Below are 53,877 nucleotides of genomic sequence, written 5' to 3'. Positions count from 1 at the left end.
TCACCCGGCGCGTCTACGAAACCAGGAGCCCCGCCCCGCTGTTCGAGAACCTGACCGGCACCGAGCCCGGCTACCGGCTGCTCGGCGCGCCCGCCGGCCTGAGCAGCGGCCCCGCCGGCACCTACGGCCGCCTCGCCGCGCACTTCGGACTCCCGCGCGACACCACCCCGCGTGAGCTGCTGGACCGGCTCATCGCCGCCATGCACGCCGAACCCGTCGCCCCGCGCGTCGTGGACTCCGGCCCCTGCAAGGAGCACGTGCTGCGGGGCAACGAGGTGGACCTGGAACGGTTCCCGGTCCCGCTGCTCCACCAACAGGACGGCGGGCGCTACTTCGGCACCTACGGCTTCCACGTCGTGCGCACCCCGGACGGGCGGTGGACGAGCTGGTCCATCAGCCGCAGCATGCTCCACGGCCGCACCACCCTGGTCGGCCCCGCCATGCCCCAGCAGCACCTCGGCATGATCCACCGCAGCTGGCAGGAGCGGGGCGAGCCCACCCCCTGGGCGATGGTGCTCGGCGCGCCGCCCGCGGCGCTGGCCGCCGCCGGGATGCCGCTGCCCGCCGAGGTCAACGAGGACGGCTACGTCGGCGCGCTCACCGGCAGCCCCGTCGAAGTGGTCCGCACCGAGACCAACGGCCTGTACGTCCCGGCCAATGCCGAGATCGTGCTGGAGGGGTACATCAGCCCCGACGAGACCGCGCCCGAGGGGCCGATGGGCGAGTACCACGGCTACACCTTCGCCGAGTCGAAACCGCAACCGGTCTTCCACGTCGAAGCCGTCACGCACCGCTCCGACCCGATCCTGCCGATCTGCGTCGCGGGCCTGCCGCCGGAGGAGAACCACACCATCTGGGGCACGATGATCTCCGCCAGCGCCCTGGACCAACTGCGCGCCGACGGCCTGCCGGTCGACCTCGCCTGGTGCTCCTACGAGGCCGCGACGTGCTGGATCGTGGTCTCCGTCGACATCCGACGACTGGCCGAAACCGGCATGGACGAGCGCCAGTTGGCGGACGCGGTGGCCGACAGCCTCTTCGGCTCGCACGCCGGCTGGCTGGTGCCCAAGGTCCTCCTCGTCGCCGACGACATCGACATCACCGACATCGACCAGGTGGTGTGGGCCCTGGCCACCCGCTACCACCCCGGCACCGGCGAGTACGCCTACCCCGACGCGCCCGGCATCCCCATGGTGCCCTACCTCACCGCGGCGGAGGTGCGCTCCGGCCGCGGCGGCAAGTCGGTGGTCAGCTGCCTGCTGCCCGAGCACTTCGCCGGGCGCACCCGCGGCGTCACCACCGACTTCCGGCACGCCTATCCCCGCGCGCTCCAGCAGAAGGTGCTCGACACCTGGACCGACTACGGGTTCGCCGCGACGGGCGGGGCGGCGCGCTGAGGGCCCGCGGCCGGTCGGGCCCGTGGCGGGCCCGCCGGCCCTCCGCTCAGGGGAAGCGGAGCACGGGCTTGATGACCTCGCCCGCGGCCGCGGCCCGGGCGGCCTCCTCGATCTCGTGGAACGGGAACTCGGTGATGATCCCGTCGAGCGGCAGGAGGCCCGCGCGGTACCGGGCGACGAGGTCGGGGAGGAACGCGGCCGGTGCGGCGTCGCCCTCGATGACGCCGCGGATCCGGATGCCCTTCGTCATCACCGTCATGATGTCGAACTCGGCGCGGCCGCCGACCCCGACCAGGGCCAGCGTGCCGCGCTGGGCGAGTGCCGCGAGGGCCTGGGAGATCACGTCGGACCGCCCGGTGGTGTCGATGGCGAAGTGCGCGCCGCCGTCGGCGTGGTCGCGGACCGCGGCCCCGATGTCGGTCTCGGCGGTGGGGTCGACGGCCGCCACGGCACCGAACTCGACGGCCTTGGCGCGCCGGGCCGCCAGCGGATCGACGGCGATGACCCGGCAGCCCTCCGCGACCGCGGTCATCACGGAGGTGAGCCCGACGCTGCCCGTGCCGAAGACCGCGACCGACGAACCCCGCGGCGGACGCAGCACGTTGAGGACCGTGCCGACGCCGGTCTGCACCCCGCAGCCGAGCGGCGCCGCGACGGCCGGCGGCAGGTCGGCGGGGACCGTGACGACGTTGCTGGTGTGCGCGAGGGCGTACGTCGCGAAGGACGACTGGCCGAAGAAGCTGCCGTAGACGGTGCTGCCGTCGCCGGCCCGGGACAGCGGGCTGGTGCCGTCGGGCCGGGTGCCGGTGGCGTTCAGGGCGAAGATGCCCGTCTCGCAGTAGGCGGGGTGCCCGGCCGTGCACTGGCCGCAGCTGGTGCAACTGCGGTAGCTCAAGCACACGTTGTCGCCCGGGCCGACGTGGGTCACGGCGTCGCCGACCGCCGTCACCACACCGGCGCCCTCGTGGCCGAAGACCATCGGGCTGAGTTGCTGCGGCCACTTCTGCCGGGTGCTGAGGTCGGTGTGGCAGATGCCGGCCGCCGCGATCCTGACCAGGACCTCGTCGGGCCGGGGCGGGGCGAGAACCACGTCGTCGCGGACGGTGAAGGGGCCGCCGGGGGACTCCACGACGGCTGCCTGGATGCGCATCGATTCCTGTCGCTCTCTGGGACGTTGACGGATGGGGCCGGGGACGCGGCCGGCGCGACGCGGCGGTGGCCCGCGCCCGCTCGACGCCCGTGCGGTCGCACCTTCGCCGGACACCCCTCCGCGCCTGCTCGTTGGATGATCGCATGACCACGACGCGGGTGGGACTGACCGTGGCTGTTGCACGTGCTCCCCATCCCGCACCGGCCCCTCGCGCCCGCCAACATCCGTTGTGGGCACGCGCTGTTCGCGCGGCGCCGACCCGCTCAGTTCGGGATGAGGGCGGTGAGCCAGTCCTCGACGGCCAGGACGTCCGCCCACCGCGGGAACAGCCGGTCGGTGAGCGTGCGGTGCACCTCGGGGTCGGTGTCGAGGCAGGCGTCCGCCAGGACGGTGAGGCCGAAGTCCAGGTCGTTCGCCTGGCACAGGGTGTACAGCACGACACCGCTGGTGGCGATGCCCGTGAGCACCAGGTGGTCGATGCCGCGGACCCTGAGCACCAGGTCGAGGTCGCTCCCCGAGAACGCGCTCGCCCGCCGCTTGGTGATCACCACGTCGCCGTCCTGCGGGGCGACGTCGGGGTGGATCGCCGTGCCCGGGTCCCCCTCGGTGAACAGGCCCTCCCGCACCGCGGCGGAGAGCACCTTGTGGTGCGCGCTGACGTCCGGCCGGCCCGGCCGAAACCCGATCACCACGTAGATCACCGGGAGGCCCGCCGCGCGGGCGCCGTCGATCGCGCGGCGGACCCGCCGCAGGTACCCGGAGCCGCCGTCCGCGATCTCCACGATGTCCTGTTGGACGTCCATCACCAGCAGGGCGCTGTTGCCCATGGTCGCTGTCCTCTCTCCGCCGGGGAGGGCGGGTTCCACCGCCGACCACGAACGCGTCTCGGGGGGTTGGCCGGGGTGTGGAGCGATCTTCCCACCGGCCGGCGGTGCGGCGACATCGCCCGCCCGGATGACGTCAGGGGGCCGGCCGGAACGCGAGCACCGTGCAGTGGCCGCCGAAGCCCAGCGAATTGCTGAGCGCGAGGGGGACGGGCTGGCGGCGGGGGCGACCGGTCACCAGGTCCACGACCGGGGCGTCGGGGTCGGGATGGTGGAAGTTGGCGGTGGGCGGGACGGTCTGGTGCTGGACGGTGAGCGCGGTGAGCGCCGCCTCGATCGCGCCGGCGGCGCCCATGGTGTGCCCCAGGACGCCCTTGGCGGAGGTCACCGAAGGGGCCGCGGACCCGAAGAGCCGGCCCAAAGTGGCCGCTTCCGTACGGTCGTTGAGGGGGGTACTGGTTCCGTGGGCGTTGACGTGCGCGACGTCCGCCAGGGTGGCGCCGGCGGAGCGCAGCGCCTCCTGCGTGGCCAGCCGCAGGCCCCGGCCCTCCGGATCGGGGGCCACCGGATGGTGGGCGTCGGCGGCCATGCCGTGGCCGGCGAGCCGGGCCCGGACCGGCGCCCGGCGGGCGACGGCGTCCGCGGCGCGTTCCAGGACGAGCACCCCCGCGCCCTCCCCGAGCACGAACCCGTCCCGGTCGACGTCGAAGGGACGGGAGGCGCGGGCGGGGCTCCCGTGGCGGCGGGACAGCGCGCCCATGCGGGCGAACGCGGTGGCGCACAGCGGGGTGACCATGGCGTCGGCGCCGCCCGCCACCGCCACGTCGCAGGCCCCGGCGGACAGCAGGAGCGCGGCCAGCGCCACCGCGGCGGCGCCCGATGCGCAGGCCGTCGCGGTGTGCAGGACCGGGCCCCGGGCGCCGAGGGCGAGGGCCAACTGCCCCGCGGCCATGTTGGGGAGGAACGCGGGGAGGGTCAGGGGGGAGACGGCCCGGGGACCGCCGTCGGTCAGTTTGCGGAGCTGCTCCTCGTAGGTGCCCACGCCGCCGGCCGCCGACCCCAGCACCACCGCGACGCGCGCGGCGTCCCGGGCGGCCGGGTCCAGTCCGGCGTCGGCGACCGCCTCGTGGGCGGCCGCCAGGGCGAACTGGGTGCACCGGTCGTGCTGCCACGGCCGGGGCCCCGGCACCTGGGTGCGCGGGTCGAAGCCGGGCACGCGGCAGGAGAACCCGACCGGCAGACCGGCCAGTTCGGGGTCCGGGGCCGCGGTGCCCCGCCCGGCGCAGACTCCCTTCCAGGTCGCCGCGGTCCCGGAACCGGCCGGGGTGACCAGGCCGATTCCGGTGACCGCGAGACCCGCGTCGTCGCCTGGGACGCTCACTGCGGGGCTCCTCCCCGCTCGGCGACGCCCTCGACGGTCAGCTGTGCCGACACGACCTGCGCCACCTGTTCCAGGGTCAGTTCGGCGGTGGCGCCGTCCTCGTCCAACGGGACGCCCCAGTGCTCCTGGAGGGTGACGTAGAGCTCGACGACGGCGAGGGAGTCGAGTTCCAGGGCGCCGAGCGTGCTGTCGGGGCGGATTTCCTTGGCGTCCACCTCGAACTTGTCGGTGAGGACGGTCACGAGGTGGTCGTAGACAGGGTCCATGTCTTCCTCCGGTGCGTGGGACGGGGGGTGGCGTCGGTGGTGCGGGGTTCCGGGGCGTGGTCGTGGGGGCGGACGGCCGGCCAGGTCAGGGCGGCCGAGGCCCAGGTGAGGCCGCCGCCGAAGGCGGTGAGCAGGGTCGGGGTGCCGGGGGAGACCCGGCGGTGCGCGGCGGTGTCGGCGAGGGCCAGCGGGATCGACGCGGCGGCGGTGTTGCCGACGTCGCGGAGGTTGCCGTAGCGGTGGCGGGGCAGGATGCCGACCCGTTCGGCGACCGAGTCGAGGATCCGCTGGTTGGCCTGGTGGCCGATGAACGCCCCGACCACGGTCGGCGACCACCCGGTCTTCTCCAGCACGGCCCGCGAGGACTCGGTCATCCGGCGCACCGCCTGCCCGTACACCTCGCGGCCGCGCATCCGGAAGTAGTGGTCGTCACGGCACCGTCGGCGTGCCGGATCGGGCTGCCGGGCGCCGCCGGCGGCGATCGCGATGAGGTCGCTTCCGGTGCCGTCGGAGCCCCAGTCGGTGGCCGCGACCGCACCGGGCTCGGCCCGGTCGCCGGCGCGCAGCAGCACCGCGCCGGCCCCGTCGCCGAAGATCACCGCGGTGTCCCGGTCCAGCGGGTCGATGATGCGGGAGTAGGTCTCGGCGCCGATCACCAGGGGGCGGGTGCAGACACCGGTACGGATCAGCGCGGTGGCGACCGTGAGGCCGTACAGGAAGCCCGAGCACACCGCCGCCAGGTCGAAGGCGGGCACGGTGCCCAGGCCCAGCCGGTGGGCGACCTCGGGCGCGGTGGCCGGACAGCGCCGGTCGGGGGTGGTGGTGGCGACGAGCACCAGGTCCGCCCGGGCCCGAGCGGACTCCTGCGCCGCCCGGCCGGCCGCCACCGCGAGGTCCCCGGTGCTGGTGTCGTCCTCGGCGGCCCGGCGCCGGGCGATGCCGGTGCGGGTGCGGATCCACTCGTCGCTGGTGTCCAGGACACCGCGCCGCCGGACGTCCTCGTTGGTCAGCACCCGCGGCGGCAGGCAACTGCCGATGCCGTCGATCACGGCTGTGGGACTCACCGTTGTCATGGTGGTGTTCCTCGATTCGCGGGGCGGTCAGGCGGTGAACGGGGACGGCGGTTTGGGGATGCCGGCCAGCCCGCCGTCCGGCACGGAGGCGCCGCCGTCGAGCACCAGGGCCTGCCCGGTGAGGTACGAGGCGGCGGGGGAGGCCAGGAACAGCGCGGCGTGGGCGATCTCGTCGGGTTCCGCCCAGCGGCCCAACGGGACGTGCGCCATCAACCAGTCCGACAGCGGCGCCTGGGAGGAGGCGAAGGTCGTCATGTCGGTGCGGGTCCAGCCGGGGCACAGCGCGTTGACCCGGATGCCGTCGCGCGCCCAACCGACCGCCAGGCTGCGGGCGAGCGCGATCTGCGCCGCCTTGGAGGCGCCGTACGCCTCCATCCGCGGGGTGCCGGCGACCCCGGCGAGCGAGGACATCACCACCACGCTGCCCCGGGACGAACCGGTGAGGTGGCGGTGGGCCCGCCGGCACAGCGCGGCGGTGGCGTTGAGGTTCACCGACACGACGCGGTCCCAGTCGGCCTGCGCGGAGTCCTGGAGGGGCACGAGGATCGGGGCGCCGTCGTCCTGGGCGGGCAGCACGCCCGCGTTGTGGACGAGTACGTCGAGACCGCCGAGCGCGGCCGCCGCCTCGTCCACGACCGCCTCGGCGACCCCGGGTTCCGCGAGGTCGCCGGGGACCAGCACCGCCGTGCGGCCCTCGTCCTCCACCAGCGTGGAGGTCTCCTTGAGCGCGCCCGAACTCCGTGCGGACAGTGCGAGGTCGGCGCCGGCCCGGGCGAGGGCCACGGCGGTGGCCTTCCCGATGCCCCGGGAGGCGCCGGTGACCAGGACCCGTGCCCCGTCCAGTCGGAACGGGGCGTGAAGGGACGTCATGAGGAACTCCTCTGCAAGGCGGGGGTGGGGCTGGTGGACGTGGGGGGTGGGGCGGGGGCGTGCTGCGCGGCCCGGGTGGGGGCGATGCGGATGGTGGGCGCTCCGGTCCAGGTCAGCAGGGCGCTGCCCCAGGTCACGCCGGCGCCGAAGACGGCCAGCAGGATCCGGCCGCCGGGCGGCAGCAGTCCACGGGCGGCGGCGCCGGCCAGCGCGTACGGGGCGCTCGCGGCCCCGATGTTGCCGACCTCGTCGCCGACGATGACCAGCCGCCCGGGTGGGATGCCGATCCGTTCGCCGAGGCTGCGCAGCAGTACCGGGTTGGGCTGGTGGGTGATGACGGCGTCGATGTCCTCCAGCCGCAGGTCGTTGGCGGCCAGGCTCTCGCGCACGAGCCGGGGGAAGATCTCGACGATGAAGTCCCGCACCGCGCGGCCGTCCATGTGGATGTGGTGCCGGTGCGCGCCGAGCGTGGCGGGACTGGCCGGGACGCGGCTGCCGCCGGCCGGGATCAGGACGTGGTGCGCGCCGGTGCCGTCGGAGCCCAGGCGGAAGTCGCCGAACCCGGCGCCGTCGTGCACCGGGCCGAGCACCGCGGCCGCCGCCCCGTCGGCGAACAGCACCGCGGTGCCCCGGTCGGTGGGGTCGAGGAACTTCGAGTACGCCTCGACGCCGACCACCGCCGCGTACCGCGCGCCGCCGCTGCCGCGCAGCCAGTCGTGCGCGACCCGGGCCGCGAACAGCCAACCGGCGCAGGCGGCGCTGACGTCGAGCGCCACGGCGTGCCGGGCCCCGATCAGGGCCTGGATGCGGCAGGCGGTGGACGGGCCGAGTTCGTCGGGGGTGGAGGTGGCGGCGATCAGCACGTCGAGCTGGTCGACGTCGATGCCGGCGGCGGCCACCGCGGCGCGGACCGCGTTCGCCGCCAGGTCGGACGCCGCCTGGTCGGGGTCGGCGACGTGCCGGGTGTGCACGCCGGTGCGCTGGGCGATCCACTCGGCGGTGACGCCGGCGGCGGCCGCGACGTCCTGGTTGGTGCGGGTGTCGTGCGGCAGGTAGGTGCCCATGCCCAGGACACCGATGTGCGGCAGGGGGGAGGAGTGCGGGCTCATGACGGCCTTCCGGTCACCGGTCGAGGGAGTCGTACAGGGCGGCCGCGTAGTCGTCGGCGGCCAACGGGGCCGGCGCCGCGCCCGGAGGTGCGCCCAGTGCCTCGCACAGCAGCGGGAGGTGGGGCAGCAGCCGGTCGCACAGGCCGTCGACCACCGCGGGCAGCGCCCGGACGGTGGCCGGGGCGAGCGCGCCGGTGGCCAACAGCCCGCCGGCCAGGCGACGTGCCTCGACGGCCCCGTAAAGGGCGGCCAACGGGCGCAGTACACACCGGAGTTCGGGGTCGTGGACGGCTTCCACGGCGGCGGCCACGGCGTCCGCGACCAGTCGGGCGCCGTACGCCTCCCCGAGGCCGTGTGCGGAGTCGAGCAGCGGGTTCCACAGGTCCAGCCCGGTCCGTCCGACCCGGGCGCCTTGGCGGACGGCGCGGTGCAGGTCCTCGCGCAGCCACCCCTCCTGCGACCGGGCCACCGCCGGCCACCACCCGGGGTGGTCCGCGGGAACGGCGGCCGGCCGCACGGTGCCGCCCGGTCCGCCGCCCCGCTCCTGCGCGAGCGCCCGACCGGCGTCCAGCAGGATCAACTGGCTGTCGCCGCCGGCGGTGTCGAAGGCGTGCGCGAAGCCGTGGTAGCCGTCGAGGAGGTTGGGGCGCAGGAAGCCGGCGAGCCCGCAGCGGTGCTGGCAGTCGCCGGCCACCCGGGCGGCGCCGCGCACCGTGACCGCCTTGAGCACCGCCAGCGGCCGGTCGACGGCGGTCCACGGGGAGAAGGTCATCCCGTCCGCACGGTGCGCCGGGGCGCCGTGCGCCGCGGCACTGCGGGACCGGGTCCAGATCTCCCGTGCGGTCCGACCGGCACAGGTCAGCGCGAACGAGGTGGCGAGCGCGCCGAGCAGCGCGTGCTGCTGGTTGCGGAACTCCAGCACGCTCGCGCCGGGGGCCAACCGGCCGTGGGCGCGGCGGTGCGCGGCGAAGCGCAGGGCCGTCACGGCCGACTGGCGGGCCATCGTGGCGACCGCCGACGGCAGGGTGGCCCACAGGACCTGCCCCACGGACAGGGTCCGTTGGAGCCGCGCGTCCGGACCGCCCAGCGGATCGTGGAAGGCCCCGTCCGCGTCGATGCGTGCCCGGTCCCGCAGCCAGTGCCGGTACGGCACCCGCACCCCGTCGAACCGCACCAGTGCGTAGTCCAGGGGCAGCGAGGGCACGTCGAGGGTGCGGGTCACCTGCACGCCGGGGCGCGGGCCGTCGGCGTCGGTGAGCTCCACCAGGAACGAGAACACCCCGCGTGCGGTCCCGTCGACCACCAGCCGGGCGCACACCACGGCGCTCTGCGGCACGCCGGACCCCCCGACGCCGGAGAACTTCGCCGCACCCACCACCGGTGTGTCGAGCACGAACTCCCGGGTCTGCGGGTCGAACCGGGCGGTGGTCCGGATGCCCAGGTGGCTGCTGGCGTCGCCGACCTCGGTCACCAGGAAGACGCCCTTGGTGCGGCCGGTGGCCAGCGCCTGCCAGGGACGGCCGAGCGCCGCCGGGTCGTCGGCGAGGGTGACGACGGAGCCCAGGCAGAGCACGTAGTGGTTGACGACGGCCATGTAGAGCGGCGGGTCGGCGAGCGCCACGCACTCGCTGAGCACCGAGAGTTGTTCCGGGTCCCGGAACAACTCGCCCACCGGGGGCAGGTTGTCCGCGAGGAGCCGCAGGCGCCGGTGCACCCGCTGGGCGGAGTCCTCGGGAGGGTCGGCGGCCCGCTCGCGGTCGGCCGCCAGGGCGGTCAGGAGGCGGCTGCGCAGGGTGTAGGGGCGGGCGCCGTGGACGAGCGCGTCGAGCTCACCGGGCGGTTGCGGGTACGTGGTCATCGTGTTGGCTCCAGAAGGCGGCGGCGAGCGCGGCGTTCGGCCGGTCGGCGGTCGGGGCGCCGGGCCGCGGCCAGGGGAAGGTGGGATCGGTGAGCGGCGCGCGGGCGTCGGCCGCCTCGGACGGCAGGGTCCGCCGGATGCTGCGGCTCAGCGCCCCGCCGGTGCCGGCCTCGAAGAACAGGGTGCGACCGCCGGCACTCAGCCCGTCGAGCACCGCCGGCAGCCGCACCGGGTGGACGAGGCAGTTGGCCAGGCCGCGGTGGACGTCGTCCCCCGGCCGGTAGGGGCCGCCGTGGACGGCCGAGTGCACGGGCATCCGCGCCGGGCGGGGGGCGAGGTGCCGGATCGCGGCGGCGAAGGCGTCCGCGGGCCCGGTGAGGGACGGGTGGTGGGAGGCGAACGGCAACCGCAGGCGCGCGGCCGGCAGGCCCCGGCGCGCGGCGACGTCCTCCACGGTGCCCAGTTCCGGCAGCGGCCCGCTGACGATGGTCTCGTCCGGAGCGTTGACGCAGGCCAGTGCGACGCCGGGGCGACCGGCGGCGCGCAGCAGGTCCTCCGTGCGCTCCGCGCCGGCCCCGATCAGCGTCAAACCCCCCGCGCAGTGCGCCAGTTGGCGAGCCAGGAGACAGGCGATCCGGGCGCCCTCGGCGACCTCGAACACGCCGGCCGCCGTGAGCGCGGCGATCTCCCCGAAGCTCACGCCGAGCATCCGGTCCGGCGCCAGGCCGGTGGCGCACAGCGCGCGGTGCACGGCCACCGACGAGCAGAACAGGGCGAGTTGGGGGGTGCCCACACTGCCGGCGGCGAGCTCGCGACCACTGGGCGGCGCCTCGCTCAACAACGCCTTCGCAAGCGGCACGATCCCGAATTCGTCACTCACCTCTTCGGCCTCTTCGCATACGTCGCGTACGGCTTTCCGTACGACTGCGTGCGTGCGAATCGCCCGGCTCAGCGGACTCACCGCGAAATCGCCCTGCCCGGGGAAGACATGGACGATCCTCAGTGGTTCCGGGTTACGTTTCCCTCTTTTGGCCGCGACGGCATCAGGCATTTCTCGCCCCATTTCCGGTGGTTCCTGGTCGGTGTTGTCCCATTCAACATCCGTCCTCGGGCCCGTGGACTTCGTTCCCGGTCCGGGGCTGTTGAAAGGGGTGAACGCGCAGGCCGTGCGGTGCCCCGGGAGTGCTACGAGGGTGACGTCACGGCGAACGTCCGGTGCAACACGGCGCTCGCCACCGGGAGTTTCCGGAAGGGCGTCAGCAGTTGCCGCAATCGACCGGCGGCCAGATCGGCCGTTCCGGACCGCAGCTGGACGTAGTGGTCGAGGAAGGAATTCCACGAGGCGCATGCCTCTTCCACATGACCGAGCCCCATGAGTATTTCCGCGTGCTGGGCGTGACTCAGTGCCATGCCCCGGTGGTCCGCCGTGGAACGGTGCGCCAGTGAGTTCGCCAACGCCGCCCGGGCGGCCGGCAGGTCACCGGAATGTCTGAGGACCTCGGCGCTCTGGAACTCCAGCGAACCGGCCGAATAGGCGGTGAACGGCTCCACCGCGCCGCCGCGCTCGGCCTTGGCCAGTGCCCGCTCGGCCCGGTCCAAGGACTCCCGCGCCGCCCGATGCCGCCCGTAGGCCGCCTGCGTCACGGCCAGTTGGGACAGCAGGAACGCCCGGGCCGGCCCCTGGGAGGCACGGGTGGCGGCGGCGGCCTCGGCGGCGAGCAGGGCGGTGCGCCGGTGGCCCAGCGCCAGCCCCTGGGCGCTCAGCCCGCGCAGGACGACGGCGCGCGCCGTGGCGTCCCCGGACTCGTCGGCGATCCGCAGCGCCGTGCTGAAGTGGCGCTGGGCGAGCCCGTGGAGCGACGCGTCCTGATACATCCGGGCGAGCAGGAACGCGAGCCGGGAAGCCTCCACCAGCAGCTCGCTGTGGGGCTGGCGGCCGTCCCGCTCGCGCAGCAGCGGAGCGATGTCGTCCGCGAGGTACGCGGCCAGCGCCGACCGGGCCCGGCGCCCGCCGTGCGCGTCGAAGGAGGCCGAGTAGAAGCGCACCGCGAGCCGGACGACGCCGAGGTCGGCGCCGGCGTCCGGCGCGCCGCGCGGTGCCCGGGGTGTCGGCACCCGCTCCGCGCTGGCGTCCGCGGCCCGCGCCAGATCCGCTTCCCGGTACGGCATCACACGGGCCGCGGCCCGCCGCGCGGGGTCGTTCTCCATGCTGCACAGCTCGGTGAGCGCGGCGCCCACCGGAAGGGCGGAGAGGGGGAGCCGCCCGCCCGCCGGAGCGGACGGCTCCCCGGAGAGCCCCGCCGCGGCGGGGGAGACCGAGCGGCCCAGCCGCCGGGACAGCGCCTCCGCGATCAGTTCCGGCGCCGGTGGCGCCGGACGGGTCCCGCTGAGCCAGTGTGCGACGGCCGTGCGGTCGTAATTGAGGTCGAGGTCTATCTCCGCGGCCAGGGCGTTGACCGTGCGTGCCAATGCCGCCTGGGTCCAGCGGGCCTCCGCCAACAGGGCCCGCAGATTGGCGTTGCGGCGGCGTGACGAGGGCACCTAGGGCTCCCGGCACGGTGGTTCGGGCGGGATGCGGAGCACCCGTGCCGCGTCATTCCGCGTCAATTCCCCGGTCATGCCGCGGATGCCCGAAGGAGGGGAGCCGGAGAAACGGGTGGTGCCAAAGGAGTTCATGGGGAGCGACGTCCGTACGTGGAATTGCCGTGGTGCCTGATCAATTTCCTACCCACCGCTGCGGGGGCCCTCCGGAGTGTCCGGGGAATTCTTCCGGGGCAGCCTCTCCGTGGCCGGAAAGGCGCCCTGCGGACCGCTGAGCCGTAGCCAACAGCCGTCCACCAACGGAACCATGAAACCAGCCCAGGTGGAACGCCGGACCACGGCGGGAAGCGTGAACGTGTTGAAAGCCACTCGTCCCGACGAACAATCCTTAGCCCGAGCCTGACCATTGAGCGAGGCACAGAGACGATGACGCCCCCGCGCCGCCCCAACCGGATGCTCGCGGCACTGTTGGCCGAGGCCGACTGGACCGCCACCGACCTCGCCCGCGCCGTCAACGCCCTCGGCGCCGCCCAGGGAGTGCGCCTGCGCTACGACCGCACCTCGGTGGCCCGCTGGCTCAACGGAGCCCGCCCCCGGCCGCCAGCCGGCCAACTGATCGGCCAGGCGCTGGGCCGGCGCGTCGACCGCCGGCTCACGCCCCGCGACACCGGGTTCGCCGACCCCGACCCCACCGGCGGCACCCTGACGACCGTGCTGCGCGGCGGCGACCCGGTGCTCCGCCTCGCCGCCCTCTGCCGCGCCGAGACCGACCCCGCGCACCGGGCCGACCTGGCGCGCACCGTCCTCTCCGCCCCGCCACCCCCGTTCAGCGGCTGGGGGAGCCGACGCCCGACCCTGCCCCCGGCCGACCTCCGCGCACCGCAGGCGTCCGCCGCGGCCCCGGCGCGCCTGGAGGCGGTGGCCATCCACAGCGCCCACGTGGCCGAACGGCACGGCGGCGCCCACGGCCGCCCCGCGCTCGCGGGCTACCTCGCCACCGAAGTGGTGCCGCTGCTCACCGCCCCCGCACATCCCGCGGTCCGACGGGCCCTCCTCACCGCCGCCGCGCACCTGACGCTCCTCCTGGCCGGCCGCACCGGCGAAACCGGGCACCCCGCCCTCGCCCAGCACTACTACGACATCGCCCTCGAACTCGCCCGCGCGGCCGGCGACCACAGCTCCTACGCGATCGTCCTGCGCTGCCTCAGCCTCCAGGCGCACCAACTCGGCGACCACCACCAAGCGCTCGCCCTGGGCGAGGCCGCCATCGAGATCGCGGGATCGGCGGTGCCCAGCGCGGTCCGCTCCTACCTGCACGCGGGACGCGCCGTCGTCCGGGCCGGTGCCGGTCAGAGCCGGGCCGCGGCCGCCGACCTGCTGGCGGCGGAGCAGCACCTGGCGCGCGCCACCGGCCCCGAAGGCCCCTTCACCAGCTATCCGGAGACCGCCCTGCGCTACCAGCGGGCCGAGGTGCTGTCATGCCTGGGCGAGCACAAGGCCGCACTCGGCGAACTGGCCAACTCCCTCGCCTGCCGGCCCGCCGACCACCACAAGGCCCGCACCCTGCTGCACGCCCAGCTCGCCCACACCCTGCTCGCCCTGAACGAGGTGGACGCGGCCGTGGAGCACTCCCTGCAGGCACTGCGCCACCACCGGCAGCTGACCGCGGGTTCCGTGCACGGCACGCTGCCCCGGCTGGCTCAGCGGCTGGCCCCGCATCAACGCAATCCGCACGTCAAGGCGTTCCGGGAGCGGCTGCGCGCGACGGCCTGGTGAGGTCGGCGCCGTCCGCCTCCTCCGGACGGCGTGGCCGCAGGTCGGCCGGTCGGCCTTCCGCTCCCTCGCCGGCCGCAGGCCCCAGGGGGAACCCGCCCAGCAACACCATCGCCACGTCCACAGGATCCGTCACAAGGCCAATAAGGGGGAGCGCAGCGCCCGTATCGATTCCCGGCACGCCCAGCCGACCGCACTGTTCACCCGGACGCACGCAGTCCGCCCGCCCTGCGGGCTCTGCGACGCCCACCGCCGGCCACCCCCGGAACTGTGCCCGGGCGCAGGGAAATTGCCCGCCCGGCAGCACCATGCCGACCGCACCGCACCGCGTCGAGCACCGCCCGGCCGGCCGCCCGGAACGCCGCGGCGCCCGCGGGGGCCCACCCCGGCGCGCGGTGCCGTCGTCGTGGGCCTCAGGCGCCCGACGGGCGGAGGGTGGCGAACACGCCGCGGTGCTCCGCGCCGTCGCCCGACCGCCAGACACCGGTGACCGCACCCAGGAGCCCCGGGCCGTCGGCCGCGACGCCGGCACCGGCCAGGGGCTCCAGCCGGCGCGCGAGGCGCAGGCCGAGGCCGCCGGAAGCCGGCACCGACCGGTCGGCCGCCGCCCCGGACGCCTGCTCCGCGTCCGGTGCGGTGGTGGTCGCCAAGGCGAGCTCGGTGCCCCGTGCGTCGTGGGCGACGGTCACCACCGCCACCACCCGCGACGAGCCGAACGCCGCGGCGTCCTCGACATGACGCGTCACGGAGTCGTCTCGGGTGTCGGAGTCGTTCTGCGACTGCGGCACGGCACGCCCCTGGAACACCGCGAGCAACTCGGCCGCGAACACCGGGTCATGGGCTCCGTCGTAGATCCACCGCTTCCCCAGGACACCGTGCCGGGTGGTGCCGACCAGGGCCTGCTCCGCACCGTCCAGCGGCGCCCCGCGGTAGGTGAGCGGGACGAGGTAGGACCGCGGAACGGCACCGGACCGGTCCGTGACGACCAGGCATTCGATGCCCACCTCGCCCTGTGGATCGTCGAGCCGGAAGCCCCCCGCCTTCGTCAGCTGCGGTGACCGGTGCTCGCCCCGGAACCACGGCTGGCCGGGCAGCCAATCGGTGAGGACTTCCAACTTGGTGGGCTTGAGCGTGGTGTGGTGAATGACAGCCATGCCCCGTCAACACCACCCCCACCCACTTCATTCCACACCCAACGTCGTTCACTCCAACGTCGTTCCGCGCCGCGTTATTCCGCGCCCACGGGGTGCCTGAGCCGTCCTGGCACCCCGTGGCTCGGCGCGCTCAAGGGCGCGGGAGCGGCCGGGCTGCTGGTCGGCCTCCTCGGCTTCCGCCCCCTCGGCGTCGCCGCCGCCGTCGGGCTCGTCCTCTTCTTCGTCGGCGCCGTCGTCGCCCACGTCCGGGCGCGTGCCTACGCCACCATGGCCGCTCCCGCCGGGTACTTGGGACTGGCGGTGGCCTCGCTCGCCCTCACCGTGCTGAGGCAGGGCGGAGCGTGACGCCGCGGCGGAGGCGAGCGGGCACCGCGCCCGGTCCCACTACTCGTCCAGGAGCGACAGGAGCAGGGTGACCACGACGACCCCGATGCCGAGGGCCGCGCCGAGCACGGGGTGGTAGTAGGCGAGGTAGACGGCCAGGCCGCCGAGTACGAGGGCGAGGGCAGTACGCGTGTCCATGCCGTGAGGTCCCGTCGGGGACCGCGGATTTTTCATCCGGCGGCGATGAAAGGAATCGGGGCGCCGACTCGTCCTCCCCTTGAGCCCGGGGCCCTGTTGCGGTACCCGGTCAGTGGAGAGGACGACACATGAGGCAGCTCTCAGGGGGCGGCGACGACTCCGGAGAGGCGCACCGCCGGTTGTCGAAGGCACGCGAGGCCGCGCTGATGGAGGACGCGCTGCGCGCCATCGAGCCCCGGCTGATCTCCTCGGTCACGCGGGTCACGCGTGATTACCACCTGGCCCAGGACATCACCCAGGAGACCTGCATAGCGGTGCTCCAGGAGTTCCGCCGGGGTACCAAGTTCGAGAAGCCGATCATCGTGTTCGCGACCGTCGTCGCCCGCAACAAGCTCCGGGACCATTGGCGCAAGGCGTCGTCGAGCGAGCGGCTCTACGACGAACCCCCGGAACACGCACGGCAGTTAGCGTCGAGCCCGGCCGCCGGGCTGGAATACCTCGAACTGCTGGAGTCGGTGAAGACCGCGATCGCCGACGAACGGCAGGCGGCCGTCTGGGAACTCACCCACGTCTGGGGACTGAAGGGCGTCGAGATCGCCGAGCTGCTGGAGATCTCGTCCGCGACGGTCAGCCGTGAGCTGGCCGCGGCCGAGACCAAGGCGAAGCGCTGCCGTGACGATGAGGAACCGGCCCCCGCGTAGGCCACGGCCCGGGCACCCGGCCGCCGCGCCCGGCCTTGGCGCGGCGCCGGACCGGACCTCGCCCCGGGGCCACGGGAACGGTCGTCGACCGACCCCGTGGCCCCCGGGTGGGACCGATCCACCTCCAACAGTTCCTGAGGGAAGGGTGACCATGAACAACAGCCATTCCTCTCCGCACGAGAGGATGCTGGCCTACCTCCGAGAGGGGGACCAGCTCGTGCCCCCCGACGCGCGCAGCCCGCGTGACGGGGAAGCCCGGTACGACATGCTGTCGGCGGCCGCCGAGACGACCGCGACGGCGACGAACCCGCCCGAACGCCTCGACGTGTCGCCGGACGCCTGGTACCGGGACGGGCTCGACGAGACGCTCGGACGATCGGTGGTGAAGTGGTGACGCGGCGACCGGACCCCGCGGGTGCCGGTCCGGAGGCATGCGCAGGGCTCCCGCGCACGGCTGCGGGCGTTCCCGGAAGTTACCAACCGTGTTGCGAGCGGGGGCGATTCCAGGACCCTCGCCAGGGGGAGGCGGGGTTCGGGCCCGCCCCGACGTTCCGGTGCGGCACACGAGGGTTGCCGCAGCGGACGTCGGCGTAGCTCGGCGACGTGACCGGCGGCGCGGCCCACACAGGGGGATGGGCCGCGCCGCTCCGCGTCACGTGCGGCCGGGCGCAGGTGCCAAACCGTCGGCCACCAACCCGGCGAGGACCGCCTCGCCCAGGGCCTGCACGGCGGACTGCGGCCGCACCATCACGTTGATCTGCGGGGCGCACGCACCGAGGAGGAGCACCTGCGCCACGGCCCCCACGTCGGCCCGTACCTGACGTGTCTGCACGGTCTGGCCTTCGAGGAGGGCAACCGCGACCGGTGCGCCCGTACGGCGGCCGTACTGCAAGCCAGGCTGACGGCGGAGAACACCGCCCGGGACTGACCGGACGCCCCGGGCGCGGCACGGTGCCGTTGACGGTTCGGCCCTGGGAACCACCGGCGTCCGACCGGGCCGCGCCCCCCCGCCGAACGCCGTCCGCCGGCCGAGTGAGCCGCGGGCGCCCTGCGGATGCGATCACCGGGGGGCCTGCATAGCGTCGGGATGGCCGCGCGCCGCACGTGAGGGGCCAGGCCCCGGGAGTGCGGGCGCCGGTGTGTGCCGGCACGCCCGCGCGGGGACGGACACCCATCTCACGAGGAGACGCGTCATGCCCGCTCGTACGCTCAAGGACAAGGTCGTCGTGGTCGGCGGCGCCTCCAAGAACCTCGGCGGCCTGATCAGCCGACAACTCGGCGAACACGGCGCCAAGGTCGTGGTCCACTACAACAGCGACGCGTCCCGCTCCGGCGCCGAGGAGACGGCCGCCGCGGTCAAACAGGCGGGCGGGGACGCGGTGACGCACCAGGCGGACCTGACGCGGGTGGTCGGCGTCGAGGGGCTCTTCGACGCGGCGTTCGACGCGTTCGGGCGGGTGGACGCGAGCGTGAACACCGCCGGCATGGTGATCAAGAAGCCGATGACCGAGACCTCGGAGGCCGAGTACGACCGGATGTTCGCGGTGAACTCCAAGGCCGCCTACTTCATGATGCGCGAGGCCGCCAAGCGCATCGACCGCGACGGCTCGATCATCACCGTCGTCACCTCGCTCCTGGCCGCCTACACCGGCCTGTACTCGGTCTACGCCGGCAGCAAGTCACCGGTCGAGCACTTCACCCGCGCCCTGTCGAAGGAACTCTTCGGCCGCAACATCAGCGTCAACAACATCGCCCCGGGCCCGATGGACACCTCGTTCTTCTACCCGGCCGAGACCGACGACTCCGTCGCGTTCCACAAGTCCTCGTCCATGAACGGCGAACTGACCAGGATCGAGGACATCGTGCCGCACGTCATCTTCCTGCTCACCGAAGGATGGTGGCTCAACGGCCAGACGCTCTTCATCAACGGCGGGTACACGACGCGCTGACCCGGCCGGCGGCTCGTGCGGTCAGGTTCGGGCGGACTCCCCGGCGGGAGCAGGGGCGTCGGGGAAGAGACGGCGGGCGGCGAGGGCGACGTAGACCAGGCCGATCAGCACCGGCACCTCGATGAGGGGGCCGACGACGCCGGCCAGGGCCTGCCCGGAGGTCGCACCGAAGGTGGCGATGGCGACGGCGATGGCGAGTTCGAAGTTGTTGCCGGCCGCGGTGAACGACAGCGTCGTCGCCCGCGGATAGTCCAGGCCGACGGCCTTGCCCAGGGCCATGGACCCGGCCCACATCACCGCGAAGTACACCAGCAGCGGCAGGGCGATCCGCGCCACGTCCAGCGGCCGGGAGGTGATCGCGTCTCCCTGGAGGGCGAAGAGCACCACGATCGTGAACAGCAGTCCGTAGAGGGCGAATGGGCCGATCCGCGGGACGAACCTCGTCTCGTACCAGGTGCGGCCCCTGGCCTTCTCGCCCAGCCGGCGGGTGAGGAAGCCGGCCGCCAGCGGGATGCCGAGGAAGACCAGCACGCTGCGGGCGATCTCCCACACCGAGACGTCCAACCCGGTCCGTTCCAGCCCGAGCCAGCCGGGCAGGACCGAGAGGTAGAACCAGCCCAGCAGGCTGAACGCGAGGACCTGGAAGACGGAGTTCAGGGCAACCAGGACGGCGGCGGCTTCGCGGTCGCCGCAGGCCAGGTCGTTCCAGATGATGACCATGGCGATGCAGCGGGCCAACCCGACGATGATCAACCCGGTGCGGTATTCCGGCAGGTCGGGCAGGAAGAGCCACGCCAGGGCGAACATCACGGCCGGGCCGACCAGCCAGTTGATCACCAGCGAGGGGATCAGCAGGCGGCGGTCGCGGGTGACGGTGTCCAGGCGGTCGTAGCGGACCTTGGCCAGGACCGGATACATCATCACCAGCAGCCCGAGCGCGATCGGCAGCGAGACGCCGGTGACGGTGACCTTCGCCAGCGCGTCGCCCAGGCCGGGCACCAGGCGGCCCAGACCGAGGCCGCCGGCCATGGCCAGCAGGATCCACACGGCCAGGAAGCGGTCCAGGAACGACAGTCGGCCCGCGACCGGCCCCGCCCCCGCGGTGGCGTCCTGCGCCGTCACGAGGCGGCTCCGGCGGGCGACGGGTCGGCCTGGGGCAGTGCCTGGCCGGCGGGACGGGTCAGGATGCCGGCGAGGCGGTCGGTCATCTCGGGCAGCAGCCAGTAGTAGACCCACGTTCCGCGGCGTTCGCAGTCGATCAGTCCGGCCTGCCGCAGCAGCTTGAGGTGGTGGGAGATCGTCGGCTGCGACAGGTCGAACGCCGGCGTCAGATCGCACACGCACACCTCGCCGCCGGCCCGCGAGGCGATCATCGACAGCAGTCGCAGGCGCACCGGGTCACCCAGGGCCTTGAAGACCTTCGCCAGCTCGGCGGCCTGGCCCTCGTCCAGCGGCGCGGTCAGCAGCCCCGGACAGCACTCCTGGGCCTCGCCGGCCACCCCACGCTCTTGATTCGACATGCGTCTATGTTGACGCACTTCGATCCAGGGTGCAAGGTGACATCGACAAGTGTCAATGCAACCTGCTGAGGAGTGCACGATGTCCCGAGTCCAGCTTGCCCTCAACGTCCCCGACCTCGACGCGTCGGTCGCGTTCTACACCAAACTCTTCGGCGTCGAGCCGGCCAAGCGTCGACCCGGCTACGCCAACTTCGCCCTCACCGAGCCGCCGCTGAAGCTCGTCCTGATCGAAGGCGAGCCCGGCCAGGAGACCCGCCTCGACCACCTCGGCGTCGAGGTCACCTCCACCGACCAGGTCACCGCCGCCACCGACCGCCTCAAGGAAGCCGGCCTGGCCACCTTCGAGGAGAACGACACCTCCTGCTGCTACGCCCTCCAGGACAAGGTCTGGGTGCACGGCCCCGGCAAGGAGCCCTGGGAGGTCTACGTCGTCAAGGCCGACGCCGACCGGATGGGCACGTCACCCGTCCCGCAAGGCGACACCTGCTGCTCCGGCGGTGCGCCCTCGGCCTGAGGGCCTCGTCCACGCGCCCCAAGTCCGGCCATCCCGAGCCCCGTTGACGACCTTGCGCACGCGGCGGCGCTCCTCCCCGCGCCCCTGGCGTACCCGTTCGGTTGCCTGGAACGTTGTCCGACGGGACTGTGACATTCGGGCCGGAGCAGGTCAGGATGGCCGGGTGAACGCTCATATAACTCAGCAGGCACTGTGCCCGGTACGGGGACGCGCTCGAAGTGCCGTCGCCACCCTCGTCCTCGCCGGCGCCGCCTGGGCGACCCAGGCCGTCTGGCACGTCCGGCTCGCCGCGGCCGGGCTGCCGCCTTCGGGGCTGCCGAACCAGGGGGACGGCCGACACCGCCCGCTGACCGGGCTGGAGAACGCCTACCACCTCGTCAGCGCCCTGGCGGATGCGGCCACGTTGGTCTGTGCGGTCGCCTTCCTCCTGTGGCTGTCGCGCGTGCGGGACAACGCGCACGTCCTCTCGGGACGGCCGCCGCGCCATGCCTCGCCGTGGGTCCTCCTGGGCTGGATCGTGCCCGTCGCCCAACTGTGGGTACCCCGCGGGATCGTCGTCGACGCCCACCAGCGGAGCGCCCCCACGGAACGGGTGCCGCGCGCCGTGAACTGGTGGTGGGGACTGTGGCTGGCCGGGATCCCGAGCGGGATACTGAAGTTCAGCGTCTCCACGGACGAGGTCATCGCGCGTGCCTACAGCGACGTGCGGCTCCTGTTGGCGGCTGATGTGGCCGTCGTGGCCGCAGCGGTGGCGGCCGTCTTCGTCGTCCGGGAACTGACCGCCGTCCAGCAGAAGCATCTGGGCGGTGCGGGACGACCGGAGGGCAGCGCCGCGGTCCTGCGTTGAGCCGGCACTTGGCCGACGTCCCACCGCGACGGGTTCCAACGGGTGGGAGCCAAGGTCTACGTGGCAGCGGCCCCCCTCCGCGGCCGGGCCTGGCGGGCGTGCTCCTCGCACGGGACTGGCTCGCGGTCGCTGCACGGGCCTCACAGGTCACGACCTCCCAGCTCACGACCTCCCAGCTCACGACCTCCCAGCTCACGACCTCCCAGCTCACGGCCTCACAGGCTCGCGAGGAGGCGGTCGAGCGGGGGCGGTGTCCGGTCCGGTGCGAGGGCCTCGACGAGCAGCCGGCCGTAGCGGATCTTGCGGCCCTTCTTCGTGCCGAGGAAGCGCCGCGCCTGCTGATGCCTGGGCCGGCCGTGCTGTGCGGGCTGGCGCTGGAACGTCTGCCAGGCGCGCACGTCGCCCTCGGCACTGATGATCTCCTCGACCCCCACCGTGCCCAGCGCGCGGATCAGTTCGTCCTCCAGGTCCGCAGCGCACACGTAGACGTCCTCCAGCGGTGCCTGTGCCCGCGTCAGGCCGCGTTCGTAGAAGCCCCGTTCGCCCTCGTCGCAGAGTCCCGTCAGGCGCAGACCGAGGCCGGGCGGCCCGAGGAGGCCGGCGTAGCGGGCGACGCTCATCGCCCCGCCCATCGGCATGACGCACACACCGTCGGCGGCCAGGTCCCGGCCACGCCGGGCGGCCAACGCCTCGACGGCCGCGAGATCGCTCAGTCCTTCCACGAGCACCGCGGTCCGCACGCCCAGTCCGTCCGCCAGATCGCGCGCCGGCCCGTCGGGACCGCCCGTCGCCCAATGGGTGACCGCATCCCGGAACGCCTCCGTGTGCGCCATGGGGCGAGTCTGCCCTCCCACCCCGTGCCACGGCACGGAAATATTCGACGTCCGCACGACGTGCGGCGGCAGGTGTGCTCCGGTCGCCACGGCTCGGCTCCTCCGGGATTGCCTTGGCGTCCGTCCCCGCTCACAGCCGTGTTAGCCAGGCGTTAGCGGAGCGGCGGCCTGGCGATAGCGCCCTCGCACAGAGTGGGGGCGTCGCGAGGAATCCTCGCCACCGACTGCCCCGGAGGAAACACGACATGCGCTCCAGCACCACCGTCCGCATCGCCCGCAGCCGTTCTCTGCGCGTTGGCGCGGCGGCCCTGACCGCGGCCGCCGGCCTGTCCCTGGTTGCCTGGTCCGGCTCGGGCGCCACCGACGCCAAGCCCGCGGGACGCACGAGCGCGAGTGCGGCGGTCGCCGATGCCAGTCCCGCGGGCTGGTCCGGTTTGCAGAGCGTCGGCGCCAAGGCGTCCCTCACGGGCGAGCACTCGGGCGGCACGCGCGCCTCCACGGCCAAGTCGGCTTCCCCGGTCCGCACCCAGACTCTGGTGGACGGCAGCACGGCCAAGATCTACGACCTCGGCGGCCAGCGCTACCGAGCCGAGATCGTCAGCCGCGGTGCGGTGTTGGCGACGTTGCAGACGACGGGGGAGGAGATCGACGCCGGGCTGGACGCCAACGACATGTTCGTGGTGCTCACGATGGGCGGCGAGGTCCACTCCTGGATGGGTGGTGGGCAGCAGGGGCCCGGCACGTTCCACCTTGCCGGTGGTTGGACCGCAAAGGTGACGAAGATCGGCGAACTGCGGTACCGCGCGCAGATCATCGGCCACGACGGCTCGGTCGACGCCACGTTGGAGACCAAGGGCCACGACGTCGGCCTCGACGCCAACGGCGTCTCCATCGTGCTCAGCGCCGGCGGCGTGCTCAGCGCCCACGAGTGAACCCCGTGCCGACTGCGGGCGGTGGAGCCCACGGCGGTGGCTCCGCCGCCCGCAGTCAGAGGACGCCCCGGACGGTGCCGGGCCGGCCCTCCAAGGCCAGCAGGGGCGTCCCGTTCCCCCGGACTACCGGGTCCTGAAGCGCCGGAAGAGGTTCCGGGCCACGTACACCCCCGGGCCGCCGAAACCGACGATGTCGACGCGCCCGTCACCGGTGATGTCGGCGAGGAAGCGGGGGTGGCGGTCGACCCGCCAACCGCCGGAGTCCTCGTTGTATCCGAAGCCGCTGCACACCAGTTGGGCCTGCTCGAACGTGCCGTCGCCGCGGCTGTGCGACACCCAGACCCCCTCGTCGCCGAAGCCGACGACGTCGGGGTTGCCGTCGCCGGTGACGTCGCCGAGGAATCGGAGGTGCTTCGTGCTCGTCCATCCCTGGGCGGGCCCGAAGTCGTTCAGTACGAGCTTCGCGGGCCCGAACGTGCCGTCGCCGCGCCCCCGCGAGACCACGACGCCCTGCGGGCCGAACCCGACGAGGTCGAGCGATCCGCCACCGGTGGTCCTGAGCAGGAACCGGGGGTGCTCCTCGACCGTGCCCCACCCCTGGTCGACCCCGAAGGCATCGAGGACGTACAGGGGGTCGGCGAACGTCCCTTCCTCGTCCTGGAGCGATACCCAGACGCCGTCGTCGTGGCAGCCGACGACGTCGAGCCTGCCGTCTCCGGTGGTGTCGCCGAGGAAACGCGGGTGCTTGGCGGCGAGCCACCCACCCGCCTTCTCGTCGTGGCCGAACGCCCGGAGGACCGGCTCGTCGCCGATCGGCGCGAACGTCCCTTCCTCGTCCTGGAGTGACACCCAGACGCCGTCGTCGTGGCAGCCGACGAGGTCGAGCCTGCCGTCTCCGGTGGTGTCGGCGAGGAAGCGGGGATGCCTGTCGGCGAGCCACCCACCGGCCGGCTCGCCGTGTCCGAACGCCTTGAGGACCGGCTCGCCCGCGGGCGCGAACGTCCCGTCCTCGCCCTGAGGGGACACCCGGACACCGTCGGCGGCGAGCACGACGACATCGGGCTTGCCGCGGCCCGTCGTGTCCACGAGGGTCCACAGGTCCTCGGGGCCCGCCGCGGGTACGGGAGGGTGCAGGACGCGCTCTTCGTCGTCGAACGTGCCGTCGCCCCTGCTGGACGACGTCACGGCCCCTTCCTCGGGCTTGAGCCCCACGACGTCCGCCCGCCCCGCTCCCGTGGTGTCGGCGAGGAACCGCGCTCCGGCCCCGGCCCACCAGCCCGGTTGTCCGCCGGGAGCGCGGGTGACCCCTTCGCTCTTCCACTGCCCGGCGGCCTCGTCGCTCCCGAACCGCTCCAGGACCAGCAGCATGTTGCTGAAGGAGGGCGTCGCGCCGGGGGCCGGCCGCAGCGCGGTCGAGGGGGCCAGCCGCCAGGATTGGCGGCCGTTCCAGTGCCCCAGTGCCGCCCAGCGCAACGCGGGGTCACTGGTGCGCTCGGGCTCGGCCGGGACGAACCGCCACCGCTGGCTCTCCGCGCCGTCGTCGTGCTCGCGCAGGACGACCCGGGTGTCGTCCGCGCCGGGCTCGTCGAGGTCGAGGACGGCGCCGTCGGTCGCGCCCTCGATGAAGTAGAGGCCCGCTTCGCCCTCAACGGGGACGACGTGCCACTGCTGACCCTGATTGCCGTCGGCGGCGTCCCACTGGCGGACGGCGCGGTCCGCGGCAGCGGGGTCGTCGAGCACCTTGCCGGTGACCGCGTTGCGGATCACATATCCCTGGTCGTCCTCTGTTTCCTCGCCTTCCGCGGCCTGCACGGGGGCGAGCTGCCACTGCTCCGGGCGCGGGCCGTCATCGGGGAAGTCGCGGACGACGAGTGCCCCGTCCGCGGTCGGCGCGGCCTCGGTGCCGAGGGGCTTCCCCGTGGCCGCGTTGACGATCTCCAGCTTCAGTTCTTCCGTGGGCACGGACATCGTGGTGCCTCTTCCAGGCGGTTCGGGCGTTGGCTCGGGACGGTTCTGGCACGGCGACGGCCGCGGATCACGTGAAGACGTGGTGGTACGGGACGTTCCACTCGCTGGGCAGCCGCGGATAGAACGTGTTGATGACCGTCCCGGTGAAGTCCCCGCCCCAGTTGTAGGTGAGGCGCACCTCGCTGTCGGCCGTCACCGCGTGGTCCTTGAACCCGAGGATGGCGTCGGGGTGGGTGATCGGCACGAAGGTGATCCCGCCCCACGGCGTCACCGTGACGACCCAGAGCTGGGTGTCCTCGGGCGCGCCGTTCTTCCCGCGCCACTTGTCGCCGACCTTGTCGGGGAGCCCGACCTGAACGGTGTCGGCCGTGCTCTTCGGGGCTTCCTGGTGGACGGTGATGCGCCTGCGCTTCGGCTTCGGGGCGCCGTCGTCGCCGCGACCGGCGTCGGCTTCGCCCGCACCGGCGGGTTTGGGCGACACCTGGCCCGCGGCGCTCTCGATGACGTACAGCGGTCGCTGCCCGAAGAAGCCGGCGGGGGTGATGTACCAGAGGTGGCCCTGCGCTTCCTTGGTGTCCGGGTCGAGCGCGGTGGCCAGCTTGACCCCCTTGTCGTGGCTCTCCTCCTTCAGCTCGGCGGGCCGCAGGTAGCCGCCGTTGAAGGCGTGGACGAGCATGACCGGCCGGTTTTCGAGCAGTGCCGCCACGATCGCGTTGTCGTAGCTGTTCACCGCCACCGGTCCGCCGACCACCAAATTCGACATCGCCGTGCGTTCTTGGGTGTACATCGCGAAAACCTCACCTGTTCTGAATGTGGAGAACAACGCGTCGGGCGGTCAGTTCAGTGCTTTATCGCGCGGAATTACTGGAGCTTCGATCGCCTTCGACGAAGACGACTTCGAAAGCGATGAGATGGCCGGATCCAATACCCTCACCCACGTCAACGGCCGAGGCCGCGGTGCGCACAGGCAGGACTGTCGGAGAGTCATCATCGGGTGATTGGCGGCGCCTCAACGTACCTTCATTTGCCGCGAGTTGAGAACGGTCGCCCAACCTTGATCACCCGATGGGGTGAATGCCCTGAGTCACCGTTTGGGTGATGGAGGTCCCGGTAATTTCGTTGGTCGGGACATGTGCAGATGCCTGATACCGCTTTGCCGTTCGCCGAACGCAGTGCGACCAGACCAGTCGAGGACGGGGAATGCCTTCCAACGCGTACAACCTGGAACGGGCCAAGCGTCAGCCACTGACGAAGAAGAACCTGCGGGAACTCAACATCGAGCAGACCTGGCAGTCCATCCTGGACCACCCCAACCTGGTATACGTCGACGACTACGGCGTGCGCCACAAGCCCGTCGGGTTCTCCTTGAACAAGTCGAGCTTCGGCGCCTTCCCCGGGTCCGCGTTCAAACTGGGCTGGCTCGCCTACATGAACCTCGGGGAGCCGCTGATCGAGGAGCGGCGCAACATCAGCCAGCCGCCGCCCGACACGTTCTCCTCGCGCGCCTACGTCAACCGCAGCCAGACGTCCTCGATGAACTTCACCGACTCGGTCGATTTCACCGTGTCGAACGGAGTCACCTGGTCACTCCAGGGAGACGCCCGGCTCACCTTCGGCGGCAGCGTTAGCGCGCAGCTCCAGTTGCAACTGCAGAACCAGCTCCGGATGGACCTCCAGACGCAACTCCAGACGCAGCTCAAGAACGACATGGCGAACAAGAACGGGAACACCACGACCAACAAGAACAGCAAGGACAGCATCGGGGTGGACAACGCCAACACCACCGAGACGGCCACGACGAACTCCGCGACGAACTCCGCGGCGAACTCGGTGACGAACTCCGTGGCGTTCACGACCCAGGGCAGTGCCACCGGCAGCGCGACGCTCAACGCCCAGCTGGCGTTGGGCATCACGGCCTCCGTCGGCGGGTCCCTGACCACCAGCTGGGCCTCGAAATCGCAGATCTCCGGCGAGGTCCCGCCGGGCTCCCGGGTGGAGACCATCGTCACGCAGCGACGTACCCGCAAGCAGTACACCTACGAGATCCCGGTCACCTTCTCCGGGTTGCTCGCGGTGATGTACGACGTGCCGGTGGCCGTCCTGTCTCCCCCGCAGCCCGGGGAACACCCCGGCCTCAGCAGGATGGTCGCCCGCAACCTCGGCGACATCGACCTGGCGGGCGGCAACGGCTTCCGCATGAGGGGGCTGGCCGAGGTCGTCTCCGCCCTGGAGGTCCACCACACGATGTTCGACGGCGAGAGCCTGACCGGCAGTGACCGGGAACTCCACAAGAAGCCTTGACCGGGCGGGCCACGCCGCCACGACGACGACCAGGGATGACGACCATGGTGTTCGACAATATCTTCGGCTTCGCGGACAAGGGCGCGGGGCTCTTCTCGGTGACCACGGACGGCACCAAGCCGCAACCGGGGGCCGGCGTCGACTTCGAGGACGCCGACGACGACACGTACGACGACACGAGTGCGAGCCTGTTCAACAGCTCGATCCACGGGGCCAACTCCCGCGCGAAGGTCGTGCAGGAGACCTCGCCCGAAGCGCGGGCCGTCCTGGGCTTCCTCGGCTCCTTCGTCCAGACCACCCAGGCATCGGCCGGCGCGCAGGCCCAGTACGCCCAGGACCCCGGTTCGGTGTCCCGTGCGGCGTCCGCCGGCATGCAGGAATCGAGCTCCACGGTGACCGAGCACAGCGGCCTCCAGAAGGACGCGGACCTGGAGAACAAGCCGAACAAGAACGACTTCTCCAAGGCCCCCAAGGCATCCAAGCCGACCGCCGAGGACCCGTCCGCCTCCAACGACAACCGCTCGTAGCAGGCCGTCAGTGAACGGTGAAGGGATGACGATGAGCACTGCCCACGAGGCAACCACGGGTGGCGAGGACTCCGCCCCTCCGATCAGCACGGTCGCGGGGACCGGGGTCAGCGGGTTCACAGGGGACAACGGCCCTGCTGTGTCAGCTCAGTTGAAAAATCCGTACGGGGTCGTGGTGGACTCCACCGGAGCCCTCTACGTCTCCGAGTACAACAACCACCGGGTCCGGAAGATCGCGACTGACGGGAAGATCACCACCGTCGTCGGCACGGACACCAAGGGCTTCGGCGGTGACTGCGGCCCCGCCGCCTCGGCCCAACTGAACCGCCCCCGGGGAGTGGCGGTGGACAGCGCGGGCACCGTCTACATCGCCGATTCCGACAACCACCGGGTCCGGAAGGTCGCGGCCGACGGAAAGGTCTGCACGGTCGCCGGCACGGGCACCAAGGGCTTCAGTGGTGATGGAGGCCCCGCCACCGCCGCCCAGTTGGACGGCCCGTACGGGGTGGCGGTGGACAGCACCGGAACCCTGTACGTCACCGAGCACAACAACCGCCGAGTTCGGAAGATCACGACGGACGGGCTGATCAGCACGGTAGCGGGGACCGGGACCAAAGGCTCCGACGGAGACGGTGGTCCGGCGGTTTCGGCCCAGCTGAACAACCCGCGTGGGGTGGTGGTGGGCCGCGCGGGCGAGCTCTACGTCGTCGATAACGGAAACCACCGGGTCCGGAAGATCACGGCCGACGGGATCATCAGCACGGTCGCGGGCACCGGGACCAAGGGCTTCAGTGGTGACGGAGGCCCCGCCACCGCCGCCCAGTTGGACAACCCGTTCGAGGTGGCGCTGGACAGCGTCGGCACGCTCTACATCGCCGATTTCGGCAACAACCGGGTCCGGCAGGTCACGTCCGACGGGAAGATCAGCACGGTCGCCGGCACCGGCACCGGGGGCTTCGACGGTGACGCCGGCCCGGCCGCGTCAGCCCAGCTGAACAAACCGATCGGGCTCGCAGTGGACCGCGCCAACACCCTCTACATCGCCGACCACGCCAACCATCGGGTTCGGAAGGTCGTGTTGGCGAAGCGGGCCGGGCTGCCCGCATCGGGCACGGTGGTCTCCTGGGCCAACGTCCGCAGCAGGCTGCGGATGGCGGTCCAGCGCGAGTCCACCAAGGACGGGGCCGAGATCCACCAGACCCTCGCCACGCCCAGGGGCCACCAGCGGTGGCGGCTGGTCGTCGCGGGCCAGGTCGACGGCGAGAACCTGTACACGATCGAGAACCTGCGCAGCGGCAAGGTCCTGGAGATCGTCGGGGGCCACGAGACGGCCGGAGCAGTGGTCGCGCAACGGGCCTACGAGGGTGACGACGCCCACCACCAGCACTGGAGGCTGATCCCGGTGAGTTCCGCGACCGACACCCCGCAGGTGTACGAGATCGCGAACCGGAACAGCGGTCTGCTCCTGCGCGTCGACACCAACGCCCGCACGGCGATCCAGCAGCACCGGGCGGAGGGTGACCACCGGGACCGGCAGTGGCACCTGCTCCCCGTGTGACGCACGTGTGGTCAGGGGCGACCTCGCCCCTGACCACACGGGGAGCCGACCCCGGCAACGCCCGTCCGTGAACGGCCCGGCCGCGGCGAATCCTCCGATCAGACCGACGGGCGCCGGGAGTTGGCGACGGGGGAGAGGGCGACTGCGCGCCTTCAGACGGTGGGTGACGTTCGGTAGGTGTGGTGGAGGTGGCTGAGGTAGTGCTCGGCGCTGGGGTGGGGGTGGTCCTGGGCGCCGTGGCGGTGGAGTTCGGTCCGTGCGTCGGGGTGGACACGGACGGTGGTGGTCGCGTGCCTGAGGGATGCGGCGAGTGGGACGGGGGCGGTGAGGACGGGAGTGTGGGGGGCGAAGTGCGGCGCGGCCTCGGCAGGGGTGGCTGCGGGCGGGTGTCCGGTGCGGTTGGCGCTGCTGACGTAGAGCAGGGGGAAGTCGTCGAGGAGTGGTGCCAGGGGCTGCCAGCGGGCGGCGAACAGGAGCGTCCAGCCGTCCTTGGCGGCGGGGGCCAGCCAGGACGGGACGTCGTGCGGGCGGCGCAGGGGTGCCAGGAGGGTGACGAGTTCCTCGGTGAGCAGGCGGCGGGCGAGCCGGTGTGCGTCGGGGCTGAGGTCGAGGTGCTCGGTCAGTGCCTCGCGTGTGTGCGGGTGGTGGGCCCATAGGGCGACGGCCTGGTCGGCGGGGCGTCCCTTGGCGACGTTGACGGCGGTGGGCCGGGTGGCCGTGACGACGCAGGTGAGTGGGGCGGGATTGGGCAGGACGACTGCCCGGCCCAGGGCGAGAGCGCGGCGGACGGTGGCGGTGTCGCTGGTGGCCGGGGTGGCGTCGGCTGCGGGTCGGTGGCTCATGCGGTGGTCTCCGTGCGGTGCTCGGTGAGGCCGTCGAGGTAGGCGGCGAAGGCGTGTTCGTCGACGACGGCGCGGCCGGTGCGGAAGGCGCGGGCCTTGACCCAGGCCCTGGCGGCCCTGCTCTGTGCGGCGTCGAGGCGGTGGCCGAGCCGGGCGGCGACGGCGGTGACGACACGGGTGCTGGCCAGGTGGGTGAGCACGATCCTCGGTTCGATGCCCAGGAGCGTTGCGGGGTCGTAGGGCTGGAACAGGTCGGGGTCCACGAAGGGGGTGCCGGTGGAGAGGGTGCCGACTCCGGTGCCCACCACCGGTGTGGTCACCGTCAGGGGCACGCCGGTCTGTTCGGAGACCAGGGCGGCGATCGCGGGCAGGCGGGTGAGGTCGGGCGCCCGCCACCACAGGTCCGCCCTGTGCGAGGTGCCGAGCAGCTTGGTGACGCGGTCCGGGGCGTGGGCGAGGAGGAACAGCAGTTGCTCGGTGGCGACCATGCCGGAGCGCTCCGCGAGGCCCAGCCATGAGCTGGAGACCACCCGCACCCCGGCCCGGAGGGCCTGGAGGGTGTTGGCCAGGCCGAGGCCGAGATCGTTGTGCAGGTGCGAGCCGAGCACCGTCCCGGCGGCGGACGCCGCGGAGACGCGTGCGAACATCTCGGCCGCCTCGGCGGGGAGTTGCCGGCCGACGGTGTCGGCGAGGATCACCGTGCCGGCCCCGGCGACGGTCAACTCTCCCGCGGCATCGGCCATCAGCAGGTGGTCGGCGCGGGACGCATCGGCCAGGCACACGTCGACGGCGACCTCGTCGTCCAGGTCGCGGGCTGCCTTGACCAGGTCCACGCCGCGCGCCAGCGCTTCACGGGCGCCTTGGTGGACCATCACCTGGGCCATCGCCTCGGAGGCCGGCACGACCACCATCACCCGGGCGTGCGTGCTGCCGCGCACCGACGCCACGGCCTGCTGGACGTCGGCCAGGGCGCCGCGACAGACGGCCGCGACGCTGACGTGCCCTTCGGCCTCGACGGCGACCTGCCGCACCGCCTCGAACTCCTCGGCGCACACCGCGGGGAAGCCGGCCGCGAACACCACGTGGCGCGGCCCGTCCGCACCGAACAGCGCCCCCTGCTCCAACGCCAGGCGCACCCGGAACCCGCCCGGCATCAGCGTCTTGGCCTGTGCCCCGTCCCGGGCCGACTCCTCCCACACCACCAGTCGGCCCGCCAACGCCGACTCACGCACGACATCCCGCACGCCTACCCCCACTCTCGCAGTGACCCCGTAGGGGTACTCACCGTGCTGGTGAACTCGCGATGAGTGATGCTAGCCCTCGAAAGGGCTTTCAGCGGCGGGTAGTTGCGCCCACCTGTCGACCCCTGCTATGGGCGAGGCGGGCCCCGGCGGGATGCCTGGCCTTGCCGGCGACCTGCCGCGCCCAGCCCTGGCTCTGCTGGCACGCCGGCCGGCAACGGCGAGGCGCGTGAAGGGTGTTGATGGTCCTCCCCGTCGCACCGGATGGGGGATGACGACCGGGTCCGGCACGTTCACGTGCCGGACCCGACAGCGTCAGCCATTCATGGCCGCCCAGAACTCCTCGAAGGACATCTGGCGGTCGCCGTCGGTGTCGAGGGAGTCGATCAGCTCCTGAGCCTGCGCCTCGGTGATCTCCGTGCCCTCCAGCTCCGCGATGACCTGGCGGTACTCCTCCGCGGTGACCTGACCGTCCCCGTCGAGGTCGTAGCGCGCGAAAACCTTGCGTGCCGCCGTCTCCACGATGTCTGCCATGTGCTTCGCCCTTCGGTGATCTTTTACTGACGGGCCCAGGTTATCCGCCCGACCCGACGCCTCGTGGGCGCGCCCAACGTGCCTGGCCGCCGCGGGCCCGACCCACGCCGAGCCGGTGGCTTCCGCCACCGCACCAGGCGAGTCGTCGACGTTGGACGCCGAGGTGCTGCTCGGGTCGCCAGGCCCCCGACGCCACGGCCTGCCGGCTCCCCCGCGATCGTCCGAGGGAAGCGGTCACTTCGCGCCACGCACCGATGGTGTTGAATGCCAGTTGACGATGTGCGTCGACGGCCGTCGCGCCTGACGGGGTGCCAGGGAGAGCGATGAGTGCTGAGATCGAGGCCGGTGTGCACGAGCGGCTCGCCGGATGCCGGGACCGCTTCCACGGGTTGTTCGCGGACTACTTCGACTCGGTCGCCAGGCAGGGGCCGCCGCGCAACGCGTTCGTGCCCGAGGCCCTGGAGCTGGTGCGGGACATGTCACTGCGGGGCGGCAAGCGGCTACGGGTCGCGTTGGTGTACGAGGCTGCGCGACTGGTGACCCCCGATGCCGTGACGGGGCTGGACGAGGCCGCGCTCAGCATCGAGTTGTTGCAGACGCACGGGCTGATCCACGACGACATCATCGACGACTCCCCGGTGCGCCGGGGGGCGCCGTCGGTGTACTACGCCTACCGCGACCGGTTCCCCGACCGTCCGCACACGGCATTGGGCCTGGCCGTCCTGGCCGGGGACCTGGCCGCGTTCCTGTCGGTCCAGGTGTTGCTGACCGCGCCGGTGCCCCGCGACCTGCGGCAGGCGATGGCCGCGGTCCAGGCAACGGCGGGGGCGGACACGGTCCGCGGCCAATTCCTCGACCTGGAGCGCGACTTCGGCCCGGTGCCCGACCGCGCGGTGCTGGACACCGTGTCCGAGTACAAGAGCGCCCGCTACTCGGTGCTGGCTCCGTTGCAGCTTGGCCTGCTCGCGGCCGGCGCGGACGTGACCGCCCACGAGGAGGAGCTGACCCGGTACGCCCGACTGCTCGGCGTGAGCGGGCAGATGCGCGACGACTACCTCGACCTGTTCGCGGACGCAGGCACGGTCGGCAAACCGGCGGGATCGGACCTGCGCGAGGGCCGCCGCAGCTACGCGGTGTGCGCACTGCTGGCAGCCACGAGCGGCGCGGAGCGGGCGGTGGTGGAGTCGGCGCTCGCCGGCCCCGGCTGCCCGCCGCAGACCGTCGAACGGGTTCAGGACATCGCCAGGCACCACGGCGTCGACGAGCAACTTCTCGCCGAGATCCGCGGCGGTGCCGAGGAGGCGGCCGCCGTCGCCGCCACCTGGCGGGGGCGGTGGCGGGACGAAGCCGTCGCGTTCTTCGAGCAACTGCCGCTGTGGGGCGCACTGCGCACCCAGTGACCAAGCGCGGCCTTCGGGGGCGGCGTGCGCAGACACCTGCCCGTTGCGGACCGTCGTGACTGCCACGCCGACGGCGAGGACGGTCAACACGGCGACGACGACCGCGAGGAGCGGCACGGGCTCCGCCATGCCTGTGGCCGCGCCACAGCGGTCAGCCCGATGCGGTGGACACCAGGACCTCGACCAACCGGTCCGCCGCGTCCGGCCGCCCGTGCGCCCGGGCCCGCTCCGCCATCGTCGCCCGCAGTGCGGGGTCGGTGAGCAGCGGTCCCACGGCGTCCTTCAGGCGGCCGGCGGTGACGTCACCGAGCAAGGCGAGCGCCGCCCCGGCCTCCTCCAAGTGTCGTGCGTTGTGCGCCTGTTCATTGCCCGCCGCGGAGGCCAGTGGCACGAACACGGCCGGCTTGCCGAGCGCGGTGAGCTCGGCGAGGGTCCCGGCACCGCTCCGCGACACGACGACGTCCGCGAGCGCCAGGACGTCGGGCAGCTCCGGGCCCACGAAACCGGTCAGGTGGTAGCGGCCGGCCAACGCCGTCGGCAGCGCTGCCGCGTGGCGGCGTAGTTCCGCCACGTTGTCCGGGCCGCACTGGTGGACGACGTTGGCCTGCTGGAGCAGCCACGGCAGGGCGTCCCGCACGACGTCGTTGATCTGCCGGGCCCCTTGCGCGCCGCCGGTGACGTACACCGTCGGCAGCCCCCGGTCGAACGCGTGCAGCCCGAGACTCTGCACCGCCTTGTCCGGGTGCCCGGCGAGCACCTCGGGGCGGATGGGGTTTCCCGTGACGACCGCCCGCCCGCGCACCCGCTCCGGCAGCAGCGGCACGGAGGACTCCGACGACACCGCGATCCGCGTCGCCGAGCCGGCGAGCTTGCGGTTGGCCAGGCCCAGCCGCACGGTCTGTTCGTGCAGCACCAGCGGACGTCGGCAGATGCGCGCCGCCAGGCCGGTCGGCACGGCGACGTAGCCGCCGGTGGCGAGCACCACGTCCGGCCCGAAGCCCGCGACCAGCTTCCGCGCCTGCGCGACGCCGAGCGGCACCCGCGCCATGTCCTTGATGTTGGCCGCCGACATCATCTTGAGCGGGTTCTTCGCCCGGCGAACCTTGCCGGTGGCCACCGTGGCGAACGGGATCCCCTCGGCCGGGGCGACCCGGGCCTCCAGTCCGTCGGCAGTGCCGATCCACAACACGTCGAGGGCCCTGCCCTCGGCCGACAGCCGCCGGCGCAGCGCACGGATCGCGGTGAGCGCCGGATACGTGTGACCACCGGTGCCGCCACCCGTGACGACAAGACGAAAGGCATCGACGTTGCTCACTGGAGCTACCCCAAATCTGGCGACGGTCAGACGGCAGCGCCACAGTAGCGGCTCGCCGCAGGCGTCCCGGCCGCGCGCAACGGGGAATCCGCGGGCCGGTTCGCTCGGGTGCGCAAACGCGGTGCAGGCCCGGTGGGATCCACCGGGCCTGCACCGTTTCAGTAGCGGGGACAGGATTTGAACCTGCGACCTCTGGGTTATGAGCCCAGCGAGCTACCGAGCTGCTCCACCCCGCGACGGCACTGTGAACTGTACGGCACGGACACGGATCGACCGAATCGGCGTCGGGTGGCTGCGGCCGCGGGCTCGCCACGGTCGCCCGTCAGCTCGCTACCAGGCCGTTCGACGGCCGCCATGGAGCGGCCGTCGACTGCTGGGCATCGCTCGGCCGGAAGCCACGGACGGACGGGCTTACTCGGAGTGGTCGGTGTGGTCGGTGTGCTCGGTCAAGGCAGGATCTCGACGTAGCCGTCGGTTCCGTGCACGCGGATCCGCTGCCCGTCCCGGATCAGCCGGGTGGCCTGCGCCACGCCCACGACGGCCGGCAGGCCGTACTCCCGGGCGATCACCGCGCCATGGGTCATCAGTCCGCCCACCTCCGTCACCAGGCCCGCGATGCCGACGAACAGCGGCGACCAGCTCGGATCCGTGAAGGTCGTGACCAGGATGTCGCCCGCTTCGAGATCGGCCTCCGCCATGTCGAGGACGACGCGGGCCCTGCCCTCGACGGTCCCGACGGACACCGGTAGGCCGACCAGGGCGCCGGCCGGCACGTCGTCGCGCCGGTACGCCCCGGTGACGGCCTCGCCGTCCGAGGTGAGTACCCGGGGCGGCGTGAGCGCCTGGTACGCGCGGAACGCGTCCTTGCGCTGCTGGACGAGCCGGCCGTCCACCTGGTGCGAGCGCACGACGTCGTGGAGCTCCTGGAACGTGAGGTAGAAGACGTCCTCCCTCGCGGGAAGCACGTCGGCCGCCACGAGGCGCTCGGCCTCCGCCAGCAGGGCCTGCTTGTACACGAAGTAGCGGCTGACGATGCCGTACTTCGGGTACTCCCGGTACCCGATGAAGGTCCGCACCCGGTCGATCATCCGCTTGGTCTCGTCGGCCTTCGGGTCCCCGTCCGGCAGCGCCCGCAAGCGCGTCAGCACGTCCTCCTCCTTCTCCTGCGCCTTCCGCCGCCCCTCCTCGAAGCGTCGCGCGGCGGCGCCCGGCGCGAAGTTCCGGACGTTGTCCAGGAGCACGGGCACGAGCGTGTTGGGACGCTCGCGCCATCGCGGCCGCGTGATGTCGATCTCACCGACGCAGCGCATGCCGTACCGGTCGAGGTAACCCTCGATGGCGTCGCGCGCTTCGGACCCGCCCGCGACCTTCGCCAGCTCGCCCAGGAAGTCCTCGTCCTCGACGTCCTGGAGGAAGGCCACCACCTCCGGTCGCGCGCGGATCACGTCCGCGACGTCCAGCAGCGCCAGTCCCATCTCGGAGGTGATGTTGTCGGGGGCGGACAGCGTGAGCGTGTCGGCCGCGTTCTTCTCGCCCAGCCACTCCTGAAGCTTGTCGTTGAGCCACCAGGTGGCCTCCATCCCCGCCATGATCGCCTGGACGCTCAGCGGATCACCGAGGGCCCGCTTGTGCTCGTCGAAGGCTTCCAGCAGGAAGTCGAACAGCTCCGGTCCGGTCTTCGTCCGGATGTCGCGTTCCAGGGCGGCGACGGACGCCCGGCTGCGCTCGATCAGCTCCTTGACGACGGCCGGATCGTTCTCGATGGGGGCGGGCGCACCGCCGGCCGCCGGCCTGCCGGGCACCGCGTCCGGCAGCGACGGGACGAAGTCGTCGCGGTCGAGGACGGTCTCCAACGCGTCCCTGACCAGCGGATCGCCTTTCCCCATGACGTCCAGGAGGGCGGCGCGGCCCGCGGGCGAGGACAGGCGCCGGGTGGCGTCGACGAAGAGCCTCCCGCCGGCCGCGTGCATCGGCACCATGGCCGTCAGCTGCCACATGGAGAGCCCCAGCGGCTTCATGGCGTCGGTCATCATCTGCTGGTGACCGACGGAGACGTAGACGTGGTTCTCCTGGTCGCCGGCCTCGGGAACGGGGAACAACGTCGTGATCGGCCGGCTCTGCACGATCCGGAAGCCGTCGTCGACCAGGCACCATTCGATGTCCTGCGGGCGGCCGAAGTGCGCCTTGATCCGCCGCCCGAGCTCCACCAGGCGCACGACCTGCGCATCCGTGAGCGCCGGCTGCTCCTGTTGCTGCGCGTCGATCGCCACCTCCTGCGTACCGCCGGCCGGCAGGGCCTGTACGGCACGCTGCTTGGCGGCGATCGTCTTGGTGACGACCGCGCCGTCCCGGACGGTGAAGACGTCGGGGTTCACCAGCCCGGAGACCAGGGCCTCGCCGAGACCGAAGCCGGCGTCCACGGTGGCGACCTTCCGGTTGCCCGAGACGGGGTCGGCCGTGAACAGGACGCCGGACGCCTGCGGGAAGGCCATCCGCTGCACGACCACGGCCATGCGGACCGTGCGGTGGTCGATGCCGTTCCGCTGGCGGTAGGTCACGGCCCGCTCGGTGAAGAGCGAGGCCCAGCACCGGCTGACGTGCCGGAGGATCTCCGCCCGCCCCATGACGTTGAGGTACGTGTCCTGCTGGCCGGCGAAGGAAGCCGTCGGCAGGTCCTCCGCCGTCGCGCTGGACCGGACGGCGTAGGCGGCCTGCTCGCCGAACCGGCCGAGCGCGCGGGTGATCGCCGCCGCGAGATCGTCCGGGACGGCGATCCCCTCGATGGTCCGACGCACCTGCGCGCTGAGCCTGCGGACCGCCTCCCGGTCGTCCGGGTCCAGCCGCGACAACTGATCGAGCTGATCATCGATCGACGGCGCCTCCGCCATCACCCGCCGGAAGGCGTCCGTCGTCACGCAAAAGCCCTCCGGCACCCGGACGCCGTCGATCCGGGAGAGCCCGCCCAGGTGCGCGCCCTTGCCACCGACGACCGCCACCTGCGTCTCGTCGGCGTCGCGAAGATCCCACACGTACCGCTCGATCACTGCGACACCTCCGAAGCAGCCACGTTCCCTCGCACTGCGGTGGCCGATCGCATCACCGCCGCCTCCAGTGGTCCGACGACACCGCGTCCCCCATACGTCGACAACAACTCACGCACGTAGTGCCCCATTTTCCCTAGGCGCTGGCATCGGTCGACGATTGTGCGCCATGCCCGGGGCCTTGCGGCAAGCCCCCCAGTACGCTATAAGTTGAGAGTGGCAAGGAGAGCGCTCTCCTTGCCTTTGCTGTTTTTCCGCCCGGGGGAACCGACAGACTCCGAACGCGTCCTGGTCGGGCAGCGACCCGACCCGACACCCTTCGGCGAACTTCTCTACGGGGCGGGGGAGTTGGCTGCGGAGGATTGAGGTACGGGTGCGGGCGGCCCTCCCGGTAGCCAGGCCGCCGACGTCCCGCTGTTTGCCCGTTCACAGTGGCGTGGGCAGGAGCACCGCCGGCAGTAGCCCCTGCTCGATCTCCCGACGCGGCAGCGACAACCCGAGATGCTCGCCGACCGCCCCGAACAGCCGCCTCGCCAGCTCCTCGTCCTCGTCCTCGGGGTCCTCGCAACCGGGGAAGGTGGCCCGCACCGCGCCGGCCCGGCGCATCGCCGCATCCAGTGCGGCGAACGCCCCGAGCCGGTCCACGGGCGGGATCGCGGTCTCCAGCAGGCTGTCACCGGGCTCGACGGCCCTCATCTCGCCGGCTGCGTCGCCGTAGAAAACCCACGGGGCCTCGTGCAGGAAGCGATCCAGGCAGACGAGTTCCTCGCCCTGCCCCACCAGGGTGTCCTGGCCCAGCCGGTCGAGGAAGACGAGGTGCCAGGTGGATCGCTCCATCTCCAGGACGTACGCCCACTCGCCGCTGCGGCCGAACATCGCCACGCTGTCGCCCCAGTCCACGCCCCGCCTGTCGAAGTCCTTGAACAGGGGCGGCCGTTCGGCCATGCGGCGGTCGGCACCGAGGCGGACCACGAAGTCCACCGGGTCCACGCCCCGTACCGCCGTGAGGGAGATGTCCGCCCGCATCCCGTCCTTGACGATCGCACCGCTGTACCAGTGCTCCCCGATCCACGCCAAGTCGCCCGTCATCGTGCCGACCCCTCTCCGTGATCTTCCGTCGCGTCATCGTCGGGCAGCCGCGCCCTGCGGCGCCAGCTCGACTACTCAGTCCCCCCAGCTGGGAGCCGGGGCACACGGGCGCGCCCCGGTGGCGCGGGCCGTATGGCTGTCCATGGTCGCTCAGGCAGTGGGCACGTGAACGCGATCGGCGGGGGTCTCCGACGCGACGGCTTGTCGGGGTGGCGCGGAGCGGTGACGGGGATGCGGCGTTGGAACCGGGTGGTTGGCGGGGCGCGGGCTGACGGGCGGGGGAGTACGCTCACCGGACTCCGGGCGACGGTGCGAATATCAGTGGCTCCGGCACACCTCCCGCACTAACCTCACCAGGCATGAACCAGCGGCAGCGCACCATACCCTCCCGGGATTGCCGGCACCTGCTCGAAGCGACTGCGGGCGGTGACACGGCCCGCCGGGTGGGGCTGCTGCGGGCGGAAGTCGCCTGAGAGCGGGGCGACCGCGAGGTCGATGCCCCGCTCGCCACGGCATCCGCCCGTCGGGGAATGGCGGCGCGCCGGCTCGTCGCTGCGCATCGCGGCTGACCACTGCGAAGTCGGGGCGCGGCGCTTGCCCTTGAAGGCGTGGATTCCCGGCGCGCCGCGCGCACCGGGCCCGGTTCCGTCCGGGCCGGCGATCGTGCGCCGCCACGCGCTGAGGGCGCGGACGAACGGTGCACGCATCGTTGTCGCACGGGCTCGCTCCCGATTCTCGTGAGGAGTACGGGGTCGGTCGCTCTCCTCCAGGGTTGCCGCCCTCTCAACGGGGTGTTTTCCCTCGGGCGGTGGGGGAGTTCGTGCACTGCGCGTCACCAAGCCCGTCACAACAGCGCCTGTTTCCCTGCGAGTTGGTCCGATTTCGCTGCCGACCATCGCCCCGTACTCACTTACGCATTCCTTCTCCGATCGGAGCACCACCATGTCCATCTCCCCTCGTATCGCGATAGTCGGAGGGGGCCTCGGCGGTCTCGTCTGTGCCCGTACCCTTCAGCGGCTCGGCGTTCCCGTCACCGTCTTCGAGCGGGAGGTGACGCCTGACTCCCGCTCGCAGGGAGGCAACCTCGACATTCGTGCGGACACCGGCCAGGTGGGTCTGCGTGCCGCCGGGCTCCTCGACGAGTTCCTCGCGCTCTCCCGGCCCGAAGGTCAGGAAATGCGCCTCATGGACCGGTCGGCGACCCTGTTGCACCACCATCGGCCCGAACCCGGCGACACCGGTGCCCCGGAGGTCGACCGGGGTCAGTTGCGCGCCCTTCTGCTCGACTCCCTCACCCCGGGCACCGTGCGTTGGGACCACTCGGTCGTGAGGGCCGTCCCGTTGGGTGACGGGACCGTACGCCTGGAATTCACCCGTGGCACCGTCGAGGAGTTCGACCTGGTCGTGGGCGCGGACGGCGCTTGGTCCCAGGTGCGCGCGGCGCTCTCCGACGCCCAACCCGCCTACACCGGGTGCACGTTCGTAGAGGCCCGTTTCCACGACGTCGACCGGCGGTTCCCCGCGCTCGCCGAGCGGGTCGGTCAGGGCACGCTGTGGGCCAAGGCCGGCTGCCTGAGTCTGATGGCCCAGCGCAATGCGGACGCCCACATCCGCGTCTACATCGGCTTCCGCGGCCCGCTCGACTGGCACGAGGACATCGACCCGACCGACACCGAGGCGCTGCGTGCCCGTTTGCTGGGCATGTTCGAGGGTTTCGACGAGAGCCTGCGCGAGCTGATGCGTTTGAACGACGGCGCGTTCATCATCCGGCCCGTGTTCGTTCTTCCGGTCCCGCACCGTTGGGAGCGCGTTCCGGGCATCACCCTGCTCGGGGACGCCGCCCACCTGATGCCGCCGGTCGGCGTCGGCGCGAACCTCGCCATGCTCGACGGTGCCGAACTCGCCCGGGCCCTTGCCGACCGGCCCGAGGTCGACGCCGCGGTCGCCACGTACGAGGACGTCATGGTGCCCCGGTCCGCCGAGCAGGCCGCCGCCACCGCGGCGCTTCTCGCGGCCCTGATGCCCGACACCGACTCGACCGAGCCGGGCTTCCCGGACTTCTTCGGCTAGGACGCGTCCGGCCGATGACGCCGGGCCGATCGGTGACGTTCAGCCGTTGCCCGAATCCGTGATGTCCCGGAGAAGACCGACAGGCGGGGCTGCCTGTCTGTGCAACGGCTCATGCGGCGGGCGGGGACGCGGCATCGACGCGGAGCGGTGCACGAAACGCAACACCGTCGAGTGAGCCGTCGGCCGGCTCCAGCAGCACCGCGCGGTGGCCGGCCGCCACGACACGCGCCGTTACGCTCACCTCGGCACGGCGATCGCCGCAGCCCGCACCATCTGGCTCCGCACCTGACCGACCGGACGAGTGCTGGGCCCGCGGAACGCCAAGTGCCGCTCGTGGCCCGCTGGTTGTGGGGTGCGAGCGGTGGTGGGTCACGCCGGGTGGAGGCCGCCCTGTAGTTGTTGGACGGCGAGGACCAGGGGCGCGAGGACGGGTTGGGTGGCTGCCTGGTCGAGGGCCTTGCGCAGGGCGGTGTTGTGGGTGGGGCGGGCCGCTTCGAGTAGGCGTCGGCCGTCGTCGGTGACGTCGGTGTAGATGCCGCGGCGGTCGGTGGGGCACAGGTAGCGCGAGAGCAGTCCGCGGTCTTCCAGTCGGGTGACCAGTCGGGTGGTCGCGCTCTGGCTGAGGACGACGGAGTCGGCGACCTGGCGCATCTGGAGGTGGCCGCCCTCGCCGTCGTGCTGGCGGCTCAGCACGTCGAGCAGCGCGTACTCGCGCGCGCTGAGCTGGTGTGCGGCCTGCAGTGCGCGTTCGACGCTGCCTTCGATGCGTCCGTGCAGCAGTGAGAGTGCCGACCAGCCGTGCGCCAGTGCGGTCATCGACGGGTCGGTGGCGGTCATGGGCGGCTCCCTCGGTCGGGTCGTGCGGTCGGCGGCGCCGGAGGGGGCCTACCGCGGTATCACGTTCATCACTATACCCGCGTTTGCCGTTAGTCAGCGTGTGCAACTATTGTTGAGGCGCGTAAGGCGCTTGCGCATTTTTCCCTCTCGCGTGTCAAAGGACCTCGTCATGCCGCTCGCACTGCTGGCCCTGGCCATAGGGGCCTTCGGAATCGGCACCACGGAATTCGTGATCATGGGGCTGTTGCCCCAGGTCGGAGCCGACCTCGGCGTGTCCGTGCCGGCCGCCGGCCTCCTCGTCACCGGCTACGCCCTCGGCGTCACGATCGGCGCACCGATCATGACCGTCCTCGGCACCAGGATCTCCCGCAAGAACATGCTCATGCTGCTGATGGGCCTGTTCGTCCTCGGCAACCTCGTCTCCGCCGTCGCCCCGGTCTTCGCCGTCATGCTGATCGGTCGGGTCGTGGCCTCGCTGGCGCACGGCGCGTTCTTCGGCATCGGCTCCGTCGTCGCCGCCGAACTGGTGGCGCCGGAGAAGAAGGCCGGCGCGATCTCCATGATGTTCACCGGACTGACGGTGGCCAACGTCGTCGGCGTGCCCCTGGGCACCTTCGTGGGCCAGCGCGCCGGCTGGCGGGTGACCTTCCTGCTCGTCGCCGCCCTCGGCGTGCTCGGCCTGGTCGGTGTCGCCAAGCTCGTCCCCGACGTGCCCAAGCCGGCGGGGGTCCGACTGCGGCACGAGGTCGCCGCCTTCAAGGACGCCCAGGTCATCTTGGCGATGGCCATGACGGTCCTCGGCTTCGGCGGCGTGTTCGCCGCGATCACCTACATCGCGCCGATGATGACCGGGGTCAGCGGCTTCGCGCAATCCTCCGTCACCTGGCTGATGGTGGTCTTCGGACTGGGCATGGTGGCCGGCAACCTCATCGGCGGCCGCTTCGCCGACCGCAGGCTCATGCCCCTGCTCTACACCGCCCTGGGCGGGCTGGCGCTGGTCCTGCTGCTGTTCACCTTCCTGGCCTCGGGCAAGGTCGCCTCCGTCGTGGCGATCTTCCTCATCGGTGCCCTCGGCTTCGCCACCGTCCCGCCGCTGCAGAAGCGCGTCCTGGACCACGCCCACGGCGCCCCGACGCTCGCCTCCGCGGCCAACATCGGCGCCTTCAACCTGGGCAACGCCCTGTCCGCCTGGCTCGGCGGCCTGGTGATCTCGGCCGGCCTCGGCTACGCGGCGCCCAACGCCGTCGGCGCCGTCCTGGCCGCCGCCGCGCTGGTGCTCGCCGTCCTCTCCCACCGACTCGAACGGCGCCGCCACCGCACCACCGCGGCCGCCGGCTCCGTCGCCGCCCCCGACCGGGGCGCCGCTCCCGCCGCGGCGGGAGCCGTCCACTCCTGAACCCGCGTACCCGCACGGCGCCGCACCCGTGCCCGCACCGATCCGAGGAAGTTCCCCATGAGCACCACCACCGTCGCCCCGCTGACCGCCACCGACGCGGAGACCCTCGTCCGCGCTGCCCGCCGCGCCGCCGACGCGGCGGGAGTCCCGGTCAGCATCACCGTCCTCGACGCCGGCGGACACCTGCTGGCCTTCCGCCGCGACGAGCGCGCCGTGCTGATCTCCGGTGAGACCAGCACGGCGAAGGCCCGCACCGCCCTCCAACTGAACGCGCCGACGGCCGACCTGGTCGACCTGGTCAAGCCGGACGGCCCCTTCCACTCCCTGCCCACCGCGCTGGACACGCCCCTGCTGTTCATCGCCGGCGGCGTGCCGATCCACCGCGACGGGCAACTCGTCGGCGCCCTCGGCCTCGGCGGCGGCGCCCCCGAGCAGGACGACGCCTTCGCCCGGACCGCCCTCCAGGCCCTCTGACCCCAACCCGCCCACTGGCGTAACCCCGGCGCAGGTTGTCCTGCGCCGGCACCTCCGCGCGTCCGCAACCTCGCCAGCGACTCGGCCGTGGCCATCCCCGCCGAAATGATCCACTACGGCATGACGAAGACCTCGCTGCTCGCGGTCAGTCGCGGGTTCGCCAAGGACGCCGCGGGCACCGGCGTCACCGTCAACTCCGTCCTCGCCGGGCCGACCCACACCGGCGCGTCCAGGGCTTCGTCCGCGAGCTCGTCGGCGACGCGCTGCCCTGGGACGAGCCGCAGCACGCGTTCATGGTGAAGTACCGCCCGCAGTCCCTGCTGCAACGCCTGATCGAGCCCGAGGAGATCGCCAACCTGGTCGTCTACCTCGCCTCGCCCCACGCCTCCGCCTCCGCCTCCGCCACCGCCACCGCCGGCGGCGCCGTGCGCGTCGACGGCGGCTGCGTCGACTCCATCCTGCCCTGAGTCGGGCGCCCCGGCGCCCCGCCCGCCGTGGGCGGATCGACCCGACGTGCGAGATCCCGGCCGGTCGTCCGATCGGTCGGGATCTCTTGCGTCGGCCGCCGGGGTGTGCCCGGGGCGGTGGGTCAGTCGACGGCGTCCATGAAGCGCAGCATCCGGCGGTTGACCTCGTCGGCGTGGTCGATCTGCGGTCCGTGGCCGGTCTCGGTGAGGATCTCGGCGCGGGCACCCGGGATCAAGCGGGGTACGCGCTCCAGTTGGCGCTTGGCGTGGACGAGCAGGCTGCGCTTGCCGAGCACGAGGTAGAGCGGGGTGCGGATGGTCGACAGTTCGGCGTCCGACAGGGGGAGCGGGGCCGGGCGGCGGATGCGGTGGGCGCGGACCCCGGCCCTGATCATCGCGCGCAGCTCCGGCACGACGAGCACCGGCTGTTCGAGCCAGGCGGCCAGTCGCGGCCGTAGCGCCTTGGGGGCCGCGGTCGCGAACAGGCTGACGAAGATCCAGGCGAAGAAGCGCAGTCCCACCTTCTCCAGGCCGCCGGGGTCGAGCAGGGTGACCGAGGCGAGGCGGCCGGGACGGCGGTGTGCCTGGTTCACGGTGAGCCAGCCGCCGTAGGAGGCGCCGACGAGGTGGACGCGGTCGAGGTCGAGGGCGGCCAGGGTCTCGTCCAACCACTCGGCGGCGCGCTCGGGTTGGTGCAGGGGGGCGCGCTGCACGCTGCGCCCCGGGTCGCCCGGGGTGTCGATCGCGTACACCGGGCGGGCGGCGCTGAGGGCGGGGGTGTTCGGGTACCACATGGCGGAGCAGGAGCCCGAGCCGTGCACCAGGACGACGGGGGTACGGGCACGGGCGGCGGGGTCGGCCGGCTCGTAGCGGTAGACGTGGGTGGTGCCGAAGGAGGTTTCCACGTCGCCCTCCGCGGTGGAGGTGGCGCCCAGTGCGTAGACCGCGTCGCAGGCTGCGAAGTAGCGGTCGCGCAGGGTGTCGCTCACGTAGCGGCCGACATCGGCCTGAATGCGGGTCGTGGTCTTGGGCACGGCCACCTCCGGAACGGGTTGTGCGCGGTCTTCGTGATACGAACGTACCATGAAATTGATACGGCGGTACCATCAAAAAGGGCCGCAGAGCCCAGTGCCGAACCGATGCGACCGACGAAGGACGACGCGACCGATGCCCAAGCACGTGGACCATGCCGAACGACGCAACCAGATCGCCCAGGCGCTCCTCCAAGTCGCCGGCCGACGCGGGCTGCACGCCGTCGGCATGCGGGACGTGGCCGCCGAGGCCGGGGTGTCACTGCGGCTGGTGCAGTACTACTTCGAAACCAAGGAGAAGCTGCTGCTCTACGGATTGCAGCGGCTGGCCGAGGGGTTCGGGGAACGGGTCGCCGCCCGGTTGCGGGTCGCGGGGGAGGGCGCCGGACCGCGCGCCGTGATCGAGGCACTGCTGATGACGTCGCTGCCCACCGACGAGGCGAGCCGCACCTTCCACCTCGTCTACACCTCGTACGCCGTGCTGTCCGTGACCGACCGGGCGCTCGCCGGCCAGCCCTTCATCCAGGACCCCGACGCCGCCGAGGACACCCTGGCCGAACTCCTGCGCCAGGCGCAGGAAGCGGACCTCACCCGACCCGGGGTCGACGCGCGCAACGAAGCGATCGGCCTGCTGGCCATGTCCGCCGGGCTTGGCACCAGCGTCCTGGTCGGCCAGCGCACCGCCCGGTCCGCCGCCGACGTCCTGACCTACCAGCTCGACCGGATCTTCCGGGACGGTGGGGCAGGCGCGCCCGCCTAGGCGGGCGCCGCGCGGTCCCGCTCAACCTCCTTGTGCCGCCTGCTCGGTCGCCTCGGCCGAACGCCCTCCGTAGACGCACAGTCCGTAGATGGCCAGCACGTCCAGCGCGATGATCAGCACCGACCACACCGGGTAGGACGGGATGAAGAACATCTGGGCGAAGGCGTTCAGGCCCAGCACCGCGACACCGAACCACCGGGCGGCTTCGGAGCCCTTGGTGAGCACGCCGACGGCGGCCACCGCCTGCAGGATGCCCAGGGCGAGCATCAACCAGCCGAATGCCTGCAGGTCCCCGAGGACCAGGGAGACGTTCCCCACGAAGACGTGCGAGTTGACGATCGCCGCGATGCCGTCGAGGCCGTTGAACAAGGCCAACAACGCCAACATGACCCCGGCGAACATCACCAGACCGTGGCCCTTGTGGTCCTCGTGCCGTGGTGCGGTCGTTCTCCCGCCGTAGCCGGGGTGCGGTGTTCCGGTCGGATGACCTGCTGATGCCATGGGAACCTCCGTGATCGAGGGGCGGTGCGCCGCTGTCGCACCGGTGAAGTCCCGCCATGCATCGGGGACTTCGGCCGGGGCGTCGCTCCTGCCGTCCGGACGGTGACCCGGCGTACGACGCCGGGGAGGACGGCGGTTCCGGCTGGGCAGCCGACCGGCAGCGCCGGGCGGGACAGCCGCCAACTTCAGCGTGGCAGGGACGTTCCCGGGCCGCCACGCGAGACGCCGGGGCACCGCGGCGCGGACCCGGCGCCGCCCCTCACTGCTGCGGGTGCCGCCACCGGGCGTCGACCTCCGCCCACTCCTTCTCCCACTGGGCGTACCGCCTGCGGTCCAGCAGGCGCACGGTGACCCGCTCCGCGCCGAAGAACAGCAGCCCGGTGGCGGAGCCCACCACGGTGCCGGCCACCACGCTCTCGGCCAGGGAGTCCGTCGGGGTGCTCGGGTCCCGCACCAACGCCCCGTCGCGGTCCAACCAGACCGTCGTGCGGTCCCCGACGTGGACGCCGGCCGCCAGGGTCGTCTCGCCCGTCCGCACGGTGTGGTCCGGCGCCGTCCAGCGCACCGTCGTGTGCACCCGGCCGCCCGTGCCGGTCCCGCTGTCCACGGTGATCCGGGTGGCGGGTTCCTTCGTCACCACCGCCGAGACGGGGCGCCAGCCGGAACTCTCCCGGTGGGCCGCGGCGTCCACCGCACTGCCGGCCACCACGCCCGCGGCCGGGGCGACCACGGCGATCAGCACCCCCGTGGCCAGCACGACCCAGGACTGCGCCACGTCCGTACCGCGCCGGAGCGGACCGGGCCGCCACGGCGGACGGAGCTTCCCAAGAGGCATCACGCACCCCCTTCGCCTGCCCTTCGAGCGTCCCACACCTGGCCCGCCCGCCCCACACCACGGCGGCGGCCCGCCCTGCGGGAACGGTGGGGACAGCCGATCGTGGAGGAGGGGGCGCGGAGCGTGTCGCAGGCGCGGCGGGAAGGCCGCCGGGGTCCGTCACGCGGCCGGGAGGAGTTTCCTGGAAGGGGAGGACCCAGGAGCGAAGGAGCCTTAGGGGACCGTCGTGATCACCGCAGTGCGCCTGCCCCGGCGCCACGCCTCGCGCTCGGCGAAGCCCGGGCCGCCCCGCGAGCCGCCGAAGCCGCCGGCCGCGCCGCGGGCCCCCGGCTGGCGGCCGTGGCTGCTGCCCGTCATCCTCGTCGCGCTCTTCGTCCTGCTGCTCAGCCGGGCGCACAACCCGGCAGGGACCTCCCTCACGTACAGCGCCTTCCTCGGCAAGGTGGACGCCGGGCAGGTCAAGACCGTCGACATCGACGACAAGGGCGGCGTCAACGGGCAGCTCAAGGACGGCCGGAAGTTCACCACGCAGCTCCCCACCGCCCTCGGCACCACCGGGCTCGCCCAGCAACTCCGGGCCGAGAACGTCAACGTCACCGCCTCCAGCAGCAGCGCCGGCGGGAGCTGGGTGGGCCCGCTGGCCGTCGTCCTGCTGCCGCTGGTCCTGCTCGGCGCCCTGTTCCTGTGGACCGGGCGCCAGGCCGCCCGCACCCTCACCGGAGGGCTCAGCGGCATCGGCCGCTCCCGCGCCAAGATCATCGAGGCGGAGCGGCCCACCACCCGCTTCGACGACGTCGCCGGCTACGAGGGCGTCAAACAGGAGATCAGCGAGGTCGTCGACTTCCTGCGCCACCCCGAGCGCTATGCGGTGGTCGGCGCCACGGGACCGCGCGGGGTGCTCATGGTCGGGCCGCCCGGCACCGGCAAGACGCTGCTCGCCCGGGCGGTCGCCGGCGAGGCAGCGGTGCCGTTCCTGTCGGTGACCGGATCGGCCTTCGTGGAGATGTTCGTCGGCGTCGGCGCCTCCCGCGTCCGCGACCTCTTCGACGAGGCCCGCAAACGCGCCCCGTCGATCATCTTCATCGACGAGATCGACGCCGTGGGCAGCCGCCGCGGCGGCATCCGCCTGGGCGGCAACGACGAACGCGAACAGACCCTCAACCAACTCCTCGCCGAGATGGACGGCTTTGACCAGAGCAGCGGCATCGTGGTGCTCGCCGCCACCAACCGCCCCGAGGCCCTCGACCCGGCGCTGCTGCGCCCCGGCCGCTTCGACCGGCACGTCACCGTCCCGCTGCCCAACCAGACCGAGCGGGCCGCGATCCTCGCCGTGCACGCCCGCGGCAAGAAGCTCGCACCCGACGTGGACCGCACCGTGGTCGCCCGGGCCACCCCCGGCTTCTCCGGCGCCGACCTCGCCAACCTCGTCAACGAGGCCGCGATCCACGCCGTCCGCGCCGGCAACACCGTCATCTCCGCCCAGGACCTCGACGACGCCCGGGACCGGGTCCTGCTGGGACGCCGCGAGTCCTCCAACGCCCTGCTCCCCGAGGAGCGGCACGCCGTCGCCGTCCATGAATCCGGCCACGCACTCGTGGCCGCCCTGTGCGAACAGGCCGACCCGGTCGCCAAGGTGACCATCCTGCCGTCCGGGCCCGCACTGGGCGCCACCGAGCAACTCCCGGAAGCCGAACGGCACCTCTACACCGAGGGCTACCTCACCGACCTGCTCACCGTGCGCCTCGGCGGGCGCGCCGCGGAGCTCGTGGTCTTCGGCGAGGGGTCGACCGGAGCCGCCGACGACCTGGCCGGCGCCACCCAGATCGCCGGCCGGATGGTCCGCGACTTCGGCCTGTCGCCGTCCCTCGGCCCGATCGGTTACGCCGCGCCCGGCGCCCTGCACCGCCTCGGCGACGAACCCGCCGGCGAGACCCTGCACCGGCCCTACTCCGAGCGGACCCAACGCCTCATCGACGAGGAGACCGCCCGCCTCGTCCGGCAGGCCGAACAGCGCGCCACCGCCCTGCTCCGGGACCACCGCCCGGCCCTGGAGCACCTGGCCGACCTGCTGACCACCCGCGAGACGATCGACGGCGCGGTCGTCGACGACGTCCTGCGCCGTTGGCCCGGGACGGCCCCCGAAGCCCCCGCGCCCGGCCCCGAACGCCCGCCGCCCTGACCCGACCGCCCCGCACGGCGACCCCGCCACCGCGACGCCGGACCGAACCCGCCCCGTCCCGCTGCGCGCGTCCGATCGGTCCCGGCGCGCGAGAATCGAGGTGAGGGCACCTGTCCGTGTGCGGCCCTCGTATGGGCCCGCACCCGTCCCGAGCAGGGAAGGTGAGGTCCGATGTGGTTCTGGTACGGCCACGGCGGTGGTGGCGGGTGGGGATGGTTCGCGGCCACGGTCGGCATGGTCCTGTTCTGGGCACTGGTGATCACGGTCGGGGTGCTGCTCTTCCGCGCCCTGTCCCGGTCGGGACCGGCCGGCGACGGCGAACCGGGCCGCGGCCACCCCGGATGGCACCCCGCGGGCCCGCCACCCGGTGGGCCGCCCGACGCCGAACGGATCCTCGCCGAGCGCTACGCCCGCGGGGAGATCGAGGACGAGGAGTACCAGCGGCGACTGGCGGTGCTCCGCTCCTCACGGGCCGGACCGTCCGCCCCCGACGCGCCGGAACCCTGACGCCGGGGCACGGGCCCGGCCCGGCCGGCCGGGTGCGCGCTCAGTGCAACTTGGCCTTGAGGACCACGATGACCAGGCCGAGCACGAGGTTCACGAGGGTCGACAGCACCACCAGACGGCGCGAGGCCCCGGCGCGGATCGCGGCGAAGCAGGCCCAACCGACCTGCTCGGCCACGGCGACGGACAGCGCGAACCAGGCGGTCGCCGCCACGCCCAGCCCCAGCAACGGGCTGATCACCACGGCGACGGCCGGCCCCACCGCCGCCTGCGCGATCGGCCACTCGTCGCCCGCCACGTGCCGAATCCGCTGCCACGTCAGGTCCCGGTACGACGCCAGGTCGCCGACGAGCCGCGCGTACACGTGCGCCACCCAGAAGACCAGGCCGGTGATGAGCAGCAGGAGCACCAATCCGAGGCGGGGGAACGGCCCGAACGCGGCGGTGCCGGCCACGACGGACGCGGCCTGGAGGGAGCCGTAGACCGCACCCCCGTAGTCGGTCTGCGCCTCCCGGTGCGGCTGGGGGATGCCCCGGCCCGAACCGTCCGTCCGGCCGCCGGGGTGCGTGCCGTCCGCCATGCCCCACAGGATCGCCCCGGCGGTCCCGGACCGCACGTCGGTCCGCTCCTCACTGGTCGCCCGGCCGACCGCGGGGCACCGCGAAGTCGGTGAGCGCCGCGCAGCCCGGTGTCAGGCCCGCCCACCCGCCGGGCAGCGTCAGCACCGCCACCGCGGACGTCGGGAACTTCTCGCGGACCCGGTCCACCCCTTCCCCGCCGCCGGCCAGCGCGAGGACGAGGTCCTGCACGCCCGGCTGGTGGCCGATCAGGAGCGCCGTCCGCCACCGGTCGGGGAACCCGCGCACCACCTGGAGCAGGGTGGCCGCGCTCGCCGCGTACACCCGGGGTTCGAAGACCACCTCCCCAGGCGTCGCGGTCGTCCCCGGAGCCGCGAGCTCCGCGGCCACCCGGTCCCAGGTCTCGCGGGTCCGCAGGGACGGCGAGCAGATCACCGCGTCGGGCGCACCGTGCCGTTGCCGCAGCCATCGGCCGGCCGCCGGCGCGTCCCGACGGCCCCGGCCGGCCAGCGGACGGTCCAGATCGGGGACGCCCGCCGGCCAGGCGGACTTGGCGTGCCGCAGCACGATCAGGCGGGTGGTCTCGCGGGTGTTCATCGCAGGCTCGCTGGGTCGTGGGTGGGGGAGCGGGTGGCGGGTCTACGGAACAGGGGTGAGCCGGCGGGGCTCGATGCGCTCCTCGACCGCCGAGTCGCCGTCCCGGGTGACGACGTAGGCGCCCTTGCCGGGGACTTCGGTCACTGCCTCGACCAGTTCGGTCCCGCGGTAGACCAACCCCACGCCGTCGTCGGTGCAGTGGGCCACCGGCAGGGTGCCCTCCGCGACCAGCCGGTGCATCAACGGCCGGCGCCCCTCGTCGACGTCGTAGTGCACCCCGTTCCCGTACGGCAGGAGGCCGAGGCCGTTGGTCAGCGGGCGCAGTTCCGGGCCGAACGAGTCGGTCGCGCCGCCCTGGAACCAGCACAGGGACCCCGCGCTCACCCCGCTCAGCACGACCCCGGCCCGCCACGCGCGGCGCATGACGGCATCCAGCCCGTGCACGCGCCACACGGCGAGGAGGTTCGCCACCGACCCGCCCATCACCCAGACGACGTCCTGATCGAGCACCGCGCCCTCGACGTCCTCCAGGTTGGGCATCGGGAACAGGTGCAGCGGCGTCAGGTCGAACCCGGCGACCCGGGCGGCCTCGGTCATCCGGGCGGTGAAGTGCTCGGCGTCCCCGATGGCGGTGCCGACGTACATCACGCGGGGCCGGCGGCCGTGGACGCCCGAGAGGTCGACCGCGTGGTGCACCAGTGAGTTGAACCGCACCATGGTGCGGCCGCCCGTCCGGTGGCCTCCGGAGGTGGCGAGGATGGTCGGATCCGGTGCTGTCATGGCCTCGACCCTATCGGTGCGGATCGGGGCGGGTCCTCTCGCCTCGGCCCCAACGGGGTTGTGGCGCAAGCCGATCGGGCCCGTCGGCGTCGCCGGCACGGGCTCGGCGGCGGCCGGCGGCCCCGCCCTCGGAAAAGCATTGGCCGCCTGGTCGCGGATCGGGAGAGGGTGCGGGTGTGCGTCCCGTACCGGGATCGGCGCGAGCGGAGGGCGAGGGAACTGTGGGGACGGCGATGACGCTGACGGCGGGTGGCGACGTGCAGGTGACGCTGACGAAGGCGGGGCGGACCAAGGTGCGGTACCCCGCCACCGTCGTGGGCGACGACGGGGTGCGCGTCGTGGTGCGGGCGCCCTGGGGGCGGCCCACGGTCCGGGACTTCGGGTTCGTGCGGTTCGAGCCGGGCGACGTCTTCACCGAGCACTACTGGCGCGACCGCTGGTACGCGGTCAAGGAGGTGCGCGCCGCCGACGGCTCGGTCAAGGGCTGGTACTGCGACGTGACGCGTCCCGCCGAGGTCGGCCCGGACGGCATCGTGATCGAGGACCTGGACCTCGACCTGTGGCAGTCGGCGGACGGTTCGACCGTGCTCCGGCTGGACGAGGACGAGTTCCGCCAAAGCGGCATCGAGGACCGTGATCCGGTCGCGGCCGCCCGGGCGCGGCAGGCCCTGGACGCGCTGGAGGAGCAGGCGCGCAGCGGCCGGTTGCGTGCCCTGTGACCGTGGTGTGGCGGCCGGCCGGCGGGCCGCCGACTTGCGGACCCGGCGCGGCCGTGCCGCAGGCCGCGCGATCGGCGCCGTCGGCGGGCCGTGGCCCGGCTCGGGGGCGCAGCGATTGCCCGGTCGGCGGGCCGGGACCACAGTGGGGAGGAGAGCGGAAGGCGTGGGGGCGGTCTCACGGAGGAGTACCGCAATGGCTGAGGCACTCTCCCGCCGGGAGCGATTCCTCCTGGCACAGATGGAACAGGACCTGCGTGGGCAGGACGCGGAGCTGGACCGTCGGCTGACCACCATGCGGTGGGACGACGTCGAGCCCCCGCCGGTGCCGCCGCCCGACCGGCACGGCGGCTGCGCGGTCTCCCACCTGTTGGGCGCCGTGCTCAGCGGCCTGCTGGGCGCGGCCCGCACGGCCGCCACGGTGGTGGCCGCCCCGGCCTGTACGACGGTCTGGGGGCTGATGCTCGCCTGCCTGGCCCGGCTCATGGGTCGGTGGGCGCGGCTGGGCAGCGCGGACCACGGCTGACCGCCGGCCGTCCCCTCCGGCAGCGCCGACGGCCGGCGGGGACGGCGCCGTGACCGCGCCGCGGCCGGCGGGTCACCCCGACGCCCCGGCGCGTTGACGCGCTCACTTCATGTGTGTGCGGCAGCATGAGCGGCGTGCTCCCGCGCTCCGGGAGCCCCGCGGACGGGACACTCCCAGGTCCCGTCCGTACCGGGATCCACGACCGTCGCACCGCCGGCCACCCGGGACCACCGCGTCGACGAACTCGCCGACGGCGCTGCCCCGGTCCTTCAGCAGGTAGCCGACCCCGATGTCGCTGCCCAGGTCCAACAGGTGGGCGGCGTAGGACTGCTCGACGTACTGGCTCAGTCCCAGGACCGGCATGTCGGCGTGCTCGCGGCGCAGGGCGACGGCGGCGCGCAGTCCGTCGTCGGTGTTGTCCGGCGGCATGCGGACGTCGGTGACGACGACGTCCGGCCGGTGCGCCGGGCCGCGGTCAGCAGCGCGCCCGCATCGCCGACGGCCCAGCTGGACCGGCCAGTCCACCGCTACCTGCCCGAATTCACCATGGCCGACCGGCGTGCCGAGGGCATCACCGTCCGGCAACTGCTCACCCG

Annotated in this window: 51 protein-coding genes, 1 tRNA gene and 4 pseudogenes (1 of these 56 cut by a window edge); 23 read left to right on the top strand and 33 right to left on the bottom strand. The window is 72.9% G+C overall.

Going from position 1 to position 53,877, the window contains the following annotated elements:
• A protein-coding gene (locus ACLJT4_RS13835; protein WP_411122601.1) for a UbiD family decarboxylase crosses the window boundary here: on the top strand, positions 1 to 1,397 show its 3' portion. 115 nt of this gene lie to the left of the window's left edge; the window shows 1,397 of its 1,512 coding nt (coding positions 116-1,512); its start codon lies beyond the left edge, outside the window; the stop codon is at positions 1,395 to 1,397.
• A 46-nt stretch (positions 1,398 to 1,443) separates the two neighbouring features.
• On the opposite strand, the gene ACLJT4_RS13830 is transcribed toward ACLJT4_RS13835, so the two are convergent.
• The 10 genes from ACLJT4_RS13830 to ACLJT4_RS13785 form a co-directional block, all read right to left on the bottom strand.
• On the bottom strand, positions 1,444 to 2,547 hold the full coding sequence (locus tag ACLJT4_RS13830; protein WP_411122600.1) for an NAD(P)-dependent alcohol dehydrogenase: 1,104 nt from the start codon (positions 2,545 to 2,547) through the stop codon (positions 1,444 to 1,446).
• A 263-nt stretch (positions 2,548 to 2,810) separates the two neighbouring features.
• On the bottom strand, positions 2,811 to 3,374 hold the full coding sequence (locus ACLJT4_RS13825; RefSeq protein WP_411122599.1) for a cysteine hydrolase family protein: 564 nt from the start codon (positions 3,372 to 3,374) through the stop codon (positions 2,811 to 2,813).
• Positions 3,375 to 3,507: 133 nt separating this feature from the next.
• Complete coding sequence (locus tag ACLJT4_RS13820; RefSeq protein ID WP_411122598.1) at positions 3,508 to 4,752, bottom strand: beta-ketoacyl-[acyl-carrier-protein] synthase family protein; 1,245 nt, start codon at positions 4,750 to 4,752, stop codon at positions 3,508 to 3,510.
• Positions 4,749 to 5,018 (bottom strand): acyl carrier protein, encoded by a 270-nt coding sequence (locus ACLJT4_RS13815; protein ID WP_411122597.1) that lies wholly within the window; start codon positions 5,016 to 5,018, stop codon positions 4,749 to 4,751. Before ACLJT4_RS13815 ends, ACLJT4_RS13820 begins: the two co-directional genes overlap by 4 nt.
• The gene (locus ACLJT4_RS13810) at positions 4,991 to 6,091 is read right to left on the bottom strand and encodes a beta-ketoacyl-ACP synthase III (RefSeq protein ID WP_411122596.1); all 1,101 of its coding nucleotides are present in this window, start codon (positions 6,089 to 6,091) and stop codon (positions 4,991 to 4,993) included. Before ACLJT4_RS13810 ends, ACLJT4_RS13815 begins: the two co-directional genes overlap by 28 nt.
• A gap of 27 nt (positions 6,092 to 6,118) precedes the next feature.
• Positions 6,119 to 6,961: an SDR family NAD(P)-dependent oxidoreductase gene (locus ACLJT4_RS13805; RefSeq protein ID WP_411122595.1), complete on the bottom strand. Its 843-nt coding sequence runs from the start codon at positions 6,959 to 6,961 to the stop codon at positions 6,119 to 6,121.
• Positions 6,958 to 8,070, bottom strand: coding sequence for a 3-oxoacyl-ACP synthase III family protein (locus ACLJT4_RS13800; RefSeq protein ID WP_411122594.1), 1,113 nt, complete (start codon positions 8,068 to 8,070; stop codon positions 6,958 to 6,960). The genes ACLJT4_RS13805 and ACLJT4_RS13800 overlap by 4 nt, the downstream gene beginning before the upstream one ends.
• A gap of 13 nt (positions 8,071 to 8,083) precedes the next feature.
• Positions 8,084 to 9,928, bottom strand: coding sequence for an acyl-CoA dehydrogenase (locus ACLJT4_RS13795; RefSeq protein ID WP_411122593.1), 1,845 nt, complete (start codon positions 9,926 to 9,928; stop codon positions 8,084 to 8,086).
• Positions 9,900 to 10,808, bottom strand: coding sequence for an ACP S-malonyltransferase (locus ACLJT4_RS13790; protein WP_411122592.1), 909 nt, complete (start codon positions 10,806 to 10,808; stop codon positions 9,900 to 9,902). The genes ACLJT4_RS13795 and ACLJT4_RS13790 overlap by 29 nt, the downstream gene beginning before the upstream one ends.
• A gap of 305 nt (positions 10,809 to 11,113) precedes the next feature.
• On the bottom strand, positions 11,114 to 12,469 hold the full coding sequence (locus ACLJT4_RS13785; RefSeq protein WP_411122591.1) for a hypothetical protein: 1,356 nt from the start codon (positions 12,467 to 12,469) through the stop codon (positions 11,114 to 11,116).
• Positions 12,470 to 12,895: 426 nt separating this feature from the next.
• On the opposite strand from ACLJT4_RS13785, the gene ACLJT4_RS13780 reads away from it, so the two are divergent.
• Positions 12,896 to 14,245, top strand: coding sequence for a hypothetical protein (locus ACLJT4_RS13780; RefSeq protein WP_411122590.1), 1,350 nt, complete (start codon positions 12,896 to 12,898; stop codon positions 14,243 to 14,245).
• 410 nt (positions 14,246 to 14,655) lie between these two features.
• Here ACLJT4_RS13780 and ACLJT4_RS13775 read toward each other — a convergent pair whose 3' ends face one another.
• The gene (locus ACLJT4_RS13775; protein WP_411122589.1) at positions 14,656 to 15,396 is read right to left on the bottom strand and encodes a maltokinase N-terminal cap-like domain-containing protein; all 741 of its coding nucleotides are present in this window, start codon (positions 15,394 to 15,396) and stop codon (positions 14,656 to 14,658) included.
• On the opposite strand from ACLJT4_RS13775, the gene ACLJT4_RS13770 reads away from it, so the two are divergent.
• Entirely contained in the window at positions 15,382 to 15,741 is a 360-nt protein-coding gene (locus tag ACLJT4_RS13770; RefSeq protein ID WP_411122588.1) for a DoxX family protein, read from the top strand. The genes ACLJT4_RS13775 and ACLJT4_RS13770 overlap by 15 nt on opposite strands.
• Before the next feature lie 39 nt (positions 15,742 to 15,780).
• Here the strand turns inward: ACLJT4_RS13770 and ACLJT4_RS13765 are convergent, their stop codons facing one another.
• Complete coding sequence (locus tag ACLJT4_RS13765; RefSeq protein ID WP_411122587.1) at positions 15,781 to 15,918, bottom strand: hypothetical protein; 138 nt, start codon at positions 15,916 to 15,918, stop codon at positions 15,781 to 15,783.
• A gap of 128 nt (positions 15,919 to 16,046) precedes the next feature.
• On the opposite strand from ACLJT4_RS13765, the gene ACLJT4_RS13760 reads away from it, so the two are divergent.
• Both ACLJT4_RS13760 and ACLJT4_RS13755 read left to right on the top strand, forming a co-directional pair.
• A complete protein-coding gene (locus tag ACLJT4_RS13760; protein ID WP_411122586.1) occupies positions 16,047 to 16,619 on the top strand; it encodes an RNA polymerase sigma factor in 573 nt (190 codons plus the stop codon).
• Between the two features lie 151 nt (positions 16,620 to 16,770).
• A complete protein-coding gene (locus tag ACLJT4_RS13755) occupies positions 16,771 to 17,013 on the top strand; it encodes a hypothetical protein (RefSeq protein WP_103377144.1) in 243 nt (80 codons plus the stop codon).
• Positions 17,014 to 17,271: 258 nt separating this feature from the next.
• Here the strand turns inward: ACLJT4_RS13755 and ACLJT4_RS13750 are convergent.
• Positions 17,272 to 17,379, bottom strand: a pseudogene (locus tag ACLJT4_RS13750) (nuclear transport factor 2 family protein); the annotation flags it as partial.
• Between ACLJT4_RS13750 and ACLJT4_RS13745 the strand changes: the two are divergent.
• Together ACLJT4_RS13745 and ACLJT4_RS13740 are read left to right on the top strand one after the other, a co-directional pair.
• Positions 17,377 to 17,547 (top strand): annotated as a pseudogene (locus tag ACLJT4_RS13745) (PadR family transcriptional regulator); the annotation flags it as partial. The pseudogenes ACLJT4_RS13750 and ACLJT4_RS13745 sit on opposite strands and share 3 nt — an antisense overlap.
• Positions 17,548 to 17,812: 265 nt before the next feature.
• Positions 17,813 to 18,568 (top strand): SDR family oxidoreductase, encoded by a 756-nt coding sequence (locus ACLJT4_RS13740; protein ID WP_233655784.1) that lies wholly within the window; start codon positions 17,813 to 17,815, stop codon positions 18,566 to 18,568.
• A gap of 21 nt (positions 18,569 to 18,589) precedes the next feature.
• On the opposite strand, the gene arsB is transcribed toward ACLJT4_RS13740, so the two are convergent.
• Both arsB and ACLJT4_RS13730 read right to left on the bottom strand, forming a co-directional pair.
• The gene (gene arsB, locus ACLJT4_RS13735) at positions 18,590 to 19,690 is read right to left on the bottom strand and encodes an ACR3 family arsenite efflux transporter (RefSeq protein ID WP_411122585.1); all 1,101 of its coding nucleotides are present in this window, start codon (positions 19,688 to 19,690) and stop codon (positions 18,590 to 18,592) included.
• Complete coding sequence (locus ACLJT4_RS13730; protein ID WP_411122584.1) at positions 19,687 to 20,088, bottom strand: ArsR/SmtB family transcription factor; 402 nt, start codon at positions 20,086 to 20,088, stop codon at positions 19,687 to 19,689. The genes arsB and ACLJT4_RS13730 overlap by 4 nt, the downstream gene beginning before the upstream one ends.
• 79 nt (positions 20,089 to 20,167) lie before the next feature.
• Between ACLJT4_RS13730 and ACLJT4_RS13725 the strand changes: the two genes are divergently transcribed.
• The gene (locus tag ACLJT4_RS13725) at positions 20,168 to 20,602 is read left to right on the top strand and encodes an ArsI/CadI family heavy metal resistance metalloenzyme (protein WP_411122583.1); all 435 of its coding nucleotides are present in this window, start codon (positions 20,168 to 20,170) and stop codon (positions 20,600 to 20,602) included.
• A 163-nt stretch (positions 20,603 to 20,765) separates the two neighbouring features.
• Positions 20,766 to 21,449, top strand: a complete 684-nt coding sequence (locus ACLJT4_RS13720) for a DUF4328 domain-containing protein (protein WP_411122582.1) — start codon at positions 20,766 to 20,768, stop codon at positions 21,447 to 21,449.
• 215 nt (positions 21,450 to 21,664) lie between these two features.
• Here the strand turns inward: ACLJT4_RS13720 and ACLJT4_RS13715 are convergent, their stop codons facing one another.
• On the bottom strand, positions 21,665 to 22,282 hold the full coding sequence (locus tag ACLJT4_RS13715) for a TOPRIM nucleotidyl transferase/hydrolase domain-containing protein (RefSeq protein WP_411122581.1): 618 nt from the start codon (positions 22,280 to 22,282) through the stop codon (positions 21,665 to 21,667).
• A 245-nt stretch (positions 22,283 to 22,527) separates the two neighbouring features.
• Here ACLJT4_RS13715 and ACLJT4_RS13710 point away from each other — a divergent pair, with 245 nt between their 5' ends.
• Positions 22,528 to 23,214 (top strand): hypothetical protein, encoded by a 687-nt coding sequence (locus ACLJT4_RS13710; protein WP_411122580.1) that lies wholly within the window; start codon positions 22,528 to 22,530, stop codon positions 23,212 to 23,214.
• A gap of 123 nt (positions 23,215 to 23,337) precedes the next feature.
• Here the strand turns inward: ACLJT4_RS13710 and ACLJT4_RS13705 are convergent, their stop codons facing one another.
• A complete protein-coding gene (locus ACLJT4_RS13705; RefSeq protein ID WP_411122579.1) occupies positions 23,338 to 25,182 on the bottom strand; it encodes an FG-GAP-like repeat-containing protein in 1,845 nt (614 codons plus the stop codon).
• A gap of 67 nt (positions 25,183 to 25,249) precedes the next feature.
• Positions 25,250 to 25,969, bottom strand: coding sequence for a hypothetical protein (locus tag ACLJT4_RS13700; RefSeq protein WP_411122578.1), 720 nt, complete (start codon positions 25,967 to 25,969; stop codon positions 25,250 to 25,252).
• A gap of 413 nt (positions 25,970 to 26,382) precedes the next feature.
• On the opposite strand from ACLJT4_RS13700, the gene ACLJT4_RS13695 reads away from it, so the two are divergent.
• Genes ACLJT4_RS13695 through ACLJT4_RS13685 form a run of 3 tightly spaced genes read left to right on the top strand, consistent with a single transcriptional unit; the run spans position 26,383 to position 29,568 of the window.
• Positions 26,383 to 27,483 (top strand): hypothetical protein, encoded by a 1,101-nt coding sequence (locus ACLJT4_RS13695; protein WP_411122577.1) that lies wholly within the window; start codon positions 26,383 to 26,385, stop codon positions 27,481 to 27,483.
• A gap of 44 nt (positions 27,484 to 27,527) precedes the next feature.
• Complete coding sequence (locus ACLJT4_RS13690; RefSeq protein WP_411122575.1) at positions 27,528 to 28,010, top strand: hypothetical protein; 483 nt, start codon at positions 27,528 to 27,530, stop codon at positions 28,008 to 28,010.
• Between the two features lie 31 nt (positions 28,011 to 28,041).
• A complete protein-coding gene (locus ACLJT4_RS13685) occupies positions 28,042 to 29,568 on the top strand; it encodes an RICIN domain-containing protein (protein ID WP_411122574.1) in 1,527 nt (508 codons plus the stop codon).
• Between the two features lie 152 nt (positions 29,569 to 29,720).
• On the opposite strand, the gene ACLJT4_RS13680 is transcribed toward ACLJT4_RS13685, so the two are convergent.
• The 3 genes from ACLJT4_RS13680 to ACLJT4_RS13670 all read right to left on the bottom strand — a co-directional run bounded on the left by ACLJT4_RS13680 (position 29,721) and on the right by ACLJT4_RS13670 (position 32,185).
• Positions 29,721 to 30,410, bottom strand: coding sequence for a Sua5/YciO/YrdC/YwlC family protein (locus ACLJT4_RS13680; RefSeq protein ID WP_411122573.1), 690 nt, complete (start codon positions 30,408 to 30,410; stop codon positions 29,721 to 29,723).
• Positions 30,407 to 31,654, bottom strand: a complete 1,248-nt coding sequence (locus ACLJT4_RS13675; RefSeq protein ID WP_411122572.1) for a 2-isopropylmalate synthase — start codon at positions 31,652 to 31,654, stop codon at positions 30,407 to 30,409. The genes ACLJT4_RS13680 and ACLJT4_RS13675 overlap by 4 nt, the downstream gene beginning before the upstream one ends.
• A 312-nt stretch (positions 31,655 to 31,966) precedes the next feature.
• A complete protein-coding gene (locus tag ACLJT4_RS13670) occupies positions 31,967 to 32,185 on the bottom strand; it encodes an EF-hand domain-containing protein (protein WP_016576971.1) in 219 nt (72 codons plus the stop codon).
• Between the two features lie 323 nt (positions 32,186 to 32,508).
• On the opposite strand from ACLJT4_RS13670, the gene ACLJT4_RS13665 reads away from it, so the two are divergent.
• Positions 32,509 to 33,585, top strand: a complete 1,077-nt coding sequence (locus ACLJT4_RS13665; RefSeq protein WP_411122571.1) for a polyprenyl synthetase family protein — start codon at positions 32,509 to 32,511, stop codon at positions 33,583 to 33,585.
• Positions 33,586 to 33,736: 151 nt separating this feature from the next.
• Here ACLJT4_RS13665 and ACLJT4_RS13660 read toward each other — a convergent pair whose 3' ends face one another.
• The 4 genes from ACLJT4_RS13660 to ACLJT4_RS13645 form a co-directional block, all read right to left on the bottom strand.
• Entirely contained in the window at positions 33,737 to 34,900 is a 1,164-nt protein-coding gene (locus tag ACLJT4_RS13660) for a UDP-N-acetylglucosamine--N-acetylmuramyl-(pentapeptide) pyrophosphoryl-undecaprenol N-acetylglucosamine transferase (protein WP_411122570.1), read from the bottom strand.
• A 162-nt stretch (positions 34,901 to 35,062) separates the two neighbouring features.
• Positions 35,063 to 35,136 (bottom strand) — tRNA-Met (locus ACLJT4_RS13655).
• A 210-nt stretch (positions 35,137 to 35,346) separates the two neighbouring features.
• Entirely contained in the window at positions 35,347 to 37,944 is a 2,598-nt protein-coding gene (gene rph / locus ACLJT4_RS13650; protein ID WP_411122569.1) for a rifamycin-inactivating phosphotransferase, read from the bottom strand.
• A 423-nt stretch (positions 37,945 to 38,367) separates the two neighbouring features.
• Positions 38,368 to 39,030 (bottom strand): hypothetical protein, encoded by a 663-nt coding sequence (locus ACLJT4_RS13645; protein ID WP_411122568.1) that lies wholly within the window; start codon positions 39,028 to 39,030, stop codon positions 38,368 to 38,370.
• Positions 39,031 to 39,972: 942 nt separating this feature from the next.
• Here ACLJT4_RS13645 and ACLJT4_RS13640 point away from each other — a divergent pair.
• Positions 39,973 to 41,100, top strand: a complete 1,128-nt coding sequence (locus ACLJT4_RS13640) for an FAD-dependent oxidoreductase (protein ID WP_411122567.1) — start codon at positions 39,973 to 39,975, stop codon at positions 41,098 to 41,100.
• Positions 41,101 to 41,469: 369 nt separating this feature from the next.
• Here the strand turns inward: ACLJT4_RS13640 and ACLJT4_RS13635 are convergent, their stop codons facing one another.
• Positions 41,470 to 41,937 (bottom strand): MarR family winged helix-turn-helix transcriptional regulator, encoded by a 468-nt coding sequence (locus ACLJT4_RS13635; RefSeq protein WP_411122566.1) that lies wholly within the window; start codon positions 41,935 to 41,937, stop codon positions 41,470 to 41,472.
• A gap of 169 nt (positions 41,938 to 42,106) precedes the next feature.
• Between ACLJT4_RS13635 and ACLJT4_RS13630 the strand changes: the two genes are divergently transcribed.
• The 3 genes and pseudogenes from ACLJT4_RS13630 to ACLJT4_RS13620 all read left to right on the top strand — a co-directional run.
• The gene (locus ACLJT4_RS13630) at positions 42,107 to 43,333 is read left to right on the top strand and encodes an MFS transporter (RefSeq protein ID WP_411122565.1); all 1,227 of its coding nucleotides are present in this window, start codon (positions 42,107 to 42,109) and stop codon (positions 43,331 to 43,333) included.
• 57 nt (positions 43,334 to 43,390) lie between these two features.
• Positions 43,391 to 43,807 carry a GlcG/HbpS family heme-binding protein gene (locus ACLJT4_RS13625; RefSeq protein WP_411122564.1) on the top strand — a complete coding sequence of 139 codons (417 nt, stop codon included), beginning with the start codon at positions 43,391 to 43,393 and terminating at the stop codon, positions 43,805 to 43,807.
• A 57-nt stretch (positions 43,808 to 43,864) separates the two neighbouring features.
• A pseudogene (locus ACLJT4_RS13620) lies at positions 43,865 to 44,274 on the top strand (SDR family oxidoreductase); the annotation flags it as partial.
• Positions 44,275 to 44,396: 122 nt separating this feature from the next.
• On the opposite strand, the gene ACLJT4_RS13615 reads toward ACLJT4_RS13620, so the two are convergent.
• Entirely contained in the window at positions 44,397 to 45,308 is a 912-nt protein-coding gene (locus ACLJT4_RS13615; RefSeq protein ID WP_411122563.1) for an alpha/beta fold hydrolase, read from the bottom strand.
• 133 nt (positions 45,309 to 45,441) lie between these two features.
• Between ACLJT4_RS13615 and ACLJT4_RS13610 the strand changes: the two genes are divergently transcribed.
• The gene (locus ACLJT4_RS13610) at positions 45,442 to 46,065 is read left to right on the top strand and encodes a TetR/AcrR family transcriptional regulator (protein ID WP_411122562.1); all 624 of its coding nucleotides are present in this window, start codon (positions 45,442 to 45,444) and stop codon (positions 46,063 to 46,065) included.
• A 21-nt stretch (positions 46,066 to 46,086) separates the two neighbouring features.
• On the opposite strand, the gene ACLJT4_RS13605 is transcribed toward ACLJT4_RS13610, so the two are convergent.
• The gene (locus ACLJT4_RS13605) at positions 46,087 to 46,566 is read right to left on the bottom strand and encodes a hypothetical protein (RefSeq protein WP_411122561.1); all 480 of its coding nucleotides are present in this window, start codon (positions 46,564 to 46,566) and stop codon (positions 46,087 to 46,089) included.
• Between the two features lie 259 nt (positions 46,567 to 46,825).
• Positions 46,826 to 47,401, bottom strand: a complete 576-nt coding sequence (locus ACLJT4_RS13600; protein ID WP_411122560.1) for a hypothetical protein — start codon at positions 47,399 to 47,401, stop codon at positions 46,826 to 46,828.
• A 226-nt stretch (positions 47,402 to 47,627) separates the two neighbouring features.
• On the opposite strand from ACLJT4_RS13600, the gene ftsH reads away from it, so the two are divergent.
• The gene (gene ftsH / locus ACLJT4_RS13595; protein WP_411122559.1) at positions 47,628 to 49,580 is read left to right on the top strand and encodes an ATP-dependent zinc metalloprotease FtsH; all 1,953 of its coding nucleotides are present in this window, start codon (positions 47,628 to 47,630) and stop codon (positions 49,578 to 49,580) included.
• 171 nt (positions 49,581 to 49,751) lie between these two features.
• On the top strand, positions 49,752 to 50,087 hold the full coding sequence (locus ACLJT4_RS13590; protein ID WP_411122558.1) for an SHOCT domain-containing protein: 336 nt from the start codon (positions 49,752 to 49,754) through the stop codon (positions 50,085 to 50,087).
• A 40-nt stretch (positions 50,088 to 50,127) separates the two neighbouring features.
• Here the strand turns inward: ACLJT4_RS13590 and ACLJT4_RS13585 are convergent, their stop codons facing one another.
• From ACLJT4_RS13585 to ACLJT4_RS13575, 3 genes are read right to left on the bottom strand one after another with little or no spacing between them, the layout of a single operon-like run.
• Entirely contained in the window at positions 50,128 to 50,700 is a 573-nt protein-coding gene (locus tag ACLJT4_RS13585) for a hypothetical protein (RefSeq protein WP_411122557.1), read from the bottom strand.
• 13 nt (positions 50,701 to 50,713) lie between these two features.
• A complete protein-coding gene (locus ACLJT4_RS13580; protein WP_411122556.1) occupies positions 50,714 to 51,259 on the bottom strand; it encodes a SixA phosphatase family protein in 546 nt (181 codons plus the stop codon).
• 42 nt (positions 51,260 to 51,301) lie between these two features.
• A complete protein-coding gene (locus ACLJT4_RS13575; RefSeq protein ID WP_038516706.1) occupies positions 51,302 to 52,039 on the bottom strand; it encodes a peptidase E in 738 nt (245 codons plus the stop codon).
• Positions 52,040 to 52,272: 233 nt separating this feature from the next.
• On the opposite strand from ACLJT4_RS13575, the gene ACLJT4_RS13570 reads away from it, so the two are divergent.
• Both ACLJT4_RS13570 and ACLJT4_RS13565 read left to right on the top strand, forming a co-directional pair.
• Positions 52,273 to 52,758 carry a DUF402 domain-containing protein gene (locus tag ACLJT4_RS13570; protein ID WP_411122555.1) on the top strand — a complete coding sequence of 162 codons (486 nt, stop codon included), beginning with the start codon at positions 52,273 to 52,275 and terminating at the stop codon, positions 52,756 to 52,758.
• 193 nt (positions 52,759 to 52,951) lie between these two features.
• A complete protein-coding gene (locus tag ACLJT4_RS13565; RefSeq protein ID WP_411122554.1) occupies positions 52,952 to 53,281 on the top strand; it encodes a hypothetical protein in 330 nt (109 codons plus the stop codon).
• Positions 53,282 to 53,472: 191 nt separating this feature from the next.
• On the opposite strand, the pseudogene ACLJT4_RS13560 reads toward ACLJT4_RS13565, so the two are convergent.
• Positions 53,473 to 53,763 (bottom strand): annotated as a pseudogene (locus ACLJT4_RS13560) (response regulator); the annotation flags it as partial.
• Between the last annotated feature and the right edge of the window lie 114 nt (positions 53,764 to 53,877).

It is taken from the genome of Streptomyces sp. x-19 (assembly GCF_046549115.1).
GTDB lineage: Bacteria > Actinomycetota > Actinomycetes > Streptomycetales > Streptomycetaceae > Streptomyces > Streptomyces albulus_C.
The sequence above is the reverse complement of the archived record's forward strand: the minus strand, read 5'-3'. Positions and strand labels throughout refer to the sequence as shown.

What these genes read in the sequence shown, in the direction of transcription:
- ACLJT4_RS13830 (WP_411122600.1), bottom strand. Translation starts at nt 2,547, where the DNA reads ATGCGCATCCAGGCAGCCGTCGTGGAGTCCCCCGGCGGCCCCTTCACC.
- ACLJT4_RS13825 (WP_411122599.1), bottom strand. Translation starts at nt 3,374, where the DNA reads ATGGGCAACAGCGCCCTGCTGGTGATGGACGTCCAACAGGACATCGTG.
- ACLJT4_RS13815 (WP_411122597.1), bottom strand. Translation starts at nt 5,018, where the DNA reads ATGGACCCTGTCTACGACCACCTCGTGACCGTCCTCACCGACAAGTTC.
- ACLJT4_RS13810 (WP_411122596.1), bottom strand. Translation starts at nt 6,091, where the DNA reads ATGACAACGGTGAGTCCCACAGCCGTGATCGACGGCATCGGCAGTTGC.
- ACLJT4_RS13805 (WP_411122595.1), bottom strand. Translation starts at nt 6,961, where the DNA reads ATGACGTCCCTTCACGCCCCGTTCCGACTGGACGGGGCACGGGTCCTG.
- ACLJT4_RS13800 (WP_411122594.1), bottom strand. Translation starts at nt 8,070, where the DNA reads ATGAGCCCGCACTCCTCCCCCCTGCCGCACATCGGTGTCCTGGGCATG.
- ACLJT4_RS13795 (WP_411122593.1), bottom strand. Translation starts at nt 9,928, where the DNA reads ATGACCACGTACCCGCAACCGCCCGGTGAGCTCGACGCGCTCGTCCAC.
- ACLJT4_RS13780 (WP_411122590.1), top strand. Translation starts at nt 12,896, where the DNA reads ATGACGCCCCCGCGCCGCCCCAACCGGATGCTCGCGGCACTGTTGGCC.
- ACLJT4_RS13775 (WP_411122589.1), bottom strand. Translation starts at nt 15,396, where the DNA reads ATGGCTGTCATTCACCACACCACGCTCAAGCCCACCAAGTTGGAAGTC.
- ACLJT4_RS13765 (WP_411122587.1), bottom strand. Translation starts at nt 15,918, where the DNA reads ATGGACACGCGTACTGCCCTCGCCCTCGTACTCGGCGGCCTGGCCGTC.
- ACLJT4_RS13760 (WP_411122586.1), top strand. Translation starts at nt 16,047, where the DNA reads ATGAGGCAGCTCTCAGGGGGCGGCGACGACTCCGGAGAGGCGCACCGC.
- ACLJT4_RS13755 (WP_103377144.1), top strand. Translation starts at nt 16,771, where the DNA reads ATGAACAACAGCCATTCCTCTCCGCACGAGAGGATGCTGGCCTACCTC.
- ACLJT4_RS13740 (WP_233655784.1), top strand. Translation starts at nt 17,813, where the DNA reads ATGCCCGCTCGTACGCTCAAGGACAAGGTCGTCGTGGTCGGCGGCGCC.
- ACLJT4_RS13730 (WP_411122584.1), bottom strand. Translation starts at nt 20,088, where the DNA reads ATGTCGAATCAAGAGCGTGGGGTGGCCGGCGAGGCCCAGGAGTGCTGT.
- ACLJT4_RS13725 (WP_411122583.1), top strand. Translation starts at nt 20,168, where the DNA reads ATGTCCCGAGTCCAGCTTGCCCTCAACGTCCCCGACCTCGACGCGTCG.
- ACLJT4_RS13715 (WP_411122581.1), bottom strand. Translation starts at nt 22,282, where the DNA reads ATGGCGCACACGGAGGCGTTCCGGGATGCGGTCACCCATTGGGCGACG.
- ACLJT4_RS13710 (WP_411122580.1), top strand. Translation starts at nt 22,528, where the DNA reads ATGCGCTCCAGCACCACCGTCCGCATCGCCCGCAGCCGTTCTCTGCGC.
- ACLJT4_RS13705 (WP_411122579.1), bottom strand. Translation starts at nt 25,182, where the DNA reads ATGTCCGTGCCCACGGAAGAACTGAAGCTGGAGATCGTCAACGCGGCC.
- ACLJT4_RS13700 (WP_411122578.1), bottom strand. Translation starts at nt 25,969, where the DNA reads ATGTACACCCAAGAACGCACGGCGATGTCGAATTTGGTGGTCGGCGGA.
- ACLJT4_RS13695 (WP_411122577.1), top strand. Translation starts at nt 26,383, where the DNA reads ATGCCTTCCAACGCGTACAACCTGGAACGGGCCAAGCGTCAGCCACTG.
- ACLJT4_RS13690 (WP_411122575.1), top strand. Translation starts at nt 27,528, where the DNA reads ATGGTGTTCGACAATATCTTCGGCTTCGCGGACAAGGGCGCGGGGCTC.
- ACLJT4_RS13685 (WP_411122574.1), top strand. Translation starts at nt 28,042, where the DNA reads ATGAGCACTGCCCACGAGGCAACCACGGGTGGCGAGGACTCCGCCCCT.
- ACLJT4_RS13680 (WP_411122573.1), bottom strand. Translation starts at nt 30,410, where the DNA reads ATGAGCCACCGACCCGCAGCCGACGCCACCCCGGCCACCAGCGACACC.
- ACLJT4_RS13670 (WP_016576971.1), bottom strand. Translation starts at nt 32,185, where the DNA reads ATGGCAGACATCGTGGAGACGGCGGCACGCAAGGTTTTCGCGCGCTAC.
- ACLJT4_RS13665 (WP_411122571.1), top strand. Translation starts at nt 32,509, where the DNA reads ATGAGTGCTGAGATCGAGGCCGGTGTGCACGAGCGGCTCGCCGGATGC.
- ACLJT4_RS13645 (WP_411122568.1), bottom strand. Translation starts at nt 39,030, where the DNA reads ATGACGGGCGACTTGGCGTGGATCGGGGAGCACTGGTACAGCGGTGCG.
- ACLJT4_RS13640 (WP_411122567.1), top strand. Translation starts at nt 39,973, where the DNA reads ATGTCCATCTCCCCTCGTATCGCGATAGTCGGAGGGGGCCTCGGCGGT.
- ACLJT4_RS13635 (WP_411122566.1), bottom strand. Translation starts at nt 41,937, where the DNA reads ATGACCGCCACCGACCCGTCGATGACCGCACTGGCGCACGGCTGGTCG.
- ACLJT4_RS13630 (WP_411122565.1), top strand. Translation starts at nt 42,107, where the DNA reads ATGCCGCTCGCACTGCTGGCCCTGGCCATAGGGGCCTTCGGAATCGGC.
- ACLJT4_RS13625 (WP_411122564.1), top strand. Translation starts at nt 43,391, where the DNA reads ATGAGCACCACCACCGTCGCCCCGCTGACCGCCACCGACGCGGAGACC.
- ACLJT4_RS13610 (WP_411122562.1), top strand. Translation starts at nt 45,442, where the DNA reads ATGCCCAAGCACGTGGACCATGCCGAACGACGCAACCAGATCGCCCAG.
- ACLJT4_RS13605 (WP_411122561.1), bottom strand. Translation starts at nt 46,566, where the DNA reads ATGGCATCAGCAGGTCATCCGACCGGAACACCGCACCCCGGCTACGGC.
- ACLJT4_RS13600 (WP_411122560.1), bottom strand. Translation starts at nt 47,401, where the DNA reads ATGCCTCTTGGGAAGCTCCGTCCGCCGTGGCGGCCCGGTCCGCTCCGG.
- ACLJT4_RS13590 (WP_411122558.1), top strand. Translation starts at nt 49,752, where the DNA reads ATGTGGTTCTGGTACGGCCACGGCGGTGGTGGCGGGTGGGGATGGTTC.
- ACLJT4_RS13580 (WP_411122556.1), bottom strand. Translation starts at nt 51,259, where the DNA reads ATGAACACCCGCGAGACCACCCGCCTGATCGTGCTGCGGCACGCCAAG.
- ACLJT4_RS13575 (WP_038516706.1), bottom strand. Translation starts at nt 52,039, where the DNA reads ATGACAGCACCGGATCCGACCATCCTCGCCACCTCCGGAGGCCACCGG.
- ACLJT4_RS13570 (WP_411122555.1), top strand. Translation starts at nt 52,273, where the DNA reads ATGACGCTGACGGCGGGTGGCGACGTGCAGGTGACGCTGACGAAGGCG.
- ACLJT4_RS13565 (WP_411122554.1), top strand. Translation starts at nt 52,952, where the DNA reads ATGGCTGAGGCACTCTCCCGCCGGGAGCGATTCCTCCTGGCACAGATG.